Below are 57528 nucleotides of genomic sequence, written 5' to 3' on the forward strand. Positions count from 1 at the left end.
AATTGTTGAGTGTCAGCATTGTGAACATACGGCTTTGAGCGGTGTGGTCTGAGCTTTGATATTTATGCAGGTAGTAGGTTTATAAGTTCTGCTAGCGGTGAACTTATTTCGTTCTATGGGTGATAAGTCTCGTCTAGGTCAAGGGAAGGTAACGAACCGATAACAAAGCAAAATTGGGTAGTGCGAATGGACATCGGTTGTAATGATTTCGTAACCTATTCGAGACATTGAGTTACCGCCCGAAAGGTGCTCAATCTAAACAGAAGAATTACAGCGCCGCATCTGGCTCCTCCTACTGAGGGGCCGAGTGGAGGAAATCCTAAAGGAACGGATTTCCAACGAACGCTAGTCCCCCAGGGTCAGAGCTTCTCTTAGTAGAGAAGTAGGCGCGCAGGAAGATTTGGAGTTTTTCTAATGGCACAGCACCGTCGTCAGGGCATTAAGAACACCCGTCGAATCGCATCTACCGCAGCACTGGCTGCCACCGCAGCTGTCGTTGCGCCAGGCGTAGCGCAGGCGGCAGAGGTCGTCGTACCTAATACTGACTACCGCTTCGAGGTAGCAGGTCTGGAAAACGTCCCGAATATTGACCAGGTCCCGAACATTGACCGCTACGTTCCGTCTTTGGGCCAGGTTTCTGACCAGCAGAACACCAACTACGCAGCCGCCGGCCACAAGCAGGCAGCTCCGGCACAGCAGACCGTTGGTCAGAAGGCGCTGGCAGCAGCCCGCTCCGTTATCGGCTCCCCGTACGTTTACGGCGCTGCAGGCCCTAACGCCTTCGATTGCTCCGGCCTGACCAGCTGGGCATACGCTCAGGCTGGCAAGCAGATTCCGCGTACCTCTCAGGCACAGGCCTCCGGTGGTACTCCGGTTTCGCTGGATCAGCTGCAGCCGGGTGACATCATCGCTTACTACGGTGGTGCTTCCCACGTCGGCATCTACACCGGCCACGGCACCATCATTGACGCTTTGAACTCCGGTGTTCCGGTTCAGGAGCGCGACATGAACTACATGCCGATTCACTCCGCTGTCCGCTTCTAATAGGTTGCGGATAGAGCCCTCCCTTCCGTGGGAGGGCTTTGTTGTGCATTAGGGGGTAAAACCCGCTATAATTGATGCGATTTTTAAATTCCTCTTAGTCTAAGGGTCCTTACGTGTCTAAACGAGTACTTCCCGTAGCTGCAATCGTGGCAGCTCTTGCTGTGTCGTCGGTTTCTGGGATTTCGCAGGTAGTTGCGCAGGAAGCGGCGCCGCAACAGGAAAACGCCACGGAAGATATGGACGCGTTGGTGGAGCGCGTTGGCGAGGTTGCGCGCAAGGTTTCCGCCAAGAATGAAGAAGTAAAAGAGCTAGAAATCAAGCTCGAGGAAAAACAGGCGGAAGTCTCTGATTCTGAGAGCGCAGCCGCTGAGGCGCAAACTCGGGCGGATGAGGCGAAGGGTGACGTGACCGCGCAGCAGAGCCGCGTCGATGACCTCGCTCAGTCGCGCTACCGCGGCGATTCTCGCTCCGCTGTATCGGGAGCGCTGGCTGCAGAAAATCCTTCCGATGCAGTTGAGCGCATGGGTTACCTCGGCGCGCTTTCCCGCCAGGCGCAGCGCACCCTTGATGCAAAGGCGAGCGCCGCTTCGACGGCGGAGGGAGAAAAGCACAAGGCTACTGAAGCCGCTACTAAGGTACGCGAGGAAAAGAAGGCGCTAGAAGAGCAGCGCGAGAAGCTCCTCAAGGAAAAGGAGGAGCTGGAAAAGCAGCAAGAGGACATCGAGAAGCAGGTAGACGCCCTCGATGAGCAACAGCGTCAGGCCTGGGAAGGGCAGTTCGGCGGTACCGATAAGCCTGATATGGATTTGGGCGAGGTTGCTGATGGTGCCGCTTCCGCTGCTCTGTCGAAGCTGGGTGCACCTTATGGCTGGGGCGCTGCAGGCCCAGATCAATTTGATTGCTCTGGGCTGATGTTCTGGGCGTATCAGCAGATTGGCAAGTCGATTCCACGTACGTCGCAGGCTCAGATTGCTGGCGGCACCTCGGTACCGCTAGAGGACCTGCAGCCGGGCGATATTGTGGGTTATTACCCTGGTGTCACTCACGTGGGTATGTACATCGGTAATGGGCAGGTGGTCCATGCCTCTACCTATGGCGTGCCTGTTCAGGTGGTGCCGTTGAAGTCCATGCCGATTACCGGAACGGCGCGGTACTAAGTGGCCCGCGTTCTGCTGGTAACCAATGATTTCCCGCCCAAGATCGGCGGGATTCAGTCTTACCTCCGGGATTTTTTAGCAACCTTAGATCCGCGCGGCGTCGTGGTATTTGCCTCGACTCAGGAGTCGCCGGCGGAATTCGATGCCGCGGTGGACTACAAGGTTATCCGTTGGCCTCGCCGAGTGATGCTGCCGACGCCGGCCACGGTGCGCCGCATGCAGGAGATTATCCGCGCCGAGGGCATTGACATCGTGTGGTTCGGTGCAGCTGCGCCCCTTGCCTTGATGGGCAAGGCCGCTAAAGAGGCAGGAGCCACCCGTGTGGTTGCTACAACCCACGGACACGAGGTGGGGTGGTCGATGCTGCCCGTCGCCAGGCAGTGCCTGCGCCGCATTGGTGATCACGCCGACGTCATTACTTATATCTCTGAATACACCCTGCGTCGGTTGCGCCGAGCATTTGGGCCGAATCCGCGGTGGGAGCATTTGCCTTCCGGCGTGAGTGTAGAAGGACTTTTCCCGGCCACACCGGAGCAACGTGCAGCTGCAAAGGCTGAGTTCGGTGTCAGCGGGCCGACTATCGTGTGCATATCGCGGTTCGTACCCCGCAAAGGCCAGGATCAGCTCCTACGCGCCATGCCCTTAGTACGTGGAGAATTCCCCGATACGCAGCTACTTCTTATCGGGCGCGGGCGCTATCGCCGGGCCTTAGAGGAACTGGCGGATATCTACTGCCCGGATGCGGTGATTCAAGAAGCAGAGAGCATTGAGACTGCCTTGCACGCGGCGGATATCTTTGCCATGCCGGCGCGCACTCGCGGCGGCGGTCTGGATGTTGAGGGCCTAGGCATTGTCTACTTGGAGGCCCAAGCGTGCGGCCTGCCGGTTATTGCCGGAAACTCCGGCGGAGCACCGGAGACAATGACGGAGGATACCGGAGTCGTCGTCAATGGCTCATCGGTGCAGGAGCTGGCAGAGGCAGTAAAGTCTCTTTTGGCGAATCCGCAGCGTAGGCTCAGCATGGGGCAGGCGGGGCGTCGCCATGTAGAAGCTCATTGGACCTGGCGGATTATGGGCCAGCGATTGCGTCGGCTGATGTCCTGATGTGACCCTAACCAGGTTGTCGGTATATTCTGTTATGCATGCTTAAGAACAACTCCGCCGATCTCACTATCGGCTTTGACGTCGGTGGCACCAACGTGCGCGGTGGAGTGATCACTCGGGAAGGGGAAATTCTCGCGAGCCGTACCGTTCCCACTTCTATGGACGTCGAGCAACTGGAAGCGGACATAGTGGGTATCGTCGAGGAACTGCGCGCTGAATATACAGTGGATGCGGTTGGCCTCGCATTGGCGGGATTTCTGGATCCTTCGTGCGAAGTAGTGCGCTTTGCCCCGCATCTTCCATGGCGGCAAGCCCACGTGCAGGAGTCGCTTTCGCGCAAGCTAGACATGCACGTGCGCTTGGAGCATGATGCAAATTCTGCTGCGTGGGGAGAATGGCGCTTTGGTGCTGGTCGTGGCGCGGAAGATTGGGTCTTTTTTGCAGTGGGAACCGGAATCGGCGCCACGCTGATGACGCATGACACCATTTACCGCGGTGCGTTCGGCACCGCACCAGAGTTTGGGCATATCGTGGTGTCTCCTAATGGGCGGCAGTGCTCGTGTGGCAAGCGTGGCTGTTTGGAGCGTTATGCCTCCGGGACTGCCTTGCCGGATACCTGCGCCGATCTGCGTGAACATTATGAGACTTCGTTGCCGGCGGAGCCTACAGGTAAAGAAATTACCCAGGCAGCGCGTAGGGGAGACCCGCTTGCTGTAGCGGTGATGGAAGACTTCAGCCGGTGGCTAGGTCAAGGCCTGTCCATTGTGGCCGATGTCCTCGATCCAGAGCTCATAGTGCTTGGCGGCGGCGTATCTCAAGACGCGGACTTGTACCTCGAAGGGGCCACCAAAGCCATGGGGCAAGATATTGTCGGGGCAGGGCATCGCCCCCTCGCACGTGTTGCCACCGCGGAATTGGGGTCTGCAGCGGGTATGATTGGCGTAGCCGATTTGGCCCGTAGCGGCCGTTAGAACGAACAAAGGACGACCTGGCGATGAAAAACAAGTGGTACTGGGCTTTTAAGTACATATTCTTCGGACCTGTCCTGCGCGTATGGAATCGCCCGTGGACCGAGGGAATTGAAAACATCCCAGCGGAAGGGCCCGCGATTTTGGTCTCGAATCACCAAGCTGTGATGGATTCTTTCTTCTTTCCTTTGGTATGCCCTCGCCAGATTACCTTTCCAGCTAAGTCGGAATATTTCACCACCCCTGGGTTCGTCGGTAGCTTGCAGAAGTGGTTTTTTACTTCGGTAGGCCAAGTCCCCATCGAGCGCGATAGTGAAGACGCTGGCGATGCCATTGTGCAAACCGCAGAAAGCATCTTGTCCCGCGGGGATCTTTTCGGTATTTACCCGGAAGGCACCCGTTCTCCGGATGGTCGAGTTTATAAGGGCCGCACAGGCATGGCGCGCATTGCGATGGAGACTAACCAACCGGTTTTCCCCATTGCGATGATCAACACGCGCAAAGCTAATCCCATTGGCTCGTGGATTCCTCGCCCCTTCAAGGTCGGCGTGCGGGTGGGCGACGCCATCTGGCCGCATGAGTGGGCCAAAGAGCGCGGTATGAATCCAAAAGAGCATGAGACGATCCGTGCCTTTACTGATTTTGTGATGCGCAATTTGGCCGAGATGAGCGATAAGCCTTATGTTGATGTGTACGCCTCCGATGTGAAGGCTTCACTCAAAGCTGGCCATGGTTACCCCGCCGGCGCAGAATACAAGGGGAGGTAATCACTATTCCCAAGGCCCGCTTAGCCTGGCCAGATACCGCTAAAGGCGTATCCATTATCGGCGTCGTGCTGCTGCACGTCACGCTGGTAGTTCCAGAAGGTGAGCTAACGTGGTTGGCTGCCCTAAACGTATGGCTGGACCCGCTCCGCCTACCCTTGTTCTTTCTCGTATCCGGCTATTTCTCTACCAAGATTTTTCGCTATTCTTTTAGCGAGCTATTTACTCGACGCCTGTGGTTTTTCCTCGTTCCCTATACGGTGTGGATGACCGTTGAACTATGGACCAAGCGCATCGAGTATCACTGGGTTTTCGGTGATCCCTATCTCCAGGTTACTGAGCTACTGTATAACCTGCTTTTGGGGCACACGATGGCTTGGTTTATTCACTCGCTCATTTTGTTCAATCTATTTTTGTGGGCCGTGCGCAAGCTGCCAGCGTGGGCGGGCATAGGACTAAGTTTTGCACCGCTGCTTTTTATAGCCTGGCAGGACCACTATTTTTTCATCGGCAAGGCAATTATGTTCTTGCCCATTTTCGTGGGGGCGGCCTATTTGCGTGGACCAATTACGCGGTTTGCCGACGCCGCCGAAGCACCCTTCAAGGGCAACTTCCGCACAGGCTCGCTATGGGTATATTGCGTGGCCATCATTAGCTACATTGCGGGCCTGTCCCTCCGCCAAACCTGGAATGCTATCGAAGGTGACGTAGCTGTGCAGTGGCCATTGCCAGGTGGGGACGTCCTCGGCCGGGGCGATTTAGATCTCTTGATTCGCTTTGCAGAGCAAACGCTCGAAACCCCAGCGGGCATCGTCGGCGCGGTCATCATCAGCCATATTCCGGCGCTTTCCACCTTCGTAAAGTTTGTGGGCCGGCACACCTTGCCCATTTACTTGGCCCACCCCATCGGCATGACGGTGGGATTCGGGTTCTTCATGGCCCACCGTGACTACGCGGTGAGCCTGGCCGGCGCGTGGCCCATGGAAAATACCTGGTTCTGGATTGGCGCCTGCTTTTTCTACTCGGCAGCGGCCTCGGTGGCACTGTGGGCGCTGGGCAAGGTACCTATCCTTGGGTGGACGCTGGTTCCACCGCGGATTGATAAGCGCCGGCCCGTCGTAGAGCCAATGGTAGCGAACAAAGAACCAGCAGGGCAGTAACGATGGCGTAATCATTGCCCACGATGTGCTGCCACCAGGCCCAGCTTAGCTCTTGGTCATTGGCATGAGGCACGAGCCAGTGCCCGCGAGCCAGAAGCGCCAGCCACGTTAGTGCGGCAAACCCCCAGTGGCGACGGGCCACCAGAAGCACTCCCGCCAAAACGAGCCAGGTAAAGTGGTGCGACCACGACACCGGCGAGCACAGCAGCGAAACTGATGCGGCCAGAAGCATGAGCACCGCTTGGTTCTCCTGTGAGAGACGCTCCATGGTAAACCAGACGAGGGCAATGACGAGGAGAACAGCTACGAGCCATAGCTTTTCGGCGTGTTCTGGGGCTAGGCGGCTGAAGAATCCGCGCAGAGATTGGTTGGAGCTATAGGCAAGGCCGCCAATGCGGTTGGAATCGCGCAACGTATCGCTCCAGTACTGGATGGAACTATGCGGATTGCAAGCAAAGGCAAGGAGACCCGCGGCTAGGAAGGCGCCTAGCGCGCTGAAAAATGCGCGCCATTCCCTGCGGACAAAGAACACGGCGAGGAATACTGCGGGGGTGAGCTTGATAGCCATTGTAATACCGGTCAGCACGCCGCGGCCACGGCTGGGGCTAAGCCAGAGGATATCCACCACCACTAGTGCGGTCAGCAAGATATTGACCTGCCCGAAGCTAAAGGTCTCCGTGATCGGCTCAGTAAGCATTGCGGCCAAAAGCGCCCAACCTGCCCAGCCAGGGCAGCGCAAAGCACGCAGAACGAGGGCTACGCAGCCCCAAAGCGCAGCAAAGGAAGCGATAGATATGAGGATGCTTGCGGCGGTGAGGGGAATCCAGCTCAATGGGACAAAAAGCAGCGCCGCAAACGGCGGGTAGGTAAAGGGGAGAGAGACATCGCGATTGCTGCCGACTAGGTAATCTTTGGCATATAAATCGCTGCCAAAGCCGGCACCGCCTTCGCGGTAAACGTCGAGGTCAATGTGGTAGTAGGTGGAGAAATGGCCGGAGAAAAGCTCCGGAATATCAATCAGCCACCAAAGGGCCACGAGGGCAGATAGGCACAAGGGAAATGCAGTAAACCACACAGACTTCTTCACGCCAGAAGTGTACAACTGTCTCTTTAAGGGGCCAATTTACCGCCCCGGATAAGGCGACGCTAGGCTTGGGAGACGTGCGCTACTTCTATGACACCGAATTTATCGAAGATGGACAGACCATTGAATTGGTCTCCATCGGCATCGTCGGTGAGAATGGCAGCGAGTACTACGCTGTGTCTACGGATTTTGATCCGGCAAAGGCCAATTCTTGGGTAAAAGACAATGTATTAGCCAAGTTGCCCAGCCCCCGGGATCCAGTGTGGAAACCTTTGGAGACCATCCGCACGGAGGTCTTTGAATTCCTGACCCAAAGTTCCACTCCGATAGAGCTGTGGGCGTGGGTGGGAGCCTACGATCACGTGGTATTGGCGCAGTTGTGGGGAGATATGGCCGGGCTGCCTAGGCGGATGCCGCGCTATACCCGCGAGCTCAAGCAGTACTGGGAGTTTGCAGGACGACCAAGCTTGCCCGCCGTGCCAAAGGGCAATCATGATGCGCTTGTCGACGCCCGCCATAACCTTGCCAAGTTCCGTGCCTGCGCCCAGGTGCTTCCGCTCTCTAAGGGCAATAGAATCAATATCTAGAATTTAACTAACGCGCTATAGGTCCTTAATGGTTAAATAGCAGTGTGAGTTGGACAGTAGATATTCCGCAAGGCGTTCTCCCGGACCTTCCACCATTGCCTGAGGGCATCGAGGAAGTCTTCCAAGACGTCATCAAGCGTGATGCAAAGCAGCAGCCAAGCTGGGATCCCTCCCAGGCCAATAACGTGCGCAAAATTCTCGAATCCGTGCCTCCTATCGTGGTTGCGCCCGAGATTGAAGCGCTCAAGAAGAAGCTGGCAGACGTTGCCCTAGGCAAGGCTTTTTTGCTGCAAGGCGGCGACTGTGCAGAAACGTTTGAGTCAAATACCGAGCCGCATATCCGCGGCAATGTGAAAACGCTGCTGCAGATGGCCGTGGTGTTGACCTATGGTGCCTCGGTTCCCGTGGTGAAACTGGGCCGCATCGCCGGCCAGTACGCCAAGCCGCGTTCCTCTGATACGGATTCTAACGGTCTGTTGAACTACCGCGGTGACATTGTCAATGGCGTGGAGCCAAGCGAGGAGGCGCGCCGTCACGACCCCGCCCGCATGATCCGCGCCTACGCAAACTCTTCGGCGGCAATGAACCTGGTACGTTCGCTAACCTCGTCTGGAACTGCGGATCTCTACCGCCTGCATGAGTGGAACCGTGAGTTCGTGCGTAAATCTCGCGCTGGTGCCCGCTACCAGGACCTAGCCCGTGAGATCGAAAACGGCCTGAACTTTATGAATGCCTGCGGCGTGCACGATGACACCTTGCGCTCTGCCGATATCTACTGCTCGCACGAAGCATTGCTGAAGGACTACGAGCGCTCCATGCTGCGCTTGGGCTTGGATAATAACGGCGATACCAAGCTCTACGATCTTTCTGCACACCAAGTATGGATTGGTGAGCGCACTCGAGGTATCGAAGATTTCCACGTGAATTTTGCGGCGATGATTGGCAACCCAGTGGGCATCAAGCTGGGGCCAGGGGTAACCCCAGAGCAGGCCGTGGAGTACGCAGAAAGGCTCGACCCGAACCGTGAACCTGGTCGCCTGACCATGATTTCGCGCATGGGCCACGATAAGGTCCGCAGCGTTCTACCTGCCATCGTGAAGGCAGTGGAAGACTCAGGCCACAAGGTGGTTTGGCAGTCTGATCCGATGCACGGCAATACCTTTACCGCATCCAATGGTTATAAGACTCGCCACTTTGACAAGATTGTGGACGAGGTCCAAGGCTTCTTTGAGGTCCACCGTGAACTGGGCACCCATCCGGGTGGCGTGCACCTCGAGTTCACCGGTGAAGACGTCACCGAGTGCCTAGGCGGTGCCGAGGACATCACCGACGTGGACCTGCCGGGCCGCTATGAGTCTGCCGTAGATCCGCGCTTGAATACACAGCAATCGCTAGAGCTGTCCTTCCTCATTGCGGAGATGCTGCGTAACTAAATCCACAGGTTCGGCGTCATGCCATAAAGCGAAGAACCGAACCACCACCCGCCGATCGCCACCGCGCCAACAGCAATCGCTACCACTAGTAGGAAAAGAACTAGTGAAAGCGGATTGCGGTTGGTCAACGGACGCTCGGCGGGTTCTTCTTGTGCGCTGTGGACCGGTTGCTCAGGGACAGACGCCGGCACCGGTGGTGGCGCAGATGCAGCTGCCGGGGCAAACGGCTCGAGGGGGGACTCGGCCGTGGAATATGGCTGCGGTTGTGGCTGCGGCCCTGGAGCGGCCCTCGCCTGAGGCATATCCAGTTTTGTTTCAAAACTAAGGCGCTGCGGCGGGATGACTTCTGTCGGGCCACCGTCAAGATGTTCCGTTTCGTCCTGCGAGATGCTGCGAGTGGGCTCAAAGATCTCGGTGGCTCCTGTGCCAGAAAAATCCGTAGGAGCCTGTGCCGTGCGCGCTGCCGCAGCGTTCCTTGGCACGGGGATGGTCACGTCTGGGAGATCGAGCTCTCGGCCGACGTCATCGAGTGCCTCGAGAAATTCCCCGGCGTCGGAGAAGCGCTCACGGGGATCACGGGCGGTGGCGGTGGCCACGAGGGCGTCGACAAGCTTGGGCACACCAGAGATACGCGACGACGGCGCGGGGACGTCGGAACTTAAGCGGGCCGTGGCATGCGCCATGGGAGTATCGCCAGAAAAGGGAACGGTGCCGGTAAGCAGCTCGAAGAGGACGATACCGGCTGAATATACATCTGAGGCCGGGGTAATTTCCTCACCTGTGACTTGCTCTGGCGCAAGGTAGGACACGGTGCCCACAATCATGTTTGTCGTGGCTTCGGCATTGGTGGCGCGCACCAGCCCAAAATCGCCCACCTTTACTCGGTGGTGGGAGGTAATAAGCACATTATCGGGTTTGATGTCGCGGTGGATGAGCCCGGTGGAATGCACCTCCTCTAGGCCGCGGAGAACATTGCGCAGGGTAGAGGTGGCTGCCTGCACCGGGAAGGGGCCGCCTTCGGCCAGAAGCTCGCGCAGCGTACCGCCATCGATGAGCTCCATGATGAGGTAGATGGGCTCACCATCGGCCGAAAAGTCGTGAATAGCCACGAGGTTGGGATGCTGCAAACGAGCCATGGCGCGGGCCTCGCGCGAAAAGCGCTTGATAAAAACTGGGTCATCGGAATAGCGCTCGTCCATGACCTTGGCCGCTACCGCTCGCCCAAGCCGCATGTCCACGCAACGATAGACGGTAGACATGCCACCGCGGGCAATGGGGCGATCGATGCGGTAACGGTTTTCCAGCACGTCACCAATTTCCAACCTAGTCATGCTTCCCAGTATGGCTGATCCTCTAGCCCGCGTTAAAGTAGAGAACGTGACTAATGCAGAAAAATCCCTAGATACCTTGCTCGCTAACGAAGAACTGCTCAGCATGCAGCAAGTAGCAGAAAAACTAGACTTGCCCATTACGCGCGCCTATGACCTGCTGCAGGACCGAAAGTTCATCGCCTGGGATTCCCCAGAAGGAAAGCGGGTGCCGCTGGCCTTCTTCAATGATAAAGGTGTCATTGCCAAGCATGTGACCGCGGCGATTACCGTATTGACCGACGGCGGCTATAAGGACACCGAAATCTTCAAGCACCTCTTTACTGAGGATGATTCACTGCCGGGCCGCCCCATCGATGCCTTGCATGGTCACCTCGCCCGCGAGGTTATCCGGCGTGCTCAGGCTGCCGCTTTTTAGGCACGCCTTCAAATATCCACTGAATGGCAAACCATGCCACCACGATCATCCCGATGACCCAGAACCAGTTGTAGAGCTGGTGATTGCCATCGCCGGAGAAGGAGACGCCGATAAACAGGGCCACGCCGGAGGCGAATTTAATAAGCCATAATGGCGGCCGGAACGTGCCCATCAGGGTAAAGATGGAGGCGTAATACCACGGCAAGGTCACGGCATTGAAGACAAAGGCGACCTGGTAGGCGGCCGCGGTGCCCATGACAGCGTCGCGGTCGTCCTTGCGGCATAGCCACCACACCGCCACCAGTCCGATGAGCATGCAGGCCATTGCGATGCTGCGCAAGACAGCCAGGATGGCGTTATAGGAAGCATCCGGCATAAAGATTTGCACGGCGGGGAAGATTACATCAGTGGCTAGGGTTGGCCCCGCAAGCGGGTTGATCACCTTGGAATTGCCGCTTACCTGAGACAACCAGCCCCAAGACGTTCCCGAAATCCATGTGATGAGGGCTACCGCAGCGATGATTTCTACCAGCGCAGTTAGGCCAGAAAGCACAAAGACGAATAGCGACCGCCACTTGCTAGAGCCTTTGGGCGCGTAGTAGTGAAGCATCATCCATACAATGAAAGGTGCCGCAATGACGGCAGTGGCCTTCATCGCCACTGCCGTGCCTACGAGGAGGAGGGCGGCGTGGAAATGCCTGTTCAAAGCTGCTAGCAGCCCGATAGATACGAGACCCACCATGAGAGATTCATTGTGCATGCCGCCGATGAGGTGCAAGATGATGACTGGGTTAGCCACGCCGAGCCACAAAGCTACCGCCGGATCAGCGCCGAGTTTCGAAGCGATGCGGGGGATAGACCAAGCGATGGTGATAAAACCTAATAGGGAAAGAACCTTATACGCGGCGACACCTGCGGTGACGTTGTCACCCACCAAGCCGGTGACCAATTCACCTATCCATAAATGAAGGGGGCCATAGGGCGTGGTGGTATTGCGCCAGTCCTGGGAAACCTCAAGAAGGAAGGGGCCTGGATTGACAGCAGCACCTTCGGTATAAGGATCGAAGCCGTCGCGGACCATTGCGCCCTGCATGAGATAGGAATACACATCGCGCGAAGCCAGGGGACCGGCAAATACAAGGGGAGTGACCCAGGCAAAGAGGATGCGCTGGATATCGCGTAAGCCGCCCTTGGGGCGAGGGTTAGTAAGCTGCGGGCGAATAATGGTGCGCCCAGCGAGTACCCAAGCCGCAGCTAAGAGGAAAATGCCCACCCAGTACAGCGCAAGACCGAGATTGCGCCCGTGACCATAAGACAAGAAGCCAATATTTAGCGCCTCAAGGAGCCCGCCGCGGTTCCGGGTAGCGCCGCCGGAGAATGAGGCAAACAGCAAAATACAGGATGCCGATAATCCCAGTGGTAGCGCGCGCGGAATGGGAAAGGAGTACGTCTTTGACACGGCAAAAACCTACTTGTGGCGAGCCGTGGCCTTGATTGCCAACTGCTCTAGGGTTTCGGTTACCGCGGGATCTACTCGTGCGGCGCGCAGGTGCTGCAAACCGGATTGCGTCAGTGATGCGATGCGGCGCTCAATATCTTCCGGTGCGCCCGAATCAGCGATAATCTGCGCTAAGCGCGATAGCTCCTGGGGATCTGAGGTGTGACCGATGAGCTTGCGTAGGGTGGCCGCAGCCTGCGGGTCGGATTCATCCGCGCGACGAAGCGCTAGCGCCAAAAGCTCGGTGCGTTTTCCTTCGCGCAGATCATCACCGGCAGGTTTGCCCGTTACGGCGGGATCGCCAAAGACACCCAATTGATCGTCGCGCAACTGGTAGGCAATGCCGATATCTTGCCCGTAGCCGCGGAAGGCTGCGATAAGTTCTTCGCTAGCACCGGCAATCGAGGCACCCAAGTGCAATGGGCGTTCAATGGTATAGGCGGCCGTTTTATAGCGGTTGACGGAATTGGCAAGCGCTACGGATTCGGAACCGGCCGCCTCCAAAGCGATATCTAAAAGTTGTCCGCCAATGACTTCAGTTCGCATGCCGCGCCACGCGCTGCGAGCTCGGTGTAAAGCTGCCGCACTAAGACCGGAGTCCTGGAACATGTCCTCCGCATAAACCAGCGCTAGATCGCCGACCAAGATTGCTACGGACGTGCCAAAAAATTCTGGGTCCCCCAAGTATCCCGACTCGCGGTGCAGCTTTTCGACGCCTCGGTGCACCGTAGGATTGCCGCGCCGGGTATTTGAAGCATCGATAATGTCATCATGGATGAGCGCACATGCCTGGATAAATTCCAGGGAAGCGGCCGCGCGGAGCATGGCCTCCGGGTCTTCTTCTCCGCGACCAGCAGCGAGGTATCCTGCCCAGGCATAGGTGGGGCGCACCCGCTTGCCGCCGTCAAGCACGAAGGATTCCAAAAAGCTCACGGCCTTAGTTACAGGGGCACCAATTGCGGCCACCTGCTCTCGGCGTTGATCAAGAAAGGCAGCGAGTTCTTCGCGTACCGCACCGGGAATGTCCGCCAGCTCAGGAATATTTTGCATAGTCACATCCCACACGATACCGCCTAGGACACTTAAGAAATAACAGAGGTTTACAGCGGCAGCCTAGCGCCCAAGATGGCAAAAGGGCGGGCATCGGCGGGGTAGAGGTGATTGCGGAGGACATCGAAAAAACCGGCGGACCTATAGAGGCGGAAGGCACCGTTGTCCTCGTTTGGTACTTCAGGCGTGGACAATAGGGCATAACGCGCCGGGGCATTCCATAACAATCCCTCTAAGAGCTTTTTACCCAGGCCGTGTCCCTGGTATTGCGGCAATACGTGGATCTCCGCCAATTCGTAGTAGTTGCGTACGATGTCCCACTGCTCTTCAGTGGGACCGCCTTGCAGCAAACGTAGCCCGCGACGAAGCTCAGCGTCCCACCAGCTATCCGGAGAACCTAGAAACCCATAGGACACCCCAACGATGCCGTCGTCCTGGGTGGCTATCTGCGCGCTGAATCCAGGGCGCGTCAAGTCACGTCGCCAGCTGGAGATGCGGCTGTGCACGATGGCGGGGTTGTAGTTCATTGCCTCGATATGGATTTCAACCAATTGAGGGGCCAGTAAGGAAAACTCCGGCGGGGTTAGGCGGCGAATTTCAAAGCTCACAGTATCTATGACACCAGAAGTCTGGCCCAGAGGCGGACAGTGGGGCGAACTCTGTCTTTCGGACGCGGTGTTAAAAAGTCGAACAATCGGCCTTATAGAACCTTGTGCGCAGGGTGTACCCTTGTCTAATTCGAACAGGTGCACTATTCTTAAGGGTGAAATGTCCGGCGGCTTCCTTAGGGTCAATGGGCAAAACCAACGACGTTATTTATTTAGTTAAGAACAAAGGCAATGGCACAGATTATTTCGGCAACGCGTACCCGTTCTAATGGCCGGGCGGGCGGCAAGCGAGCGCGGTTCCTCTTTCAGGCTCGAGAATTATTGGATGCCGCACGCGGTTATGCGGCTGAGGGGAGGTTCGATCAAGCTTTAGAGGTGGCGTACCAATCGGCCCTTCGCACCGCGGGGGCGCGGGTAGCTGCATCGGCGGTGGCTCGACGTCGCCGCCTCCCCTCTAGCGCATGGGACCGGCTAGCGCTCGTAGGTGTGGAGGAAAAGCGGTGGGCTGAATCTTTTAAGGGCTATTCGCGTACCCGCGCTCGCGTAGCATCGGGCTTGGATGAAGTCCCGGGCGAGGATTTTGTCTACGGTCTTATGCAGCGTGCTGCACAGTTCTTGGATGAAAGTGAGTTAGAGACTTCTTTTGGCTCTTTTGCCGCGTAGTCACTGCGTGGGGGCGCTCACTACCTTTTAGGGAACATACTGATTATTCTGGGCGTTAATATAAGTAGAACTATTGCCGCCCGAAGCCCAAACCCTAGTTGGAGGAACAGTGTCTCTTTCTGAACAGGAGCAGCGTACGCTCCGTGAAATTGAGGAATCGTTACTTGCTGATGATCCTAAGTTTGGCGCTTCCGTTTCTGAGCCTGCGTCGTTCGGTGGCTCTGGCGGCGCGGTAACCCTGCGTGGTGTAGCACTCGTTGTTGTCGGTCTATGCATGCTCATTGGCGGTGTTGCCCTCGCACAACAGAGCCTGTGGTTTATTGCGCTTTCCATCGCGGGCTTTTTAGTGATGTTTGCCGCTGGTGTGTGGATGCTGCGCGGTGATGGCTCCGGTTATTCGGTGAAGAAGCGTGATTCTGGTGCCCGTGCAAAGAAGTCTGCCGTCCGTAGGGGCGGAGTCAGCGATAAGCTGGAGGAAAACTTCCGCCGCCGCTTTGAGGGGCGTTAGCGCTTTTCATTTTCAAGCTCACCCCGGTCGACCCAGCAAAGGTTGACCGGGGATTTTTGTATCCAACCAAAATTCCCCACTTCGCCCCACCGGAGAAGCATTCGGTGGGCTGTTGTGGGGTAGCTTTCCCGTAGGTCCAGTCAAAACGCCTTGATAACACAGGATATGGGGGAGGTGAGGGAATCGGGGCGCATTATATTGGTGTTGCGGGTGGTGCGTAAGGGGTGGCTGTAGTGGGCTGTCAAGGTCTTTTAGGGGATTTCTTCCCACTGAAGAAACCGCTATCTAGCTGCGGGAAATTGTGGACTAACTGAAAGACACGCGGCAATAAGTGGGTTAGGTGGGGGAAAGTGGGGTAGAGTGGGGCGCAGCGGAGGAAAGAGGGGCTTCAACGTCTCGATTCTGAAGTGAGAGAATCCGGAGTTTTCGAGTAAGGAAGGTGGATGCCGGGATGTTTCTCGGAACCTACACTCCGAAGCTCGATGACAAAGGACGTCTTACGCTTCCGGCAAAGTTTCGCGATGAACTCGCGGGTGGCCTTATGGTCACCAAGGGGCAGGACCACTCGTTGGCCGTGTACCCACGGGAGGAGTTTGCGGCACGAGCACGGAAGGCAGCGGCGGTTTCTCGAACCAACCCAGAGGCACGCGCTTTCATTCGCAACTTGGCAGCAAGTGCGGACGAACAGCGGCCGGACGGGCATGGTCGAATCACGTTGTCCGCGGGGCATCGGGAGTACGCGAACCTGTCCAAGGAATGCGTTGTGGTTGGCTCTGTGGACTTTCTCGAAATTTGGGACGCGGCCGCGTGGGCCGAGTACCAGTCGCAAACTGAAGATGCTTATTCGGCCGCAGATGCCGATGACGTACTGGCGGGCTTGCTCTAAGCCTGCACAAGAGTGCGTGTAAGGACTCTGTCCGAGGCGGATGATTCTGGTGTACTTCCCCGATATCAGAAACCTGCCTCGGACAGGGCCCTATACGCACTCGCATGCTTTCCACCACTGGAAGTCCGGGATTCGAAGAAAGGGGGTTGCGGGGAGACATGGCTACTGAAAACCTAAATTATGACGTGGCTGATAATCACGGCCATGTGCCTGTCATGCGCGAGCGCATGGCCGATCTCCTGCGCCCCCAAGTAGAAACGGCGGGGGATAAAGCCGTGCTTGTTGACGCCACCTTGGGCGCCGGCGGCCACACCCGCTATTTTCTAGAAGCTTTCCCCAATGTCCGAGTGATTGGCGTAGACCGCGATCAGCAGGCGCTGCGCAACGCAACCGAACGTCTAGCGCCTTATGGCGATCGCTTCATTGGCGTCAACGCTCGCTTTGATGAGTTGGGCAGTGCCATTGCGGAAGGCGAGGGCTATAACTTTGATCTGGCCCGCAGCGTCGGCCTTGCCGGAGCCCTCTTTGACCTTGGCGTTTCTTCGATGCAGCTCGATCAGGCGGACCGCGGATTCGCGTACAAGACGGATGCACCGCTGGATATGCGTATGGATCCCTCGCAGGGGATTACTGCGGCGGATGTGCTCAACACCTATTCGCACGGTGATTTGGCTCGGATCCTCAAGACCTATGGCGATGAGCGTTTTGCCGGGAAAATTGCCTCGGCTGTACTGAAGGAGCGCGGTAAGGAGCCTTTCACTAACTCCGCGCGCTTAGTTGAGCTGCTTTACGACGCCATTCCGGCCGCGACCCGGCGTACAGGGGGACACCCCGCGAAGCGCACCTTTCAAGCCTTGCGCGTCGAGGTCAACCGCGAGTTGGAGGCTATCGAAAATGTGCTGCCGGTTACTACCCAAGCACTATCGGTAGGAGGCCGTGCCGTATTTATGAGTTACCAGTCCTTGGAAGACCGCATCGTGAAGGCGGCCTTTAAAGAATTGACCACGTCCACAACTCCGGCCGGACTGCCAATGGACCTTCCTGGCACCGCGCCGAAATTCACAATCGTGACGCGAGGCGCGGAAAAGGCCTCCGAAGAGGAGATTGCAGAAAATTCCCGGGCCGCGTCGGTGCGTGTTCGTGCCATCGAAAGGCTCGAGGGAATGCCAGAATTTCTACCGCCGGGAGGCAGGCCATGAGCACAATCCCACGTCGAAACCACCTAAAGACTGACAGCCGCGACAGAGAGGCCACTCGCACCATGGGCGCCAGCCGAGACTTCACCACCGGAATCGATACCGGAGCCCCGACGGCGCTGCGTGAGCGTCCCAGCACGAAGCGTGCCCCGAGCCGCACCCGGGTTCCGCACCGCAGCCGCAGCACGAACCGCCTGGGATCGAAGCAGGTTGTTAGCTTCCGCGGCCGGCAGCAGCAGCCGCAGACTAAGAAGAGCGGGCTGTTTGCCCGCCTGTCTGTCATCGCGCTTACGCTTCTCATCGTCGGCGTAGCTGTGGCAATGTGGCTGTCCGGTTTGTCTACCAAGCAAACCTTTGCCATCCAACAGCTCACCGTTCAGGATTCCCAACTGGATAACCAGATTGAAACCCTCAACCGTGATGCAGAAAATCTCAGCTCTTCTGCAGACATCGCGCGCCGTGCGGATGAAATGGGCATGGCCATTCCTAAGCAGCCAGGTATTGCGGAAGTCGGCGGCGATGGAAAGATCGTCGATAAGCGCGAAGGCACCCCGGATACGGAAAAGCTTATTGACGTAAACGGAGAACCTATCCGCCCCGGCCAAGCTTCCAGCGACCCGAAGGATACTGAAGGCCTCTCGGATTCCTTAAACGCCGTGCCGCAAGGCCAACAGCGCACCACCCGCGGCGGTGATGCCGGGAATACCGGCGCCGCGCAGGATGACGCGCGCCCCAACCTTCCCGCACGTGCGCCGTACGCCAGCCGCGCCGAGTAGCCGGAGTAGCTAGGAAAGAATATTCGGTGAAAATGATGATGCTCGCGCGTGGTGGCGCGGGCATTCTGACTTTTGTAGGGCACAATCAATACACGCAAGAAATTGTGGCGGAAATAGGGAAGGTGACATTGGACTGTGACTACGCCAAGTAGGGCTAGGCGCCGCCCGCGCCGCACCACCAGCTCCGCGGTGCCGCAAAAGAAGCTGATGCGCAAGCGTCTGCGCATTATCGTCTCCGTGGTGCTCGTGGCTATGGTTGTCCTTGTCGGCCGACTAGCCTGGGTGCAGCTCGTATGGGGTCCGGACCTTTCCGCCAAGGCCGTAACTCAGCGCGAGCGCGTCTATATTGAGCCGGCCCGTAGGGGAGAGATTTTAGACCGCGACGGCCAGCGCTTGGCTTATACGATGAAGTCTCGGTCCTTGACCGTCTCACCTACTCGTCTGCGCGATGAGCTAAAAGACAAGGCCGAAATCGAGGCCCAGAATGACGGCTCGACTGAGGGTATGGACGATAAGAAGCTCGATAGCTTCCTCAACCAGAAAATGGAGGAGACCCTCAAAGACATGGCGGAGGGAATCCCGAAGATGATTGAGGATTCGGGAGCTTCGACCTCCAAGGTGGAAAAGGAAGACATTCTTAATAAGCTCAAGGCCGATACCCAATACGAGGTATTGGTGCGCAATGTCGATCCGGATGTAGCCGTAGAGATTTCCAATAAGTACCACGGAGTGGCAGCAGACCGGCAAGACATTCGCCAGTACCCCAATGGCGCTATTGGGGAGAATGTCGTGGGCAAGGTATCCATGGATGGCCATGGCCAATTTGGCTTCGAGGCCGCGCGCGATACGGAACTAACCGGCATTGACGGCCAGTCAACCGAGGACGTATCCGCGGATGGCCAGGTTATCCCCGGCACGCTCCGTGATGTCGTTGATACCGTTGATGGCCGCGATGTCACCCTCACCCTCGATTTGGACCTGCAGACTTATGTGCAGCAAAAGCTGGAGAAGGCCAAGGCCAACTCCAAGGCTTCTGGCGCGGAGGCTGTGGTCCTTGATGCTGCGACCGGCCAAGTTCTCGCCATGGCCAATACCGATACCGTAGATCCCAACAAGAATATTGAGGATCAGCTCGATGAGGGCAAAGACTTTGAAAACCACAGCGTCTCGCACCCTTATGAGCCAGGCTCTGTAGCCAAGGTGGTTACCGCTGCTGCCGCATTGCAAGAGGGAGTGACCACCCCGGACGAGGTGCACCAGGTTCCGGGATCCATCGATATGGCGGGTGTGACCGTTAACGATGCGTGGCAGCACGGCACCGAGCCCTATACAACGACCGGCATCTTTGGTAAATCCTCCAATGTGGGCACCTTGATGCTTGCCGATAAATTGGGCCAAGAAAAGTACGCGAAGTACTTGGAAAAGTTTGGTTTGGGTAATACCACCGGCGTAGAACTACCGAATGAATCTGCCGGTAGCGTGCCGGACCTGGAGCAATGGTCCGGCGGCACCTTCGCCAACCTGCCCATTGGTCAGGGCCAGTCCTGGACCACCTTGCAGATGGCGAGCGTGTACCAAACATTGGCAAATGGCGGCGAGCGCATCGAGCCGCGCATCATTGACTCTGTGAAGGGGCCAGACGGCAAGGAAGAAAAGCTGGAGGAGCCAAAAAAGACCCAGGTGATAAGCCCTGAAACCGCCAAGACAACGGTGGATATGTTCCGGGCCGTCTTCCAAGACGATGACGCTGGCCTGCAAAATGGCACGGCCGGTAATGCGCAACTCAAGGGTTATCAGCTCTCCGGCAAGACTGGTACAGCTCAAAAGGTCGATCCGAATACCGGGGCCTATTCGAACTCCGCCTATTGGATCACCTTTGCCGGTATCGCACCGGCCGATGATCCGCGCTTCGTCGTTGCCGTCATGTTGGATGAACCCAAATCCGGTGTGGAGGACAATGGAGGCGGCGGCCAATCGGCAGCGCCGATTTTCCGAGACATCGCCTCCTGGCTGCTCAACCGTGACAATATTCCGACTTCGAAACCAGCACCGCGGCTGACCCTGCGGGCACAATAGGAGCTTAGTATGACCGTTTCATTGGATACTCTCGCCCAGCTTTCTGGCGGGCGCGTCATTGGTGATGCCTCCGTGGAGGTCTCCGCGTGCGGGCTGGATTCTTCCCGTCTGCCTGAGGGCGCGCTTTTTGCCGCCCTGCCGGGCACACGTGCACACGGCGCGCAGTTCGCCCGCGATACTAAGGCTGCGGCTGTGCTTACCGACGCCGCCGGACTCGACCTGCTCAGCCGGGCCCAAGAGACCCGCCCCATTGTGGTGGTGGACGATATTCGTGCCGTGCTCGGTCCGATTTCCGCTGAAATTTATGGCCACCCCACCCGGGAACTGACGGTCATTGGCGTCACCGGTACCTCCGGCAAGACCACCACGAGCTACCTGCTTGAAGCTGGTCTGCTCCATGCTGGGCATTCCGTGGGGCTTATCGGTACCACCGGTACTCGTATTAACCGCACCCCGGTTCCTACCTCGCTTACTACTCCCGAGGCACCTACCTTGCAAGAGCTATTCGCGCGCATGAAAAGCGAGGGCGTCACCCACGTGGTGATGGAGGTATCTTCGCATGCACTGGAGTTGGGACGCGTGCGCGGAACCCGGTTTGCCGTGGGCGGGTTTACGAATTTAAGCCAGGATCACCTGGATTTTCACCCCACCATGGAGGACTACTTTGAAGCTAAGGCCAAGCTCTTTGCTGGGGAACAGGCGGCCGAGCAGGCTGTAATCTGCCTCGATGATGAGTGGGGCGGGCGCATGCGCGGCGTCGCCGAGAGCGCTGGCCACCCCGTAACCACGGTGGCCACTCAGGGGGCTGCGGCCACGATTTCTGCGCACCAAACCGCCACCGAGGCTACCGGCGCCCAAGAGGTCGCCTTGAACTATGACGGTGCCGATTTCTCCTTCCGGTTGCCACTGCCTGGCGAGTTCAATATCGCCAATGCCTGTTTGGCGCTGGGCATGGCCGTAGCGGTAGGAGAGTCGCCGGCGGAGTTCCTCTCGGGCGTGGAAAAGGTCGCTGTTCCCGGCCGTATGGAGCGCATCGACCGCGGCCAAGACTTTGTGGCCGTGGTGGACTATGCCCATAAGCCGGCAGCTATCGCCGCGGTGCTTGATACTCTGCGCGGCCAACTAGAAGGAACCAAGGGGCGCGTCGGCATCGTCGTCGGCGCCGGCGGAGACCGTGATAGCTCAAAACGCCCCATCATGGGCGCTGCCGCGGCCACCCGCGCTGACCTCACTGTGGTCACCGATGACAACCCACGCTCTGAGGACCCTGCCACTATTCGTGCTGCGGTGGTGGACGGTGCACGCGAAGCCGCGCCCCAGGGCGATATTCGTGAGGTAGGTTCTCGTGCCCGTGCCATCGATGAAGTCGTTGACTGGGCCGAGCCAGGCGATGCCGTCATCGTCGTCGGCAAGGGCCACGAGGTGGGCCAACTTGTTAACGGGAAAACCTTGCACTTTGATGACCGCGAAGAAATGGCACGCGCCATCGAGAAGAAACTGGCCGGAACCCTACAGCGCGATACCCTTAGGGATGCGAAGGAGTAGTCATGATTCCACTTTCTATTGCCGATATTGCCGAAATCACCGGGGGCAGCCTCGATTGCGTTTCTGACCCAGACCAGCGCGTTACCGGGTTCATCGAATTCGATTCCCGGAAGGTAACCAAAGGTGGGTTGTTTCTTGCCCTGCCCGGCGCCCGAGTGGATGGCCACGACTATGCGGAAAAGGCCGTTGAGCAGGGCGCTGTAGCGGTGCTTGCCGCGCGGCCGGTCGGCGTTCCGGCGGTCGTCGTTAAGCCTCAAGGCCGCGTTACCGGTGATGCTGCGAACGCGGATATCTATGCTCACGACGAGGACGGCTCTGCCGCTGCGGTTGTCCAGGCGCTGTCCGATATTGCCAGGGAAGTCACCCGCCGCCTGACCGCGGAGCAGGGCCTAGAGATCGTCGGTGTGACCGGCTCAGCCGGAAAGACCTCCACCAAGGACCTGCTGGCCACTATTTTCCGCGCAGAGGGCGATACCGTTGCCCCTCCTGGTTCCTTTAATAACGAGGTCGGTCTGCCCTATACCGCTTTGCGCTGTGATGAGCACACCCGCTTCCTCGTTGCCGAAATGTCTGCCCGCGGAATTGGCCATATCCGCCACCTGACAACTATTACCGCACCCACCGTGGGCGTAGTGCTCAACGTGGGCACCGCTCACCTAGGCGAGTTTGGCTCGCGTGAAAACATCGCCCAAGCCAAAGGCGAGCTTGTGGAGGCCCTGCCCTCGGCCGCTGAGGGCGGGGTCGCTGTGCTCAATGCCGATGATCCCTTCGTCGCCGGCATGGCACCGCGCACCTCAGCAAAGGTGGTTTACTACTCGGCAAATAAGCCGCCGGCTGCCGACGCCCAGTACTACGCCAGTGAAATCCAGCTCGATGATGTGGCCCGCCCCTCGTTCGTGCTGCATGCGCCGGGCACAGACCCGCTTCCAGTAAAACTGCAGGTCTTTGGCCGGCACCAAGTATCAAATGCTTTGGCAGCGGCGGCCGCAGCCATTGAATCAGGCATGGACCCGCAGGTGGTAGCCAGCGCGCTATCGGGGCACCAAAATGCCTCCGAACACCGCATGGACGTACGCACCCGCCGCGATGGAGTCACCACCATCGATGACTCCTATAATGCCAATCCCGATTCCATGCACGCGGCGATTGCCGCGCTGGCCTATACCTCAGCCGCTCGTCCGGATGCCCGTGCCATCGCCGTGCTCGGTGAGATGGGAGAACTCGGCGGCGAAGCGGTGGCTGCCCACCGCACATTGGGCGAGGTCCTTTCCAAATACCACGTTGGCTACCTCGTGGCCGTGGGAGATAACGAGAATATGAGGGCGATGGTCGAGGCCGCACGGGCGCAGGGTATAAATACTACTATCAGCCCAGATGTTGACACCGCTGCGGCGGCGGTCGAAGACATCATTAGGGTAGCGCCTGCCGGCATCGAAGACTGGGCGGAGCGCGAGGCCAAAGACGTTGTCCTCATCAAGTCATCGAATGCCCAGCGCCTGTGGCGCGTGGCAGAAAAGCTCAATCGCCGTTAGTCCTCAGTACAAGGAGAAAGACCTCTAGCAATGACTCAGATCATTATCGCGGGCATCCTCAGCTTCCTCGTCGCGATTTTTACCACTCCCATGTTGGTCCGCTATTTTTCCGGCGTAGGCAAGGGGCAGGAAATCCGTGAGGACGGGCCACAGCTGCACCTACGCAAGCGCGGCACCCCAACCATGGGCGGACTGGCGATTTTGCTCGCCATCACTGTGGCCTACCTTGTGGTGGGCATTTACGCCCGCGTGACGGGCAACGGTGGCTTTAGCCCCTCCGGTCTCTTGGTCTACTTCCTCACCATGGGCTTGGGCGGACTGGGCTTTGCCGATGACTTCATCAAGCTGTTTAAAAAGCGTAACCTCGGCCTCAATAAGACCGCCAAGCTGGTAGGTCAACTAGCCGTCGCGCTTATCTTCGGCATCTTGGCACTGCAGTTCCCAGATGCACACGGCTTGACCCCGGCGTCTACAAACCTGTCCTTCGTCCGCGATTTTGACACCTTCGATATCGCCGTGGGCGGCGCCATTATCGGCACCATCGTTTTCTTGGTCTTTCTCTATCTACTCATCGCGGCGTGGTCGAATGCCGTAAACCTCACCGACGGCCTCGACGGTTTGGCCGCCGGCACCACTGCGATGGTCATGGGAGCCTACGCGCTCATTTCCTTCTGGCAGTTCCGCAACTCTTGCGCGGTGTCGCCCGCGGCGGGGTGCTATGAGGTCCGTGACCCACTCGACCTCGCCGTGCTGGCTGCAGCTGGCCTGGGCGGTTGCTTGGGCTTTTTGTGGTGGAATGCCGCACCGGCGAAAATCTTTATGGGCGATACCGGCTCACTAGCACTCGGTGGTCTCGTCGCTGGCCTGTCCGTGACCACCCGTACCGAGCTGCTCATGATCATCATCGGCGCCATCTTCGTTATTGAGACGGTCTCCGTGGTTATCCAGATCATCGTCTTCCGCAGCACCGGAAAGCGCTTTTTCCGCATGGCGCCCATCCACCATCACTTTGAAAACGGTGGCTGGGCAGAGACCGCCGTGGTCACTCGCTTTTGGTTGCTCAGCGCCATGGCCGCCATTGCCGGCGTATGCATCTTTTATGGTGACTGGCTGTCCGCGGTCGGTTTTAGTTCTTAAGACTCACGCCTTCTAGCTTTATCGAGGAAAGAGGAAAAACAGATGACCGAGTTGCCATCCTCCTTGCGCGGTCGCGTGCTCGTGGCTGGGGCGGGAGTATCCGGGCGCGGTTGCGTCGCTATGCTCACCAGACTCGGCGTGGATACTACCGTGGCAGATTCCAACGAAGCTGCTCTAGAGGCGTTGGCGGAGGACTACGGCGTAGCTACGGTTTCCGTTGACTCCGCTGCCCAAAGCGAGTTTGACCTCGTGATTACCTCGCCCGGCTGGCGTCCTGACTCGCCTTTGTTGGTTGCTTTTCAGAACGCTGGGGTAGAGGTGATCGGCGATGTGGAGCTTGCCTATCGCTTGGACCGATCCGGCGTCTTCGGGGCACCGCGCACCTGGTTAGTGGTCACCGGAACTAACGGCAAAACCACCACCACCGGAATGTTGGCCCAGATTATGCAGGCCGATGCCGAGCGCACCGGCAAGCGCGCACTGGCGGTGGGCAATATTGGCGTTTCGCTTTTCGACGCCCTCACCGCCACCCCTCGCGTCGACGTCCTTTGTGCCGAGCTTTCTTCTTTCCAGCTGCACTGGTCTAGCCAGTTGCGCCCAGATGTGGGCGTGCTGTTGAACTTGGCAGAAGACCACCTCGATTGGCATGGCTCGTTCGACGCTTATGCGCAGGCCAAAGCCAAGGTGCTCGACGGCCAAGCCGCCGTCGTGGGCAAGGACGATGACGCGGCGGTGCGCTACGCCGAGAATACAGCTAATCTATACGGCTTTACCGCCGCTGAACCTGCAGAGGGGGAGGTAGGCGTAAGCGCCGGCCGCCTTCTCTCTCGGCTCGCCCAGGAGCGGGAGGATCTCGCTTCCGCCGAGGGTATCGAGCCCGCTGGCTTGGCAGGAGTCTTGGACGCTGCGGCCGCGGCGAGCGTCGCGCACTTGGCAGGCGCTAGCCCCCGCTCCATCGCGCAGGGGCTGGCAGCGTATACCGTCGCCGGGCACCGTGGCGCTGTGATTCATGAGCATTCCGGTATCAGTTTCATCGATAACTCCAAGGCCACCAACCCACACGCAGCGGATGCAGCGCTAAAAGGGCTCAATTCCGTTGTATGGATTGCCGGCGGGCAGTTGAAGGGGGCGGAGGTAGACGGGCTCGTCGCCAAGCACGCCGCCCAGATCAAGGCCGCGGTAGTTCTCGGCGCGGATAGGCAAGAAATCGCCCAGGCACTGGCCGAACACGCACCACATGCACCTGTAGACGTTATCCAAAGCAACGACCCTGCCGCGGCCATGAATGCAGCGGTGGATGCTGCACTGCAACACGCCGAAGCCGGGGATACCGTCCTTTTGGCACCGGCTGCGGCATCGTTGGATATGTATACCGGCATGGCTCAACGCGGTGACTTCTTTGCCGTAGCCGCGCGGGAGCTCACCCGCGACTAGAGCTAGATATTGAAGATCAGGAGAACATATGACGGCCACCTCCCAGCAGCGCCCGCGCTCCAAGAGCTTTGGCGACCGCGTTCGTGAGCTGCGCGAGCAAGCCCGCCAGCAGGCCGGCCTAGATTACCAGCTGTTGCGCTTTATCATTTTCACGCTCGTGGGCATTGGTGTGCTCATGGTCTTTTCCTCTTCAATGGCCACGTCATTGACCGAGGACGGCGGGGTGTGGAACCAGGCGCTACGGCAGTGCGTCATGGTGTTTTTTGGTCTCCTTGCCTTTTGGCTGGGCCTGCAGGTCTCGCCACATACTTTGCGCAAATGCGTGCCGTGGATCGTGGGCCTTTCTATTATTTTGCTCATTGCGGTGCTCATCCCCGGTGTAGGCACCGGCCGTGAAGAGGTGGGTTCGCAGTCGTGGATTTACCTCGGTCCGTTTTCCTTGCAGCCCTCGGAGCTCGCGCGCATTGCCGTAGGCATGTTTGGTGCGAGCGTCCTGGCCGACAAGGAACACAAATCCATGAAGCTTTCTGACCCCTTCATGATGTATTCCTTTATTTCTGCAGGAATGTTTTTGCTCATCGTCGGTCAAGGGGACATGGGCATGGCGTTATCCTTCGCCATCGTGGTGGTCTTTACCCTCATTTTCGCCGGCGTTGACTGGAGAGTCCCCGCAACGATTGGCGTTGCCGCGGTCTTGGGGTTGATCGGGATTTTCTTGAAAGGCGGTTTCCGCTCGAATCGCTTCCACACCTATTTCGACGCCTTGTTGGGCAATATCTCCGATACTCAAGGCACTGGTTTCCAGTCTTACCAGGGCTTCCTCTCGCTTGCCGACGGCGGCTTCTGGGGCGTTGGCATCGGCCAATCCCGCGCCAAGTGGTTCTACCTGCCAGAGGCGAAGAATGACTTTATTTACGCCATCGTGGGTGAGGAGCTTGGCTGGTGGGGCGGCGCGCTCGTTATCTTCCTCTTTGCAGCTTTGGGATATGTGGGCCTGCGCACCGCGATGCGGGCACAGAATCAGTTCCAATCTTTGCTCGCCGCCTCGTTGACCATCGGTGTGGTTACCCAGGCCTTCGTCAATATTGGCTATGTCATTGGCCTGCTGCCAGTGACCGGTATTCAGCTGCCCATGATCTCCGCCGGCGGTACCGCGGCGATTATCACCATCGGTTCGATGGGCGTGCTGTGCAATGTAGCGCGCCACGAGCCGATGCAGATTTCCGCAATGCAGAACTTTGGCCGCCCGTTTTTTGATCGCCTCTTTTTCATCGGCGAGCCGCAGCCGGTGTCTAAGCCGAAAAAGAAGCAGCGGGGGCGTCACGCCCGCCCGCAGGAGCCACGCTCCCGTGTGCGCGAAGAGCAATTTGGTCGCCCGGTGACTGGAAGCGGCCGCCGCTATCCGCGCGCCGAGCGCCGCTATCGATAGGTGGCGCTGGTAGCCTTTAGGCTATGAATTCCACGCCTATTTCCGTCGTCATTGCAGGTGGCGGCACTGCCGGACACATTGAACCCGCCCTTGCCGTGGGCGAAGCTTTGCGTGAGCGCCACGGCGCTCGCATCACTGCTCTCGGTACCGAAAAGGGCCTTGAGCGCGATATCATTCCCGCCCGAGGCGTGGACCTTAGACTGATTACCCCCGTGCCGATTCCGCGCAAAATCAACGCGCAGCTTTTCAAGCTACCGTTTAACCTCTCCCGCGCGGTGAGGGAGGCCAAGCAGGTACTCAAGGACGTCGAAGCAGACGTTGTCTTTGGCACCGGCGGCTACGTGGCCGGCCCAGCCTATATTGCTGCGGGTTCCCTCGGGATCCCGTTCTATGTTTTGGAAACCAATGCCTTAGCCGGAATCGCCAATAAGCTCGGCGTGAAAATGGGCGGCATCGGCCTCAACGCCCACCCGGACTCCGGAATGCCGGGTGAGGTCGTGGGCATTCCCGTGCGCCCGAGCTTGGCGGAGGACCCGGAGGGGACCCTTGCTGCAGGCGCGCGCACCAAGTGGAACTTGGCCGAGCTTCCCACCGTCCTCATTACCGGCGGCTCCCAAGGCGCAGCCAGCATCAACCGCGCGGTTGCTGGGGCAGTGGAAGACCTAGCCAAGGACTTCCAGCTCCTGCATGCTTATGGCAAGAAGAATGACGAGCCCGCAGCACATCCGAACTACGCTGCTTTGCCGTATATCGAGGATATGGGCTCGGCCCTTGCGGTAGCCGATCTCGTCGTATGCCGCTCCGGTGCTATGACCGTTGCCGAAGTATCTGCCGCAGGGCTGCCAGCGATTTACGTGCCGTTGCCGCATGGTAACGGTGAACAAGCGCTCAATTCCCGTGAAGTGGTCGAGGCGGGCGCTGCCATCCAGGTTCCCGATGCGGAGCTGACCCCTGAGCGTCTTATCTCTGAGGTGCGCGGCATTCTCGATGACCCTAAACGTCTAGCATCGATGACGCATGCCGCCGCCCACGCCAGCGCCGGCGACGTGGCCAATACCATCGCAGACCGCATCGCTGCCCGCGTGTCCGAGGCCGAAACCGCCGCCGGAAGGAAGGAAAAATAAATGACTGATCCCGCACACTACGATCTCCACCGCGTTCACCTTATCGGCATTGGTGGCTCTGGCATGTCGGGGCTGGCGCGAATTCTTGCCACGCGCGGCGCCGTGGTTACCGGTTCCGATGTAAAAGACTCCACCCCGGTGGAGGTGCTGCGCACCATGGGCGCGAAGATCGCCATCGGGCACGCTGCCGAAAACCTGCGCCTATCGGGTGAACTGCCGACCGTCGTGGTGACTTCCTTCGCTGCCATTCCGCAAGACAATCCGGAGCTAGTAGCCGCGCAGGAAAACGATATCCCCGTCATCCGCCGCTCCGATTTGCTCGCCGCATTGATGGAAGGCCACAAGCAGGTATTGCTAGCCGGCACGCACGGCAAAACGTCCACGACGTCGATGACCGTGAGTGCGATGCAACACGCAGGTCTCGATCCTTCCTTTGCCATCGGCGGCCAGCTCAATCGCGCGGGCACCAACGCCCACGGCGGCACCGGTGAGGCGTTTGTCGCCGAGGCTGATGAATCCGATGCCTCCCTGCTGCGCTACAGCCCCGATGTTGCGGTGCTGACGACCATCGAGCCCGATCACCTCGACTTCTTCCACAGCGAGGAGGCTTACTTCAAGGTCTTCGATGACTTTGCTGGCCTGGTCACCCCAGATACCGGCTATCTTGTTGTCTGCGCCGAGGATGAGCACGCCGCCCAAGCAGGCGAGCGTGCGCAGGAGCGCGGCATCAACGTCGTGGCCTATGGCGCAGCGGACAAGTCTTTTACCTCTACCGTGCCGCTGGCCGCTGAGCTGGAACGCGAGGAGACCACCGCTGAAGGGATGGACACCACCGTAAAGGTTAACCTTCCTGGCATCTCTGAAACTGTGCGCTACGAGCTGCAGATCCCGGGACACCACATGGTGCTTAACTCGATGGGTGCCTTGTTGGCTGGTGTGCTTTCCGGTGGCGCCCCGGCTGCCATTGCTGAGGGATTGGCTGATTTTAGCGGTGTGCGCCGGCGCTTTGAGTACCGGGGGAGCGTCGACAAGCAGGGAAAGCCCGTGCGCGTCTTTGATGACTATGCGCACCATCCCACCGAGGTTGCTGCAGTTCTGCGCGCCGCTCGGGCAAAGGTTGAGGCCGAAGGCCACGGCGGCCGTGTCATCGCCTGCTTCCAGCCGCACCTGTACTCGCGCACCATGGAATTCGACGCCGAGTTTGCCCAAGCGCTCTCGCTTGCCGACGCCGCCGTAGTCCTCGACATCTACGGCGCGCGCGAACAACCTGTGGAGGGAATTACCTCCCGCATCATTACCGATAAGATGCCAAGTGACATGCAGGTCATCTTCGAACCAGATTTTTCTGCCGCTGCCCGCGACGTTGTTTCGCTCGTAGAACCTGGCGATGTCGTGCTGACCATCGGTGCTGGCTCGGTAACTATGGTCGCGGCAGAAATTCTCGATGAATTGCGGGCGAGCTAGTGCGCGTATCCACCAAGCTCATTGCCGGGATCAGCGCAGTTGTCGTTGTAGTAGCGTTGATCATTGCCGTCGTAGTGTGGACGGTGCCCATCTTAAAAGTCCGCCATTTTCAGGTGGAAGGTACCCACCAGCTTGATGCCGCGCAGGTAGAGGAGGCCGCTGGGGTTGCCGAAGGAGAAAACCTCCTGCGCGTAGATGCAGGCAAGGCAGCCTCCGGTGTTGCTGGATTGGACTGGGTTGATTCGGTAACTGTCTCGCGCGATTTCCCCTCTACCTTGACTATCAATGTGGACGAACACAAGGCTGTGGCTTTTGTAAAGCGCGATAATAAGCCTTTCCTGATTGATGATAAGGGCGAGGAATTTACCTCCGCGGAGCCTCCCGCCGGCGCGGTTGAGGTTACTGGTTCTGTTGATAGCGGCTCCCGCCAAACCCAAGACGCGGTGCGCGCGATCGCTGCGTTATCGGATGACGTGCGCAACCAAGTAGGAACCCTTGATGTGGCCGATGAATACTCGCTCGTCTTTACCACTAAGGATGGCCGCCGCGTCTTTTGGGGTGCGAGCGACTCCAATGATGATGACAAGGCGCGTGCCTTTGCCACCGTGTTGAAGATGGAAGGTCGCGAGTGGAATATTTCCAACCCTGAGTTGGTGACCACCCGCGGATAGGGGACGGGTGGCCCCGGACGCATTTTTTACCCTTCTGTGGTCCCTGCAGCGCCGCTTAAGCGCGTGCGCTGCAGGGGCCTTTTTCTCTGGCACCAATGTGGGGCGGATGGTGCGGGTGTGACTAACAAAACCGCAGGTGAACAACCCTAAAGTGCAACTTGAGGGTCTCGACACGCGCAAAATGTGCGTGAAAATTACACGGCTGTCGTTAAAGATGGAAAGGAACGCGATTCGCTTTCGGCGGACCGCATTACATTCCTCGTTTAATGCACGTGCAGACTTAAAGTAGCGAAAGGTGAGACCAACTCACATGATCTCTTCCAATAACAATCTCGCGGATATCAAGGTCGTCGGCGTCGGCGGTGGCGGCGTCAACGCCGTCAACCGCATGATCGAAGAAGGCCTCAAGGGCGTTCAGTTCGTCGCCATCAACACTGACTCTCAGGCCCTCATCTTCTCTGATGCCGATACCAAGCTGGATATCGGCCGCGAGGCCACCCGCGGCCTTGGCGCCGGCGCTAACCCTGAGGTGGGCAAGACCTCCGCAGAAGATCATAAATCCGAAATCGAAGACGCCCTGCAAGGCTCCGATATGGTCTTCGTGACTGCTGGCGAAGGCGGCGGTACCGGCACCGGTGCCGCTCCGGTTGTGGCATCCATCGCGAAGAAGATGGGCGCGTTGACCGTGGGCGTTGTCACCCGTCCGTTCAAGTTCGAGGGTGCCCGCCGTACCCGCCAGGCTATGGCCGGCATCGAAGAGCTGCGTGAGGTATGCGATACGCTTATCGTTATTCCGAATGACCGCCTGATGCAGCTCGGTGGGGAAGAGCTTTCCATTGTCGAGGCTTTCCGCGCCGCCGATGAGGTGCTGCACAATGGTGTGCAGGGTATTACCAATCTGATCACCATCCCTGGCATGATCAACGTCGACTTTGCCGACGTCCGCTCCGTCATGTCCGACGCTGGTTCTGCCCTGATGGGTATCGGCTCTGCCCGCGGCGATAATCGCGCCATGACCGCTGCCGAGCAGGCCATTAATTCCCCGCTATTGGAATCGACGATGGAAGGCGCCAAGGGCGTGCTGTTGTCCATCGCCGGCGGCTCCGACCTTGGCCTGCACGAGGTTAATGCCGCGGCTTCCATGGTGGAGGAGCGCGCTGACGAAGACGTCAACCTTATCTTCGGTACCATCATCGATGACACCTTGGGTGATGAAATCCGCATCACCATCATTGCCACCGGCTTTGATGCCGAGGCCAATATGACCCAGGCCGCTGCACAACCGCAGAAGCAGCAGGAACAGCGCAAGCCAGGGTCCCTTTTTGACAATCGCCAGCGCGCGGCCGCAGAGCCCGTCACCCCGGCTCCGGCACAGCCTGGTGCGGCCGAGCCGGTACAAGATGATTACTCCCCGCGCCACTCCTACGAGCCGCGTGCCGGCCAGGAGCGGGAGCGCTACACCCCAGAGCGCCCTGCCGAGGAGCGCCGCCCAGAATCTACCGGTCTGTTCACCAATTCTGACCGTTTCTCCCGCGAGGAGCGTCGTGATGACTACCGTTTGTCTCGCCCATCCCAGCGCCGCAATGATGATGGCGACGACGATCTGGACGTGCCTTCCTTCATGCGCTAAGCGCAAAGCGCTACGCTGGTGTGCATGCCAGTAAACGAGGAACATCGCACCAAACGCCCCGTCCGCATGGTCTTTACCAGCCGTGCCGGCGGGGCGTCTGCTATTCCATATGACTCTTTTAATTTAGGGCACCATGTTGGCGATGACCCCGCCGCGGTTGCTGCGAATCGAGATCGCCTAAAACGCGTGACCGGCGTGGACGATATCGTGTGGATGGAACAACTACACACCAAGACAGTCACCGTTATCGATGGTCCACAGGATGAACCTGTGCCAGCCACCGACGCGATTGTCACCACGCAGCGCCGCCTTGGGCTGGGCGTCCTTGTTGCAGATTGCACGCCGGTTCTGCTTGTCGACGTCGCCGCTGGTGTCATCGCCGCCGCCCACGCTGGCCGCTTGGGCGCCCGCAACGGCATCATCGTCAATACCGTGCGCGAAATGGAGAAACTCGGCGCTCAGCCCGAGCGCATCCAGGTGGTTATGGGCCCAGCTGCCTCCGGCAAAAACTACGAGGTGCCGAAGGAGCTGGCTGAGGATGTAGAACGTCGGCTGCCCGGTTCGAAGACGCGGACGTCGAAAGGAACCTGGGGAATTGACGTTCGCGCAGGTTTGATCCGCCAGCTCATGGAGCTTGGCATCACCGCGATTGAATCCGATCCGCGCTGCACAATTGAAGACGAAGACTTCTTTTCCTATCGCCGCGAAGGCACGACCGGCCGCCAGGCCGGGCTGATCTGGTTGGAGGCTAACTAATGGCAGACCGTAAAGCACAGCTTCGAGAAAATCTCGCCGCTACTCGCGCCGAAATTGAACGGCTATCGGCGCAAGCAGACCGCAAGCCCCCGCAGCTACTGCCGGTGACGAAGTTTCATCCAGCTGCGGATATCGCCCTTCTTGCTGAACTCGGGGTTAGTGACGTTGCCGAAAACCGAGAGCAAGAAGCTCGCGCCAAAGCGGCTGAACTGCCACAGCTGCGCTTTCATATGATCGGCCAGATCCAGACCAAAAAGGCCAATCACGTGGCTCGTTGGGCGGCCAGCGTTCATTCGCTTGATTCCCTCAAACTTGCTCAGGCTTTGGAACGGGGTGTCGCCTTGGCAAAGGAACGAGGGGAACGCGAGAGCAACCTGCCGGTCTTTGTCCAAGTGTCTGCCGATGGCGATGACGCTCGCGGAGGCGTTTCTCGCCACGCGCTCGACGAGCTCGTCGAAGCAGTAGAAGGAAGCGAACACCTCGACTTCGCTGGCCTCATGGTAGTCCCGCCCCTCGACGCCGATGCGGGCGAGGTCTTTCGCGGTGTGCGAGATGAGGTCGACCGGCTATCTGCCGCGCTGAAGCGCCCGCTGAAATTGTCTGCTGGAATGAGCGCGGACATGGCCGAAGCAATTGCTGCGGGCAGCGATATCGTGCGTGTCGGAACCAGTATCATGGGGCCGCGGCCAGTAGGTTGAAAGCATTGCAAAAGCGCATTTCACAGCGTAAATCACATGAGTCACACTAGACACATTTTGCGCGTTTAGACTTGTACAAATTTAGGTCAGAGGGAGACCCAAAAATGTCATTCATTGATAAGACGAAGGATTTCTTCGGGCTGGGCCCGGTGGACATCGAAGAAGACGATGCCTACTACAGCGAGGAGCCGCGTTATTCCGAAAATGCCTCCTCCGCCTACGCCCCGCGCCGTGCTCCGCAGTCTTATGAGCCTGCTCCGGTGAAAGAAGAGTTTGTGCCGACCATCGTGGCTATTTCGCTGACGTCTTTCAATGACGCTGCCAAGGTGGGCGAGCCTTTCCGCGACGGCGACGCAGTGGTCTTTGAGCTTACCGACGCCGACAAGGCCACCGCAAAGCGCTTCATCGACTTCGCTGCCGGTCTCTGCTTCGGCTTGGAAGGACGCATGCTTAACCTCACCAAGGGATTGGATACCGAGCGCAAGGTCTTTTCTATCGTGCCGAAGTCTGCGGACATCGCTAGGCACGAGCTCGAGCGCGCCGCCGGCCTGCGCTAAAGCGGTAAGTTTCTCTTGACCCCCGCGGGGTGCCGATTGGGCACCTGCGGGGGTCTATTAGATAGGCTCGGTTATTGTGACACAACTCGGAATTATTCTTATCCTGCTCGTGCGGATTTATACGTGGGTTCTCATCGCCCGCATCATCATTGAGATGATTCAATCCTTCTCCCGGCAGTTTAACCCGCCACGTTGGTTTATGGTTGTGGCGGAGCCACTGTTTGTAATTACGGATCCGCCGGTAAAGGCGCTACGCCGTTTGATCCCGCCGCTCCAGATGGGCGGGGTGGCCCTCGACGTATCGGTGCTCGTGCTATTTATTTTGCTTTCGATACTTACACGAATCTTGCAAATCGTATTTTTCGGTTAGCACCCCCGTCGCCTCGCAACCTGTGGTAAACGTTGAGACTCGGCGGGGCGTCGATTATTGTGGTCGTTTGGTTACGATAAATCGCGATAACCCGTATTATGAACCACATGTACCTTTGTGGGGAAGGTTTAGTTAGACCTGAACCGCAGCTCCTAAGGCCCTGGAACCTCCGGGGTTGTATCAACCTGAAGGGGAAGAGAAGACATGCCACTGTCACCAGCTGATGTTCACAACGTCGCGTTCAGCAAGCCGCCCATTGGCAAGCGCGGCTACAACGAAGACGAGGTGGATCAGTTCCTCGACCTCGTAGAGGATGCGCTTGCCCAGCTGCAGGATGAGAACGAAGATCTACAGGCACAGGTCAGCGATCTCAACTCTCAGGCCAAGGCGGGCGCTGGCGCCGGTGCCGCTGGTACCGCAACGGCAGCGTCCACTCGTACCGATGAGGCTGCACTGCGCAAGGAGATTGAGGCCAAGCTGCGCGCCGAGTACGAAACCAAGCTGGCGGACTCCAAGTCCGAGCTGTCCCGCGCTAAGGAAGAAACCAAGAAGGCACGCGAGCAGGTAAAGGCAGCCCAGGCGGAGGCATCCAAGGCACAGGAGACCGGCTCTGCCGCCGCTTCCGCTTCTGCAGACCTGAAGGCCGCCCGCAATGAGGCAGCACAGGCAAAGAAGGAAGCCGAGGCAGCTCGTGCAGAGGCTGCACAGGCAAAGAAGGACCTTGAGGCTTCCAAGAAGGAAAATGATGAGCTGAAGAAGTCCGCTTCCGCAGCTGGTTCTTCCAAGGCCGGCGTTGCAGCTGCAGGCCTTGCAGGCGCTGGTGCAGCTCAGGCTGCAGATGGTCTGGCTACCCCAGAAACCCACATGCAGGCCGCTCGCGTTCTGGGTCTGGCACAGGAGATGGCAGACCGCCTGACCTCCGAGGCTCGTGCGGAGTCCGAGTCCATGCTGTCGGAGGCACGCACCGCCGCCGAGAAGCAGCTGACCGACGCAGACTCTCGTTCCAAGGCGCAGCTTGCCGACGCCCAGAAGAAGTACGATGCCCAGCTGCAGGACGCGGATTCCCGCTCCAAGAAGCTGGTGTCTGACGCCGAGGCTAAGGCAAAGCAGACCGAGTCCGATGCGTCCTCCCGTGCTGAGGCACAAATCCGTCAGGCTGAGGAGAAGGCTGCTTCCTTGCAGGCCGATGCTGAGCGCAAGCACACCGAGGTTATGAACACGGTCAAGCAGCAGCAGACCGCACTGGAGGCTCGTATCTCCGAGCTGCGTACCTTCGAGCGCGAGTACCGCACTCGCCTGAAAACCTTGCTCGAGTCTCAGCTGGAAGAGCTGGCTACTCGCGGCACCGCCGCACCGAACGGCGAAGCTGGCAATAACTAAGCCACCGCGTTCTCTCTAGCGCCCCCGCCACCGCTGCGGGGGCGCTATTGTTGTTTTAGACCGTGGTGCCCTATCCCGACCTAACCGAAAGGAACCATTGTGCTTGTTGCCGCCTTAGTTCTCGCCCTCGTGGCATTCGTAGCCTTGGTCAACTTCGTCATCTCGGGTGCCGACTGGTCGCTGTATATCGTCTTCGCCGCCGCTGGCCTCGGTCTGGTGTGCTTTATTCTGGATTGGGCGCATAAGCATCGCAGCGATAAAGCCCGGGCAGCACAACACCCTGAGCAAGATTCCTTGCGCGAGGCTTTACGCGAGAACTAAAATAGCACGCCAAAAAGGCGCTCGAGGCGCCTTATTTCGCGGTCTTGTCTTAGCAGTCAGGGGGCTGCCACCGAATCTGCCCATTCGTGCGGCTAAGTCGCCCGCGTAGCGGTGGGGCATTGGGATCGTCATCGTTGGCTCCATTGTGGTAGGCGCAGGCTGTGGATAAGTTTGCGATATTGGTCAATCCACCGTGTAGCCAGGGTTCCAAATGGTGAATTTGGCATTCGTCGGCTGGCTTAGCGCACCGCGGCCACGGGCACACAGGATTTTCTGCACCCGCCATCAATCGCTGTTTAGCATTGGCGAAGCGCTCCGTGCGATACAGGTTCACCGCGCCTTCGTAGGGGCTGACCAGCGTGATGAGTCCATGTTCCTTTAACGTGCGGCGCAAGTATTGCGCACCCGAAAGCGTTGCCCCGTTTGTCATCTGCAGGGTGATTTCCTCACCGTCACCGTTGACGATGCGTACGTAATCTTCCAGTCGCACGATGACATTGGTTACTACGGTGCTCCGTTGCGCGCTATCGTCCCCGAAGAAGGTATCTTCCACCACCTCTAGCGGCTTTTTATTCTGGTTTTCTACCGCTGCGTGCAAATCCGCGATAAACGAAGACGATCCATCGATCGCAAGCGTCCACGGAGCATCTTTGCGTCGGATGATGCGCACGCCCGGTTTCACAGTGCGCTTTTTCTTCGGGACTTTGGACTGAGCCAGCTTCTCCAGCGCCCCTGCTGTGGCCTTGGTGGTGCAGAGTTGTTCGCGGAGAACCCAGGCGTCGAAAAGCGTAGGCATTTTCCGCGCATACTTTTCAATGATGGATAAGGCAACAATGGAATGCCCATTGTGCTGGGCGCCTTCGATAGCGCGGCGACGTTTCCCCGTGAACTTGGTCGTGCCGCAGTATGCTTCCTTTAACAAGGCCAGCTCGCGGGCAGTCTTTTCGGCAGCGCCCCGTGCGCAGAGGTCGTCCTCAGACATGCCTGCGCACCCAAGGACGATGTCCATCCCAGGTGCCATGGCTGCGAGGTAAGTATCTAGCGCGTTCACGACTCACAATTTATTGCCCCGCGCAAGCCCCCACAAGGGAAAATTTTTAGCCTGTGGATAACTTATTGTGCACGAAGATTCTGGGGCGCTATACTTTGTGCTACATGCAGTGATCCGGCCATCACCGGGGAGCAATTCAGAAGAACAGCCAGTGCGGCCTAGTAGAACTGAACGGGTGGGACCGTCAACTCCTTCACCGAAACGAAGCGGAGCCTTCGGGCTCAAGCAGGGTGGTACCGCGAGCCTGACAGGCGCGTCCCTGCACCGAGTGATGAGTGAAGGATTGTAATGGCGAAAAAGATTTACCCCAAGGTTGACATGACCGGAGGCTCAAGTCGCTTCCCGGATATGGAAGAGGAAGTTCAGAAGTACTGGAAGCAGGATGATACCTTCCAGGCTTCGCTAGAAAAGACAAAGGATTGCCCAGAATACATCTTCTATGATGGCCCTCCCTTTGCTAATGGCTTGCCGCACTATGGTCACCTGTTGACCGGTTATGTAAAAGATATCGTTCCGCGCTATCGCACCATGGCTGGCAATTACGTGCCTCGTGTCTTCGGCTGGGATACCCACGGTCTGCCCGCCGAGCTGGAAGCGGAAAAGCAGCTGGGTATTACTGATAAAGCGCAGATCGAGGACATGGGCTTGGAAAAGTTCAATGAATACTGCGCAAAGTCCGTGTTGGAATACACCGACGAGTGGGAAGAATACGTCAACCGCCAGGCCCGCTGGGTGGATTTTGACAACGGCTACAAGACCATGGACATCAACTACATGGAATCGGTCATGTGGGCGTTCAAGGAGCTTTATGACAAAGGCCTGATCTACAAGGGATTCCGCGTCCTTCCTTACTCTTGGGCAGAGCATACTTCTCTGTCCAACCAGGAGACCCGACTGGATGACTCCTATAAGATGCGTCAGGACCCGACCCTGACGGTTACCTTCCCTGTGGACGGCGCTCGTGAGGGAAGCGCGGCAGAAAAGACACTGGCGGAGCACCCCGCGCTTGCCGACGCCTCCTTCCTCGCCTGGACCACCACCCCCTGGACCTTGCCTTCTAATGAGGCATTGGCGGTTCACCCAGAGGTCTCTTACGTGCTCTTTAGGGCCACCGAGGGCGATTTTTCCGGTCGTACCTTCATCATGGCGGAAAACCTGCTGGCTACCTTGGAAAAGGAACTAGGTGAGGCCGAGGTACTGGAGACCTTCACCGGCGCGCAGCTCGAGGGCTTTACCTATGAGCCGATCTTTGGTTTCTTCCCGGATTTGCGCAATGCTTACCAGGTATTGGTCGCTGATTATGTCACTACCGAGGATGGCACCGGCGTGGTTCACCAGGCTCCGGCGTTTGGTGAAGACGATATGAATACCACTAACCAGTACGATATCGAGCTGGTTATCCCAGTGGACGAGGACGGCAAGTTCACCTCGCAGGTACCGCCGTATGAGGGACAGCTGGTTTTTGATGCCAATAAGGACATCATCAAGGACTTGAAGGCCGCTGGGCGAGTGGTGCGCCACGTGACCATCGAGCACTCTTACCCGCATTCGTGGCGCTCGGGTGAGCCGCTAATCTACATGGCTCTGCCAGCCTGGTTTGTGAAGGTAACCGAGTTCCGCGATCGCATGGTGGAGCTCAACCACAATGAGATCGAGTGGCTGCCGGAGCACATTCGGGACGGTCAGTTTGGCAAGTGGCTCGAGGGTGCGCGCGACTGGAATATCTCGCGTACCCGCTACTGGGGTGCGCCTATCCCGGTGTGGATGTCCGATGATGACAATTACCCACGCATGGATGTCTACGGCTCCTTGGATGAGCTGGAGCGTGACTTCGGCGTCCGCCCGGAGTCCCTGCACCGCCCTCACATCGATGAGTTGGTGCGCCCGAACCCGGACGATCCAACCGGCAAGTCTATGATGCGTCGCGTGCCGGACGTATTGGACTGCTGGTTCGAGTCCGGCTCGATGCCGTTCGCGCAGAAGCACTACCCCTTCGAGAATAAAGAGTGGTTTGAAACCCACTCGCCGTCTGACTTCATCGTGGAGTACTCCGGTCAAACGCGTGGCTGGTTCTATGTGATGCACGCGCTGTCCACCGCGCTGTTTGATCGTCCGGCATACAAGAAGGTCGTAGCCCATGGCATCGTGCTGGGCAACGATGGCCTCAAGATGTCCAAGTCCAAGGGCAATTATCCAAACGTCAATGAAGTCTTTGACCGTGACGGTTCGGATGCCATGCGCTGGTTCCTGATGTCTTCGCCTATCCTGCGCGGTGGCAACCTCATCGTGACCGAGCAGGGCATCCGCGAGGGCGTGCGCCAGGCTATCTTGCCTATTTGGAACGCCTATACTTTCCTGCAGCTCTACGCGGAAAAAGAAGCCAAGTTCGACACCACCTCTACGCATGTTTTGGACCGCTATATCTTGGCCAAAACCCACGATGTCGTAGCTAAGGTGGACGCGGCGCTTGCCGATACCGATATCGCTACGGCAACCGAAGAGGTACGCCTGTTTGCAGACGTTTTGACCAACTGGTACGTGCGTCGCTCGCGCGAGCGATTCTGGGAGGGCGAGGAAGCCCATCCTGAGGCCTTCAATACCTTGTACACCGTGTTGGAAACTGTGACTCGCGTGGTCGCGCCGCTTTTGCCGCACGTGGCGGAAGTTATCTACCGCGGGCTAACCGGCGAGCGTTCTGTGCACTTGGCGGATTTCCCGCAGGCCGCGGATTACCCAGCCGATGCAGATCTGGTGTCTGCGATGGATGCGACCCGTGCGGTGGCCTCGGCGGCATCGTCGGTGCGCAAGTCCAATAAGTTGCGCAACCGGTTGCCGCTGCCGAAGCTGACGGTGGCTCTTGCAGGGGCACAGCGTTTGGCGGACTTTGCCGATATCATTCGCGACGAGGTCAACGTTAAGGAAGTTGAGCTTACCGATGATGTCGATTCGGTGGGCACCTTCCAGGTAGTCTGCAACGCCAAGGTCGCCGGCCCGCGCTTGGGCAAGGACGTGCAGCGCGCCATCAAGAACCTCAAGGCGGGCAATTATGAGCGCCGCGGCGATGAGGTCGTGGTTGACGGCGATATTGTGCTTGGTCCGGATGAGTACACGGAGCGCCTCCAGGCAGCGAACCCGAAGTCGACCGCGCGTATCGAAGGGCTCGATGGCCTTGTGGTACTCGATACTGAAGTGACCGAAGAGCTCGAGGCTGAAGGCTGGGCGGCGGACGTTATCCGTGGCCTCCAGGATGCCCGCAAGGCTTCTGGGTTCGAGGTCTCGGATCGCATCGCGGCCGTACTTGCCGTACCGGAGGCGAAGAAGGCATGGGCTGAGCGTCACGCCGACCATATAGCCGGTGAAGTACTCGCCACCGACTTCCAAGTGACCACCGAGGCGCTTGATGGCGAGGGCGTGCACGAGGTGGTTAAGGGGGTTAGCGCTACCGTCGTCAAGCAGTAGCGCGCTAGCTGCCACCTAAAAATAATTGCCCAGCCGGCGTGGCTGGGCAATTTTTATGAGTGATAGGACTTAGCGGACTGGACCGGGCAGGTGAGCGCGCCAGCCGAGGACCGCGTTAACTAGGCAGCACAGTGCAAGCACGGCGCCAATGAGGAATAGGGTGGTAAAGCCGAGCAGCGGGGCGAGCGCGCTGAAGGCCATGGGGATAAAGAAGCCGGTGTAGGACACCGAGTAGTACACGGCGGTGAGGCCAGCGAGTTCTTCAGGGCGGGCGATGCGCTGGACCTCGGATAGACCGGCGACAAGGGCTAGGCCATATCCTGCACCCATGACGGCTGCGCCGGCGATACCGAGCGGCAGCGAACGGGTACTAGAGGCAACCGCACCGAGGATGGTGCCTACGGTGATAACTCCCATTGCCACCGCGGAAGCACGGGCGGACCGGCTGGTGTCAATGACCTTGCCGAGCATTTGGACGCCAACGCCGCAGCCCAAGGTGATAACAGTCATGAGGCCGGAGAAAGCAATGGGTGCTTCACTGGCAGACTTGGACAAAAGTTGGGGCAAGAGCGCGTAGGCGGCACCAGCGCAGCCGAAGACCCACGGTGCTACCGGCAAGACGATGCGCACGAAGCGGCGGTGTGCTGCGGAGGGAATGTGCAGCATGCGCAGCATGTCGCGGATGCTCAAGTCAAGGAAGGTGTCTTTTACCGTAGCGCCACGTGGCGGGCGAGTCTCCGGTGTCTTCATCAACCAGATAGCGGTGGCGACGGTGAGCAGGATGTGCAGGATATAGGCTAGGTGGGTAGGCCATGGCCCCCACTGGGCCAGCACCGAGGCGAGGCCAGCCCCGATGAGGAAACCGAGGGTCAGGCACATCGAAGCGTGGCGCGGTCCAGCGGCGGGGTCGCCGCCGGCGCGGGTGATAAGCTCCGCCACCCACGTGGAGCCGACCGCCATGACGATGCCTAGAGCTAAGCCACACATGATGCGGCCCACGGCGATGACGAGTGGCTCGTTCGGTGCGATGGATAGAAGGAAGGAACCTAGAAGCGATAGTGGTGCGGCAGGCAGCATCGTGGGGCGGCGGCCGATGTAGTCAGAAAGCGGGCCAGAGATAAGCAGTGCAGGCACGATGCCGAGCACATAAGCGGCTAGGAGCCCGTTGACGGTGACCTGCGAGAAGTGTGATTGCTCGCGGTACATAACTAGGAGAGGGGTGAACTCATTGCCTCCCCACGCCACGGCAACCATGCTGCCGGCGACGGGAAACCATGAGTGTTTGGCAAACTTTTCGGTCATAGTTGATTCCTCGAGTTGGTTAGGTGGGTATCCAATGCAGAAAGGTAGGCGTCGAGGTCGCCGGTGCGGAGGGCATCGGCAAGCGTGCGGTGCTGATCCACGAAGGTGCGGGCGCGGGCCACGTTGCGGCCAATGGCTGTGGCGGTAAAACGCTGTTGGCGCTCGCGCAACTGGTGTCCCAGTCCCGCCAGCAGGCTATTCGCCCCGCCATCCATGATGATCTGGTGGAAACGTGCGTCCAGCTGGGCATAGGCGCGTAGGTCTGCGCCATCCAACGCCGTGTCTTGTTCCGTGATGGTCGCGTCTAGCTGATCAGCGATGTCCGCGCGCTCGGCATCAGGCATGGCGCAGATTTTCTCAGCGCAGTGCCTGTCTACGAGTAAGCGCGCCTCATAAACCTCGCGGATTTCCTGCGGGCTAATCGGCACGATAAGTGCACCTCGCCTGGGATAGAGCTGGAGGAAGCCTTCGACCTCTAGGCGCAGGAAAGCCTCGTGCATTGGGGTGCGACTAATCCCCATCTCGGTAGCCAGGGAGGCCTCGGAAAGCATCTGCGAGGGCTCGAAGGAGCCGTCGATGATCTTCTCTTTGACGAAGTCATAGGCGCGCTCCGCAGCGGGCTGCATTCGTTCATTGGACATGCATCCATCTTGCATACAAGCTTGCATGCAAGCAAGCGTGAAGGTGTACTTTGTGGGGAACGAATCTAGTTAGGCAATCGTGTGACGTGGCACGTATCGGGGTCGAAGAGTAAGCCGTTGCCCATGCCGACCCAGCCGATGAAGGGGGCGTCGGCAAGCGTGAGCGGCGAATGTACATGTCCAAGGATCCAGGCGTCGGCACCGCAAGCCCGTAGCTGGTCTACAGAAAGTGGTAGACAGATGGCGTGGGAAAACTCGCCGGTGACGGAGGAGTGCAGGAGGCCAAGAAAGGGTGCGTCGCTGGGTCGCGGCGGAAGCTGGAGGCGGCGCAGGTCCGGATCGGTTGCGGCCGCTGCGCTAAGCACTGTGGTCTCCCCAATCTGAAAGGTATGTACTTGCGTGCTATGCACGGTGACCTCGGGCGGGAAGTCTAGCTCATGGTGAGTATCGTGATTTCCGGAAATGAAGTGGACTTCGTTGAAAAGCTCGACAGCACGGTCCAAAACGGTGCGGACCTGGGGCACACACTCGCTCGCTGTGGCATTACGGTCGATGATATCGCCTAGGCACACGCACGCCGTAGCACCGCTATTGGCGGCAGCCTCAAGTTCTTGAAGGGCCCAGCGCAGTCCAGGGGAGTCAGGGTGGCCTAGGTGCAGATCGGCAAAGACAAAGATGCTAGCGGGCATGTGCGGTCTTTCGGGTGCGCCACCACGTGCTAGCTACCAAGTCAACGGTGGACTTGCCGCGGAGATTGGTCTCGGGGCAGGCCTTATTGCCGGCGAATTCGCGCTTTCTGCCGCGCAAGACTACGTGTGGTGAGTTCATATCTAGAAAATGCCTTCCTTAAAAAGGACCCGTAAAAGATAAAACCGTGACATTGCAGGGGAGTGGCCCGAAGATGGAAAGCAATCAAAGCTTTAATTAACGGCACATAAACGCTCTGGGGGACGCCTATTAGACTGGGCTGCATGCAACGCTGGGTTCTACACATCGACATGGACGCATTTTTCGCCTCCGTCGAGCAGCTGACCCGGCCTACGCTGCAGGGGCGCCCGGTTTTGGTGGGCGGTACCAGCGGGCGCGGCGTGGTGGCAGGCGCCTCCTACGAGGCGCGCGTGTACGGTGCGCATTCGGCCATGCCGATGTACCGCGCGCAGCAGCTCGTTGGGCTGCGCGCGGTAGTGGTGCAGCCGCGCCGAGTGGTCTATTCCGCTGCCTCGCGCCGGGTATTCGACATCATCGCGCAACACGTGGAGGTCATCGAGCAACTTTCCATCGACGAGGCCTTTATGGAACCCGCCGCCCTGCAAGGCGCGAGCGCGGATGAGGTCAAGCGCTGGGCGGATGAATTGCGCGCGCTCATCCGTAAGGAGACGGGGCTGCCGTGCTCCATCGGTGCGGGTTCGGGTAAGCAATTTGCCAAGATTGGCTCAGGCGAGGCGAAACCCGATGGCACCTTCGTCATCCCGGCCGAGCGCCAGCTTGAGATGTTGCACCCGCTTGCGGTGAACAAGCTATGGGGAGTCGGCCCAGTGACCGGCGCGAAGCTGAATTCCATTGGGGTGGAAACCATTGGACAGCTCGCGGCGATGACGCGCAAGGAAGTGGAGATTTCTATCGGCAGCGTGGTAGGTCTGCAGCTGTGGCAGCTGGCCCGCGGTATTGATGACCGAGAGGTAGCGCCGCGCGCTATTTCTAAGCAGATTTCTACCGAGCACACCTACCCGAAGGATTTGCTAACCGTGCCGGAGGTCGATGCAGCTATAGCCCGCGCGGCGGAGGGCGCGCACCGCCGGCTGCTCAAGGACGGGCGTGGCGCACGCACCGTGACGGTGAAGCTGCGCATGGCGGACTTTCACATCGAGTCACGCTCAACTACCTTGCCGTACGCGACTGACGACGCCGCCGTGCTCACCGCCGCCGCTTTCAAGCTCGCCCGCTATCCCGATGAGCTCGGGCCCATTCGCTTAGTGGGAGTAAGCTATTCCGGGTTAGAAACCGCCCGCCAGGACGTGCTCTTCCCGGAATTGGACCGCGAAATCGTGCGGCCCGCACCGGCAGATACGGACTATGAAACCGGGGTGAGCGATGACGTTACGCCGCCAGTACCGACACCGACGGTGACGGTGGAAGAAGAAACCGATAACCAGTGGCACGCAACGCAGGACGTATTCCACCCCGAATACGGCCACGGCTGGATTCAGGGCGCCGGGCATGGGGTAGTGAGCGTGCGCTTTGAAACCCGTGCCACGGGGCCCGGCCGTACCAAGTCATTCGCGGCCGATGACCCCGCGCTCGTGCCGGCGGATCCGCTCGACTCGCTTGATTGGCAGGATTGGCTCACCGCCGAAGACTAAGCATTTACTGTCGGAATAGCTCAGCTGGGTCGGTGCCAGTGGCCAGTGCCGCTGCCAGCAAGATTCGCGCCTGGCTCGGGCGGAAAGACCCGGCGTTAATAGCGCCCAGTTTCCCAAGGCTCGCGCCACCGCCGTCGCCGCCGTAGGCCAGCGCAGTTGGGCCGTAGGGCGTGCGGGTAGAAATGACGACGGGGAGGCCGGCGCGGAGGGCGTCGGCAAGCGCGCGGCCCATGTCCTCGCCCATATTGCCCGAGCCCATGGCCTCGATAATGAGGCCGCCGGTAGGGGAATTGGCGGCGGCATCAACCAGCAGGCGCCCGGCCCCCGGATAGGCTGGGATGATCTCCACCGGATGCGGCGCCAGCGGGGCAGGAGCTAGGCGCGGCGTAGTGCCTGGGACTCCTAAGGATTCAAACCCGTGCAGGTCACTAGTGTGCCACTTGCGCGCACCGCGCGCCGGAATGCTCGCTCCCCCAAAGCAGAGGAATACCCCGGCGCGCCCGCTGGCTGCAAGATCGCGGGCATCGCGCAGGTTGCTAGGGCCGTCCGCCGCGGGGTGATCGTGGGAACGCTGCGCACCAGTAAGCACGATGGGCTTTGCACCGCTACAGAAAATCTCCAGTGCCAACGCGGTCTCTTCCATCGAGTCGGTGCCATGGGCGATGATTACACCGTCGATGTCCTCCCGCGACGTTTGGGAATTAACCACCGCAATGAGCTCATCGAGGTCCGCCAAAGTGATAGAGGAGGAGTCGAGCTGCCGAAACTCCACTACCACGGCGTCGATATCTGCGGCTAGGGTCGCGCCGGAGACGGTGGGAACAAGGGAACCATCGGCCGCGGTGGTACACGCTATTGTGCCGCCGGTGGCGATCAAAGCAATTCGGGTCATGTACCTAAGGTTAAAGAAATCCGCGTCCACGCGGCGGGCGCAATCCGGAATAGGGTGGTGCAGCTGTAAACTGATGGGAGTTTGGACCCCACACGTGAGGAGTTAGAAGTGAAATTCCGCAAGTTTAGCGCCGCGTGCCTCGCACTGACCGCGGCTACCGCCCTGGCCGCCTGCTCTTCCGACGATGAGCAGGACAATTCCGCCGCCGCCAACACCGAGGCACAGGAATCCGCTTCCTCGGACGGCGATTCCGCCGCCCCCGCGCTGCCGTCCCCGGCCGACCTAAACGCAATTTTGGCCAAGGCCACCGACCCCAATGCCTCCGAGCAAGAAAAGACCTCCACCGTGCAAGGCGGCGAGACCGCGCCGGAAATCTTTGACACTATGGCAAAGTCCAAGGCGGAATCCGGCGCTGAATTCGAGGTCGTGGATCCTGTACTGCCGGGCTATGACCCGCAGTCCGTGCTTACCACCGTGAACTTCACCACCGCTGACGGCCAGCAGCAGACCGCGGAACAGGTGGAGTTTGTGTATGAAAATGGCACCTGGAAGCTTTCCAAGGCGTGGGCTTGCACGCTTATTCAAAATACGGTGCCGCCAGAGCAGGTTCCAGAAATGTGTGCCGACACTGGCGCCGGCGCCTCCGCACCTGCCCCGGCTCCGGCCGAGGGCGACGGTGCACCCGCGGAAGGCGATGCCCCCGCTGCCGGTGCCGAGCAGGCCCCGGCAGAGGCTCCTGTAGAAGCCCCGGCCGAGTAACTAGGAAAAGTTCAGCTCCGTCAGGCTCGACTGCACCACGCGCAGCTCCGAGCCGGTGGCACCATAAATGACCTTAGTGTCGAAAGACACGTCACCGTCTACGGGCAGCGGCTTGCTCAAATCCACCGTGATGCTGCCCTTGGACTTGGTGCTGGAATCTAAAACCTTGAGCTCTTTGTTCTCCAGCTCCGTGCCTTGGGCCTGGCCTTCAAAGGACAGTGCGCCTAGCGAGGGCCGCTGTTCTACCTCTACGTTTAGTTTCACTCGGTCGCCATCGATGGAATCGACCGTATAGCGCGTGGTCTGCAGCAGGGTAGACTCGCCGGTCACGCGCGAATCCACCGACCAGCTCGCGCCCTTGCCCACCTCCTCGGTAGGGAAAACTACGGGTAGGGCCGTCAGCTTCATAATCGCCTGTTCGACGGAGCCGCGGGCATCATCCGTGGCATTCTGGGGCGCAGCTAAGCGCAGCGAATTCATCTGGCCGGTGTCCTGGCCACGCCAGCCAAATTGGAATCCCTCCGCCGAGGAGACGTCTTTATCTCCGGTAGATTCTGGAGTTCCGGCCGTGACGAAGGCATTGCGGCTGGCTGGTAGCTGGTCTTCGACGTCCTCGCTGGCCTTTTCTACCTTGGCCGATAGCGGCAGGGTAGTAGTGGTGGAATCGACGTCGGAGGCCTGAAACTTCTCAGCTGCGGACTTTTTGAGCAGGTCCTGCGCAAAGCCCTCGGTAACGCGGTAGTTTAGGTCCTGCGTGGAGTCGATATCGCGGTATTCCAGGAGTTTTTTCTCTCCGGTTCCGGGATTGTCCACGGTGACGCGTGGGGCGTCGATAGTCAGGCCTACGGGTTGTTCCACCGCCGGGCCTGGCTTTTCAGAGGAACACGCCGTAAGCGCTACGGCGGCTGTGGTCAGGGCTGCAAAAACTTTGACTCGAAACACGCTTACCAAAATACCGGACGCTCCCGTTTAGAATAGACCGGGTGAGTCAAAAACGAAGGAGCAAGACAGGACTTATCGCCGCAGTAGTCATTGCCGTGGCGCTGGTGGATCAAGCCGTGAAGCAGGTAATGCTCTCCATCCTTAACGAGGGCGAACCCCTGCCGGTGATTGGGGACTGGTTCCGTTTTACGCTGCTTTTTAATCCTGGCGCCGCCTTTTCCATGGGCGGGGAGGGATCTACGTGGCTGTTTACTACCATCCAATTGGTCTTTGTGCTCGGCGTGGCCGTAGCCGCCCCGCGCATTACCCACTCCGGTCAGGCAGTAGGCCTAGCGCTCATTGCTGGCGGTGCGCTGGGTAATTTTGCCGACCGCATCTTCCGCGCCCCCGGCTTCTGGTTCGGGCATGTGGTGGACTATATTTCGGTTGGCTCTTTCGCCGTATTCAATATCGCAGATGCGGCTATCACCTGCGGAGTGGTGCTTTTCATTATCACCATGGTGCTGGAGGAAAGGAAGGCCGAGCATGAATAGGCAGATGCGCAGCTTCCCCATCCCCGAAGGGCTAGAAGGCATGCGTGCCGACGCCGCCCTGGCCAAGCTCCTTGGCCTCTCCCGCAGCGCCACCGCGCAGCTATGTGCCGAAGGCAGCGTCACCATCGATTCCCAAGAATTGGGCAAATCCGAGCGTTTGACCTCCGGCAACGTGGTTTCCGTGCTTTTACCGGAGCCAGAAAAGCCGCTGTTGCCGCGCGAAGAGCTCGTGGAAGGCATGGACGTGCTCTACAGCGATGCCGATATCATCTGCGTGCATAAGCCGGTGGGCGTGGCCGCGCACCCCAGCGTGGGTTGGGACGGGCCGACGGTGATCGGCGGGCTGCGCGCGGCCGGCTATACCGTGGCTTCGTCCGGGCCGACCGAGCGCCAGGGAATCGTGCACCGCCTCGATGTGGGTACATCTGGCGTGATGGTCGTGGCTTCCTCGGAGCGCGCCTACTCTGCGCTCAAGCATGCCTTTAAGAATCGGAGCGTGAAAAAGACTTACCACGCTGTGGTCCAAGGCCTGCCAGATCCCATTGAGGGCACCGTCGATGCGCCCATCGGCCGCCACCCCAAGTCGGGCTGGAAATTCGCCGTGCTTGACGACGGCAAAGCGGCCGTCACCCATTACAGCCTCATCGAGGCCTTTCGTGAGGCCAGCCTCATCGAGGTGCACCTAGAGACCGGCCGTACCCACCAAATCCGCGTCCACATGTCTGCCACCGGCCACCCGTGCGTGGGCGATCCCATGTACGGCTCCGATCCGAACCTGGCCAAGCGCCTTGGACTCGAGCGGCAGTGGCTCCACGCGGTAAAACTCGGCTTTACCCACCCCGGCACCAGCAAATGGTTTGAGATTCAGGCACCGTATCCAGCCGATCTTGACCATGCCTTGGAGGTGCTGCGGGGATGAGGGAGGTCTACCGGCGGCGTCGGCTAGCGGCGTTGGCGGTGCTCGCGGTGCTTTTTCTGGCGGCGCTGGCTCTCTGCGGCGCGTTGGGGACCCAGGCTACCTCGCAGGTGCAAGGAGACCAGCTGGGCCCCGATGGGGAATCGCGCGCGGAGTATATTGCGCGCGTGGCGGGCAGCGACATTCCCAATGAGCCTGCCTACGCCCTGGTTACCTTTGACGAGGAACTACCGCCCGTAGCCGCCGCGGCCGCCGTTGCAGCGGCCCCGCGCATGGATGCCATCCTCATTGGCTCCACCGCCCCCATCGACGTCCCCGAACCGAGAGCTGGTGAGGACCGTGCCGGCGTCATCCAGCGCGCCTTCGACCGCATCGATGCTTCCTATGGGCAGCGGCCCAGCGCGGTTAGCGCAGTTGTGGTGTGGGGATCGGGCGCTCAGCTTGCCGACGTCGCCTCCACCCCCTCCGTTGCCGCCGTCGAACCCGCGCCTGCCGACGCCGCCTGGGGCAGCTTCGCCATCCGCCCTCCCAGCTAATTTCGCCTTCTGTGCTCCCGCAGCGCGCAGTGCCCCCGCAGCGCTTTTAGCATCAGGGGCATGGAACATATTCGGGCCTATATCGCGGCACTGAACTCGGCAATGGATATCCTCGCCGAGGCCGCCTCCGTTTCTGCTGCCGACCTTGCCGCCGCCGGCATGCCCGATGCCGCAGCGGACTCTATTGCGCAGCTCGCGCAGGTCTACTTCGGCCCCACCAGCTTTCGCCGCCGCCAACGGCGCGCGGTGGATGGGGCGCGTCTTAACAGGCATTCACTGCCGACGCTGGAGGTCATCGAAAAGCATGCGCGTCGCGCGCCCACCCAAGCTCGCGCCTGGGCCCTGCGCGCCGAGCTCACCCACCTTGCCTGCGATACGCGGGAGATGGAAAGGCGTGCCCGCACCAAGCTGCGCAGGATGCGCGCGCCACGCGAGCACAAGCCTGGCGTGCGGCTGCGGCGCCGCGCCGCCGGAAAGCCGTGGACGCTTTCTATCACCGGTCCTTCCGCGCTCATTGCGGAACTTCACCAGCATGCCGGCTCGCTTGCCGACGTCGCCTCCCTCTTCCGCACCGGTGCCTCTACCACTACCGTGCGCACTAATGTTGTGGTGCCACTAGATAAATTGGTCGGCGTGGCCCATGGCAGTGATGATGTGGTGCTGACTATGACCAACGGCGCGCAGATAACCGGTGCCGAATTGGCCCAGCGCGCGCTGGCAGAGGAGGGGTTTGTCACCCTGCTGCATCCCGTGGAAGGTCCGGTGAATCTGTACCGCATGCGCCGCGGGGCGACCTGGAAGCAGTTTATGATGGCTGCGGCGGAAAACCCCACCTGCCCGGTTAAGGGCTGCCACAAGCCTGCCGATGAGTGCCAAGTCCACCACATATTCAGCTGGGCCGGCGGCGGGTGGACGAACGCGAAGAACCTCACCACCGCCTGCGCTTATCACAATGGCCGCAATGACGATCATCGCACCGGCCCGCCGCGCAACGGCCGCTTCGAGCGCACGGCCCGCGGCGTGCGCTGGGTCAACCCCTGGGAAGAGCCCCCGCCGGATCTGGTTGACACTAGCCCTACCTAGGTAGGCTAGACCTATGTTCTCGCAGCAGCCTTTTTCGCAGTGGATGCCCAACTACAAGTTTGCTTATATCGCCGCCTGGGTTGCGGCGGTGGTCTCCGGCATCGCACTGCTTATTGGCCTCGTTTCCGGCGGCACCCCGATGACGCTGGTGTTTTCGGGGATCGTGTGTGCCTATGGCATCTTCCTTATCGCAGTGATGCCCCGCTGGGCACTAAAAGCGGAGGAAGAGCAGGCCGCCCGACGCCGTGCTCGCGCTGCCCGCGAGGAACTCAAGCGCTCCTAGCCATGCGCACTAGGTCGACCACGTAGATTGCTACGGCTAAGCCGATGATGCCGAAACCGATCCACCGGTGGGTCGAAAAGTGCTCGTGGGTGACGAAAAGCGCCCATAGCATTTGCATGATGGGGGTGAGGTATTGGAGCATGCCGATCGTCGATAAGCGTAGCGTCCGCGCGCCCTCTGCAAAGCAAAGAAGCGGCAGTGCGGTGATTAAGCCGGCGCTCACCAAAAGCAGCGCGTGGCCGGTTCCTTCGCTAGCGAAGGTGCCCTGGCCGCTACTTTCTAGCCACAGGATGTAGCCCACCGCTAGTGGTGACATCACGAGCGCCTCCGCTGCCACCGAGACGGCCGAGGATACCCGCACCTGCTTTTTGAGCAGCCCATAAATCCCGAAGCTGAAGGCCAATAACAGCGAAATATAGGGCGCCTGGCCGGTAAAGAACGTCAAATACAGCACCGCGATGGCCGCAACGCCCACCGCGCCGGCCTGCCACGGCCGCAGCCGCTCTTTCAAAAACACCATGCCGAGGGCAACTGATACGAGGGGATTGATGAAGTACCCCAGCGCTGCATCGGCTACGTGGTTGCTATTAATCGCTACCACGTAGGTGCCCCAATTGGCCGTGATAAATACTCCCGCGGCCGCGAGCCAGCCCCACGTGCGCTTGTCCATGCGCACTAACTCACGCCATCGGCCGGCGAGGCACAAAAATCCCGTGACCAACACCGCGGTCCACAGCACGCGGTGGGCCAGGATTTCTAAAGGCGATGCCGGCAACAAGAGAGGGAAGAACGCGGGGAAAAATCCCCACATGATGTAGGCGGCCAGCGTGTAGAGCATCACAAAATAATAGCCCATTTTGACCGCCCCGCTATGATGAGCCGCATGGCCAAAAACTCCTCCTTCGTCCACCTGCACAACCACACCGAGTTTTCCATGCTGGACGGCATGGCCAAGGTCGATATGCTGGCAGACGAGGTGGTCCGCCAGAAAATGCCGGCCGTAGGCATGACCGACCACGGCAATATGTACGGCTCCGATGCCTTCTACCGCCGCATGACCGGCGCCGGTATCAAGCCCATTATCGGCATCGAGGCGTATATGGCACCGGAGTCTCGCTTCAATAAAAAGCGCGTGCTGTGGGGCACACCGGACCAAAAGCGCGACGATGTTTCCGCTTCCGGCGCCTACCTCCACCAGACAATGATTGCGGAAAACGCCACCGGCCTGCGCAACCTTTTTACCCTGTCCTCGTTGGCCTCCTATGAGGGCCAGCTGGGCAAGTGGCCGCGCATGGATGCTGAGCTCATCGCGGAGCATGCTGACGGCATCATTGCCACCACCGGCTGTCCTTCGGGCGACGTCCAGACCCGACTGCGCCTAGGCCAGTTCAATGAGGCGCTTGAGGCTGCGGCCATGTGGCAAGACATCTACGGCAAAGATAACTTCTTTTTGGAGTTGATGGACCATGGTCTGGACATCGAAAAGCGCACGCGCGATGGCCTATTAGAGATCGGCCGCAAGCTGGACCTGCCGCCGCTGGTGACCAACGACTGCCACTACGTTTTGGAATCCCAGGCGCCGGCGCACGAGGCGATGTTGTGCGTGCAGACCGGCAAGACCTTTATGGACCCTGATCGCTTCAAGTTCGGCGGCACCGGCTACTACATTAAATCGGCCGCGCAGATGCGCGAGACCTGGGACGATATGATTCCAGATGGCTGCGATAACACGCTGTGGATTGCCGAGCGTGTACAAGACTATGGCGAGATTTGGGAAGAACACACCCACGATCGCATGCCTATTGCCGACGTCCCCGAGGGCCACACCCCAACTTCCTGGCTCACCCACGAGGTTATGGAGGGCCTGCAAGCTCGCTTCCCCGGTCAGGATGTTCCGGAGGAGTACATCGAGCGCGCGAAGTATGAGATTTCCGTTATTGAGATGAAGGGATACCCGTCCTACTTCCTTATCGTGGCCGAGCTCATCAAGCACGCGCGCTCGGTGGGCATTCGTGTGGGGCCAGGCCGTGGTTCGGCGGCCGGCGCGCTTGTCGCTTACGCGCTGACCATTACCAATATCGACCCCCTGGAACATGATCTCCTCTTCGAGCGATTCTTGAATCCCGAGCGCCCGTCCGCCCCCGATATCGATATCGACTTCGATGACCGCCGCCGCGGCGAAATGATCACCTACGCGGCCGAGCGCTGGGGCGAGGACAAGGTGGCGCAGGTGATTACCTTCGGCACGGTGAAGACGAAGCAGGCCATTAAAGACTCCGCCAAGGTGCACTTTGGCCAGCCTGGCTTCCAGATGGCCGACCGCATCAACGCGGCGTTGCCACCTGCGATCATGGCCAAAGATATTCCGCTTAAGGGCATCACGGACCCGGATCACGAGCGTTATTCTGAGGCCACCGAGGTTCGCCAGATGGTGGAATCCGACCCGGATGTGAAAAAGATTTATGACACGGCTAGGGGCTTGGAAGGCGTCGTCAGGCAGGCGGGCGTGCACGCCTGTGCGGTGATTATGGCCTCGGTCCGCCTCATGGACCACATCCCCATGTGGAAGCGCCCAGCCGACGGCGCCTACATTACTGGTTGGGACTACCCGGCGTGTGAGGCCATCGGCCTGCTGAAGATGGACTTCCTGGGCCTGCGTAACCTCACCGTTATCGGCGATGCCATCGAAAACATCAAGCGCAACCGCGGCGAAGAAATCCACCTGGAGCAGCTGCATGCCGACGACCCCAAAGTCTCCAAGGTCTATGACCTGCTCTCACGCGGCGATACGCTGGGCGTCTTCCAGCTCGACTCCGGCGGTATGCAAGAGCTGCTCAAACGCATGAAGCCAACCGGCTTTAAAGATATTGTCGCCTCCCTTGCGCTATACCGCCCCGGCCCGATGGGCGTCAACGCCCACTGGGACTATGCGGACCGCAAGAACGGCCGGAAGGAAATCACCCCGATTCACCCGGAGCTGGAAGAGCCCCTGAAGGAAATCCTGGATGAGACCTACGGCCTCATCGTCTACCAGGAGCAGATCATGCGTATCTCGCAAAAAGTGGCCAACTACACGGCCGGCGAGGCAGATGGCTTCCGTAAGGCGATGGGTAAGAAAAAACCCGAAGTGTTGGCCCAGCAGTACGACAAGTTCTGGGGCGGCATGCAAGAAAACGGCTATTCAAAGTCCGCCATGGACGCGCTTTGGGGCACCATCGAGCCCTTCGCGTCCTACGCGTTTAATAAGTCCCACGCCGCGGGCTATGGCCTGGTGTCTTTCTGGACGGCCTACCTCAAGGCCTACTACGCACCGGAATACATGGCCGCGCTGTTGACCTCGGTGGGCGATAAGAAAGACAAGTCTGCCATCTACCTTTCGGACTGCCGCCACCTGGGCATTAAGGTGCTCCCGCCTTCCGTCAACGAATCCGAAGAAGACTTCCAGGCGGTGGGAGAGGATATCCGCTTCGGCATGGGCGCTATCCGCAACGTCGGCTCGGAAGTGGTGGAATCCATCATTAAGTCGCGCCACGACAAGGGCGCGTTTACCTCGTTTGGTGACTACCTGGACAAGATCGAGCTGACCGCTTGCACCAAGCGCGTAACAGAAGCGCTCATCAAGGCCGGTGCCTTCGATGACTTGAACCACCCGCGCAAGGGTCTCATGCTCATTCATGAAGACGCGGTGGATGCGGTGCAAACCACCAAGAAGGCCGCTGATAAGGGCCAGTTCGATCTTTTCGCCGGAATCGGCGGAGGAGAAGATAACGAGGTCGCCAATGCCTTTGCCATGGATATCCCAGAAGATGAGTGGGACCGAAAGCACGAGCTTGCCCTCGAACGCGAGATGCTTGGCTTGTACGTGTCCGGCCACCCCCTCGATGGCTTCGAAGAGGCGCTGGCCGCGCAAACGGATACCCCGCTGACTAAGATCCTTAACGATGAGGTGCGCAACGGCCAAGAGCTCATCATCGGTGGCATCATCTCGGGCGTGGACCGCCGCTTCTCCAAGCGCGATGGCTCCCCATGGGCCATTGTCACGGTGGAAGACCACAACGGCGCACAGGTGGAAATCTTGGTATTCAACAAGGTCTACTCTCTCGTCGCCCCACAGATTGTGGAGGACAACATCATCTTGGCGCGCGTGAACGTCAAGATTCGCGATGAGCGGCGTTCCCTGTTCTGCTCCGATATTCGCGTCCCAGACCTCGGCCCGGGCGGGGGTGCGGGCCTGCCGCTGCGCCTGACTATGCGCACGGACCAGTGCACCATGGAAAATATTGCCCGGCTCAAGCAGGTTCTGCTCAAAAACCAGGGCGAGTCGGACGTGTATCTCGAGCTTGTCGACGGCTCCGAGTCCACCACCATGATCCTCGGCGACCACCTGCGCGTGGAACGCTCCGGCAACCTCATGGGCGATCTCAAAGCCACCATGGGCGCGGGCATCTTAGGCTGAATCTAATTTCGGTGGCCGGCGACCCCCTCCACTAATATAGACAGCACAGTCTATTTTGATGGAGGAAACCTGATGGTTTGTAAGATTCGCACTACCCATGTCGGCTCGCTGCCGCGCACCCCGGAGCTCCTGGAGGCCAACCTGAAGCGCGGGGAGCTGCCGGCCGCGGAGTTCCAGGGGATTTTGGAGGCTGCGGTGGCGGACGTCGTCAAGCGGCAGCTTGATCTGGGCCTCGATATCATTAACGAGGGCGAATACGGCCATATCACCTCGGGCGCTGTGGACTATGGCGCATGGTGGAATTACTCATTTAGCCGCCTGGGCGGGCTGACGATGACGGATACCGACCGCTGGGAATCGGCTGAGGTAGTGCGCTCGAAACCGGGGGAGCCGCGGCTGACGTCGTTTATTGACCGCCGCGACCGCGCGCTGTTCTCCGAGGCCTACAACGACCCGGATTCTGGCATCTTCACCGGCCGAGCCAAGGTGGCAAACCCAGAATTTACCGGCCCGGTAACCTACATCGGACAAGATGAGGTCGCCGCCGATGTCCGCCTGCTTGCCGACGCCCTACCTTCCGGCACCCCAGGCTTCATCGCCGCCCTTTCCCCCGGTTCGGCTGCGCGCCTTAACAATCGTTACTACGACGATGAGCACCAGCTGCTTGCCGACGTCGGCCGTGCCATGCGCACTGAATACCAAGCCATCACCGATGCCGGGCTCACTGTGCAATTCGATGCACCCGACCTGGCCGAGGCCTGGGACCAAATCAACCCGGAGCCAACCGTAGAGGACTTCCGTGGCTTCATTCGTGAGCGCATCGATGTCCTTAATGATTCCATCGCCGGCCTGCCCAAGGAACAAACGCGCCTGCACATCTGCTGGGGCTCCTGGCACGGCCCGCACGTAACCGACGTCCCATTTGCAGATATCATCGAGGAAATTTTGCGGGCCGAGGTCGGCGGATTCTCTTTCGAAGCCGCGTCACCGCGTCACGCGCACGAATGGCGCGTGTGGCAGGACCACGCGCTGCCGGAAGGCACCGTGATTTACCCAGGCGTGGTTTCGCACTCCACCAACGCGGTAGAGCATCCGCGCCTCGTGGCAGATCGCATCATCCAATTCGCCGAGGTAGTAGGCCCTGAAAATGTTATCGCGTCGACCGATTGCGGTTTGGGCGGTCGCCTGCACCCCCAGATTGCGTGGGCGAAGCTGCAATCTTTGGTAGAAGGCGCTGACATCGCTACCCGCGAACTGTTTTAAAAACGCCGAAAGCCGCTCCGAAACTTCGGAGCGGCTTAATCTGTGGCGTTTAGAAGCGCACGCCCAGCTGCTTGAGGGCGTTCTTCATCGGCTCCAGCACAGCCGGGTTTACCGTGGCAACCATGTTGAAGGCCTGCAGCAGCGCAGCCACGAGGCTGGCGGCCACGGTCACCCAGCTCATGACCTCGAGGAACTTTTCGGGGGTGGAAGAGCCCCAAATAGGCAGACGCTCAAGTGCCTCGATCTGGTGCTGCTCCGCCTCCTTGGCTACGCAGTCCGGCTCTTTGGGCATTTCGGAAGAACCGTAGCCATTGGCAAGGCCCTGCATAAGCTCCTGCGGGGTGCGGGCGGAGGAACCGAGCTCGCCGCTCTCGATCTTCTTGACGTGCTCTTCCTTGGCCTTGTCGACCTCGGCCTGGCACTCAGCCGAGATTTGCTTTGGCTACTCTTCTGTGGCAGAAGCTGTAGCTGGTGCGACGAGGCCTGCTGCCACGGCGGTGGCGGCCAGGCCAACGGGGCGCGCGGACACAGAGTTAATCTCCCTGTTACCACCGGCGGAGATGGCGCCGATCTTGTGCGGGTGGGAGGGATCGGAACCATCTAAGATATCGACCTCGCCGGAGCGCGCATTGACGGTGAGGATGCGCTGGGACGCGGCGTGATAAGCGACGATTTCGGCGGCCGATTTGCCCAGCA

At 59.3% G+C, this 57528-nt stretch carries 55 protein-coding genes (1 of these 55 cut by a window edge); 40 read left to right on the forward strand and 15 right to left on the reverse strand.

The features are described from left to right. Positions 1–414: 414 nt before the first annotated feature. The 6 genes from QP904_RS07625 (at position 415) to QP904_RS07650 (ending at position 6197) form a co-directional block, all read left to right on the forward strand. The gene (locus QP904_RS07625) at positions 415–1044 is read left to right on the forward strand and encodes a C40 family peptidase (protein ID WP_200288857.1); all 630 of its coding nucleotides are present in this window, start codon (positions 415–417) and stop codon (positions 1042–1044) included. Positions 1045–1157: 113 nt separating this feature from the next. Beyond that, the gene (locus QP904_RS07630) at positions 1158–2201 is read left to right on the forward strand and encodes a C40 family peptidase (protein ID WP_200288858.1); all 1044 of its coding nucleotides are present in this window, start codon (positions 1158–1160) and stop codon (positions 2199–2201) included. Continuing rightward, positions 2202–3305: a glycosyltransferase family 4 protein gene (locus QP904_RS07635; RefSeq protein WP_284835831.1), complete on the forward strand. Its 1104-nt coding sequence runs from the start codon at positions 2202–2204 to the stop codon at positions 3303–3305. Positions 3306–3343: 38 nt separating this feature from the next. Next, positions 3344–4276 carry an ROK family protein gene (locus QP904_RS07640; RefSeq protein ID WP_239204393.1) on the forward strand — a complete coding sequence of 311 codons (933 nt, stop codon included), beginning with the start codon at positions 3344–3346 and terminating at the stop codon, positions 4274–4276. 23 nt (positions 4277–4299) lie between these two features. Next, a complete protein-coding gene (locus tag QP904_RS07645) occupies positions 4300–5040 on the forward strand; it encodes a lysophospholipid acyltransferase family protein (protein WP_023021182.1) in 741 nt (246 codons plus the stop codon). A 65-nt stretch (positions 5041–5105) separates the two neighbouring features. After that, entirely contained in the window at positions 5106–6197 is a 1092-nt protein-coding gene (locus QP904_RS07650; RefSeq protein ID WP_284835832.1) for an acyltransferase family protein, read from the forward strand. Here QP904_RS07650 and QP904_RS07655 read toward each other — a convergent pair. After that, positions 6103–7284 carry a glycosyltransferase 87 family protein gene (locus QP904_RS07655; protein WP_284835833.1) on the reverse strand — a complete coding sequence of 394 codons (1182 nt, stop codon included), beginning with the start codon at positions 7282–7284 and terminating at the stop codon, positions 6103–6105. The two genes, QP904_RS07650 and QP904_RS07655, sit on opposite strands and share 95 nt — an antisense overlap. Positions 7285–7358: 74 nt before the next feature. Here QP904_RS07655 and QP904_RS07660 point away from each other — a divergent pair, with 74 nt between their 5' ends. Both QP904_RS07660 and QP904_RS07665 read left to right on the forward strand, forming a co-directional pair. After that, positions 7359–7868, forward strand: coding sequence for a polyadenylate-specific 3'-exoribonuclease AS (locus QP904_RS07660; RefSeq protein WP_239204554.1), 510 nt, complete (start codon positions 7359–7361; stop codon positions 7866–7868). A 44-nt stretch (positions 7869–7912) separates the two neighbouring features. After that, on the forward strand, positions 7913–9301 hold the full coding sequence (locus QP904_RS07665; RefSeq protein WP_023021186.1) for a class II 3-deoxy-7-phosphoheptulonate synthase: 1389 nt from the start codon (positions 7913–7915) through the stop codon (positions 9299–9301). On the opposite strand, the gene QP904_RS07670 is transcribed toward QP904_RS07665, so the two are convergent. Beyond that, entirely contained in the window at positions 9298–10632 is a 1335-nt protein-coding gene (locus QP904_RS07670; RefSeq protein WP_284835834.1) for a protein kinase domain-containing protein, read from the reverse strand. The genes QP904_RS07665 and QP904_RS07670 overlap by 4 nt on opposite strands. Before the next feature lie 10 nt (positions 10633–10642). Here QP904_RS07670 and QP904_RS07675 point away from each other — a divergent pair, with 10 nt between their 5' ends. Further along, positions 10643–11047 (forward strand): Rv2175c family DNA-binding protein, encoded by a 405-nt coding sequence (locus QP904_RS07675; protein WP_023021188.1) that lies wholly within the window; start codon positions 10643–10645, stop codon positions 11045–11047. On the opposite strand, the gene QP904_RS07680 is transcribed toward QP904_RS07675, so the two are convergent. From QP904_RS07680 to QP904_RS07690, 3 genes are read right to left on the reverse strand one after another with little or no spacing between them, the layout of a single operon-like run. Continuing rightward, positions 11016–12506 carry an alpha-(1->6)-mannopyranosyltransferase A gene (locus tag QP904_RS07680; protein WP_239204385.1) on the reverse strand — a complete coding sequence of 497 codons (1491 nt, stop codon included), beginning with the start codon at positions 12504–12506 and terminating at the stop codon, positions 11016–11018. The two genes, QP904_RS07675 and QP904_RS07680, sit on opposite strands and share 32 nt — an antisense overlap. Before the next feature lie 9 nt (positions 12507–12515). Continuing rightward, on the reverse strand, positions 12516–13595 hold the full coding sequence (locus tag QP904_RS07685; protein ID WP_284835835.1) for a polyprenyl synthetase family protein: 1080 nt from the start codon (positions 13593–13595) through the stop codon (positions 12516–12518). A 50-nt stretch (positions 13596–13645) separates the two neighbouring features. After that, positions 13646–14203, reverse strand: coding sequence for a GNAT family N-acetyltransferase (locus QP904_RS07690; RefSeq protein WP_284835836.1), 558 nt, complete (start codon positions 14201–14203; stop codon positions 13646–13648). Between the two features lie 231 nt (positions 14204–14434). Here QP904_RS07690 and QP904_RS07695 point away from each other — a divergent pair, with 231 nt between their 5' ends. From QP904_RS07695 to QP904_RS07795, 21 genes are all read left to right on the forward strand, one after another. Continuing rightward, complete coding sequence (locus QP904_RS07695; RefSeq protein ID WP_086587385.1) at positions 14435–14866, forward strand: SAV_6107 family HEPN domain-containing protein; 432 nt, start codon at positions 14435–14437, stop codon at positions 14864–14866. Between the two features lie 109 nt (positions 14867–14975). Beyond that, positions 14976–15374, forward strand: a complete 399-nt coding sequence (locus QP904_RS07700) for a DUF3040 domain-containing protein (RefSeq protein ID WP_284835837.1) — start codon at positions 14976–14978, stop codon at positions 15372–15374. Positions 15375–15825: 451 nt separating this feature from the next. Next, complete coding sequence (mraZ, locus tag QP904_RS07705; RefSeq protein ID WP_005324499.1) at positions 15826–16260, forward strand: division/cell wall cluster transcriptional repressor MraZ; 435 nt, start codon at positions 15826–15828, stop codon at positions 16258–16260. A gap of 158 nt (positions 16261–16418) precedes the next feature. Then, entirely contained in the window at positions 16419–17459 is a 1041-nt protein-coding gene (gene rsmH / locus QP904_RS07710) for a 16S rRNA (cytosine(1402)-N(4))-methyltransferase RsmH (protein WP_284835838.1), read from the forward strand. Continuing rightward, positions 17456–18232 carry a cell division protein FtsL gene (gene ftsL / locus QP904_RS07715; RefSeq protein WP_284835839.1) on the forward strand — a complete coding sequence of 259 codons (777 nt, stop codon included), beginning with the start codon at positions 17456–17458 and terminating at the stop codon, positions 18230–18232. Before rsmH ends, ftsL begins: the two co-directional genes overlap by 4 nt. 207 nt (positions 18233–18439) lie before the next feature. Further along, positions 18440–20308, forward strand: a complete 1869-nt coding sequence (locus QP904_RS07720; RefSeq protein ID WP_034655422.1) for a peptidoglycan D,D-transpeptidase FtsI family protein — start codon at positions 18440–18442, stop codon at positions 20306–20308. A 9-nt stretch (positions 20309–20317) separates the two neighbouring features. Next, on the forward strand, positions 20318–21853 hold the full coding sequence (locus QP904_RS07725; RefSeq protein WP_284835840.1) for a UDP-N-acetylmuramoyl-L-alanyl-D-glutamate--2,6-diaminopimelate ligase: 1536 nt from the start codon (positions 20318–20320) through the stop codon (positions 21851–21853). Positions 21854–21855: 2 nt separating this feature from the next. Continuing rightward, on the forward strand, positions 21856–23385 hold the full coding sequence (locus tag QP904_RS07730) for a UDP-N-acetylmuramoyl-tripeptide--D-alanyl-D-alanine ligase (protein WP_284835841.1): 1530 nt from the start codon (positions 21856–21858) through the stop codon (positions 23383–23385). A 30-nt stretch (positions 23386–23415) separates the two neighbouring features. After that, positions 23416–24522 carry a phospho-N-acetylmuramoyl-pentapeptide-transferase gene (gene mraY / locus QP904_RS07735; RefSeq protein ID WP_023021199.1) on the forward strand — a complete coding sequence of 369 codons (1107 nt, stop codon included), beginning with the start codon at positions 23416–23418 and terminating at the stop codon, positions 24520–24522. A 42-nt stretch (positions 24523–24564) separates the two neighbouring features. Next, the gene (gene murD / locus QP904_RS07740; RefSeq protein WP_284835842.1) at positions 24565–25956 is read left to right on the forward strand and encodes a UDP-N-acetylmuramoyl-L-alanine--D-glutamate ligase; all 1392 of its coding nucleotides are present in this window, start codon (positions 24565–24567) and stop codon (positions 25954–25956) included. 28 nt (positions 25957–25984) lie between these two features. Continuing rightward, positions 25985–27385, forward strand: coding sequence for an FtsW/RodA/SpoVE family cell cycle protein (locus tag QP904_RS07745; protein ID WP_023021201.1), 1401 nt, complete (start codon positions 25985–25987; stop codon positions 27383–27385). 23 nt (positions 27386–27408) lie between these two features. Beyond that, entirely contained in the window at positions 27409–28509 is a 1101-nt protein-coding gene (gene murG, locus QP904_RS07750) for an undecaprenyldiphospho-muramoylpentapeptide beta-N-acetylglucosaminyltransferase (protein ID WP_284835843.1), read from the forward strand. Beyond that, positions 28510–29973, forward strand: coding sequence for a UDP-N-acetylmuramate--L-alanine ligase (gene murC, locus QP904_RS07755; RefSeq protein ID WP_023021203.1), 1464 nt, complete (start codon positions 28510–28512; stop codon positions 29971–29973). Next, complete coding sequence (locus tag QP904_RS07760) at positions 29973–30644, forward strand: cell division protein FtsQ/DivIB (protein WP_284835844.1); 672 nt, start codon at positions 29973–29975, stop codon at positions 30642–30644. The genes murC and QP904_RS07760 overlap by 1 nt, the downstream gene beginning before the upstream one ends. 310 nt (positions 30645–30954) lie before the next feature. Next, complete coding sequence (gene ftsZ / locus QP904_RS07765; RefSeq protein WP_284835845.1) at positions 30955–32274, forward strand: cell division protein FtsZ; 1320 nt, start codon at positions 30955–30957, stop codon at positions 32272–32274. Between the two features lie 24 nt (positions 32275–32298). Continuing rightward, positions 32299–33030: a peptidoglycan editing factor PgeF gene (pgeF, locus tag QP904_RS07770; RefSeq protein WP_284835846.1), complete on the forward strand. Its 732-nt coding sequence runs from the start codon at positions 32299–32301 to the stop codon at positions 33028–33030. Further along, positions 33030–33728 carry a YggS family pyridoxal phosphate-dependent enzyme gene (locus tag QP904_RS07775; RefSeq protein ID WP_023021207.1) on the forward strand — a complete coding sequence of 233 codons (699 nt, stop codon included), beginning with the start codon at positions 33030–33032 and terminating at the stop codon, positions 33726–33728. Before pgeF ends, QP904_RS07775 begins: the two co-directional genes overlap by 1 nt. 104 nt (positions 33729–33832) lie before the next feature. Next, positions 33833–34285, forward strand: a complete 453-nt coding sequence (locus tag QP904_RS07780; RefSeq protein ID WP_023021208.1) for a cell division protein SepF — start codon at positions 33833–33835, stop codon at positions 34283–34285. A 76-nt stretch (positions 34286–34361) separates the two neighbouring features. Beyond that, entirely contained in the window at positions 34362–34655 is a 294-nt protein-coding gene (locus tag QP904_RS07785; RefSeq protein WP_023021209.1) for a YggT family protein, read from the forward strand. Positions 34656–34859: 204 nt separating this feature from the next. Then, positions 34860–36035: a DivIVA domain-containing protein gene (locus tag QP904_RS07790; protein ID WP_200288870.1), complete on the forward strand. Its 1176-nt coding sequence runs from the start codon at positions 34860–34862 to the stop codon at positions 36033–36035. A 99-nt stretch (positions 36036–36134) separates the two neighbouring features. Continuing rightward, positions 36135–36356, forward strand: a complete 222-nt coding sequence (locus tag QP904_RS07795; RefSeq protein ID WP_200288871.1) for a zinc-binding dehydrogenase — start codon at positions 36135–36137, stop codon at positions 36354–36356. Positions 36357–36405: 49 nt separating this feature from the next. Here the strand turns inward: QP904_RS07795 and QP904_RS07800 are convergent, their stop codons facing one another. After that, positions 36406–37407 carry an HNH endonuclease signature motif containing protein gene (locus QP904_RS07800; protein WP_200288872.1) on the reverse strand — a complete coding sequence of 334 codons (1002 nt, stop codon included), beginning with the start codon at positions 37405–37407 and terminating at the stop codon, positions 36406–36408. A gap of 288 nt (positions 37408–37695) precedes the next feature. Here QP904_RS07800 and ileS point away from each other — a divergent pair, with 288 nt between their 5' ends. Beyond that, complete coding sequence (ileS, locus tag QP904_RS07805; RefSeq protein WP_284835847.1) at positions 37696–40866, forward strand: isoleucine--tRNA ligase; 3171 nt, start codon at positions 37696–37698, stop codon at positions 40864–40866. 69 nt (positions 40867–40935) lie between these two features. On the opposite strand, the gene QP904_RS07810 is transcribed toward ileS, so the two are convergent. The 4 genes from QP904_RS07810 to QP904_RS07825 all read right to left on the reverse strand — a co-directional run bounded on the left by QP904_RS07810 (position 40936) and on the right by QP904_RS07825 (position 43637). Beyond that, positions 40936–42168, reverse strand: coding sequence for an MFS transporter (locus QP904_RS07810; protein WP_248099889.1), 1233 nt, complete (start codon positions 42166–42168; stop codon positions 40936–40938). After that, positions 42165–42809: a GntR family transcriptional regulator gene (locus tag QP904_RS07815; protein WP_248099891.1), complete on the reverse strand. Its 645-nt coding sequence runs from the start codon at positions 42807–42809 to the stop codon at positions 42165–42167. The genes QP904_RS07810 and QP904_RS07815 overlap by 4 nt, the downstream gene beginning before the upstream one ends. A gap of 65 nt (positions 42810–42874) precedes the next feature. Beyond that, complete coding sequence (locus tag QP904_RS07820; protein WP_248099893.1) at positions 42875–43498, reverse strand: metallophosphoesterase family protein; 624 nt, start codon at positions 43496–43498, stop codon at positions 42875–42877. After that, entirely contained in the window at positions 43488–43637 is a 150-nt protein-coding gene (locus QP904_RS07825; protein ID WP_248099895.1) for a hypothetical protein, read from the reverse strand. Before QP904_RS07825 ends, QP904_RS07820 begins: the two co-directional genes overlap by 11 nt. Before the next feature lie 143 nt (positions 43638–43780). Between QP904_RS07825 and QP904_RS07830 the strand changes: the two genes are divergently transcribed. Beyond that, positions 43781–45169 (forward strand): DNA polymerase IV, encoded by a 1389-nt coding sequence (locus tag QP904_RS07830; protein ID WP_284798330.1) that lies wholly within the window; start codon positions 43781–43783, stop codon positions 45167–45169. Positions 45170–45173: 4 nt separating this feature from the next. Here the strand turns inward: QP904_RS07830 and QP904_RS07835 are convergent, their stop codons facing one another. Next, positions 45174–46061 (reverse strand): asparaginase, encoded by an 888-nt coding sequence (locus QP904_RS07835; RefSeq protein ID WP_284835848.1) that lies wholly within the window; start codon positions 46059–46061, stop codon positions 45174–45176. A 108-nt stretch (positions 46062–46169) separates the two neighbouring features. On the opposite strand from QP904_RS07835, the gene QP904_RS07840 reads away from it, so the two are divergent. Then, the gene (locus tag QP904_RS07840) at positions 46170–46820 is read left to right on the forward strand and encodes a WKL family lipoprotein (protein WP_239207534.1); all 651 of its coding nucleotides are present in this window, start codon (positions 46170–46172) and stop codon (positions 46818–46820) included. Here QP904_RS07840 and QP904_RS07845 read toward each other — a convergent pair whose 3' ends face one another. Next, positions 46821–47762, reverse strand: a complete 942-nt coding sequence (locus tag QP904_RS07845) for a hypothetical protein (protein WP_086587409.1) — start codon at positions 47760–47762, stop codon at positions 46821–46823. A gap of 41 nt (positions 47763–47803) precedes the next feature. Here QP904_RS07845 and lspA point away from each other — a divergent pair, with 41 nt between their 5' ends. Genes lspA through QP904_RS07870 form a run of 5 tightly spaced genes read left to right on the forward strand, consistent with a single transcriptional unit; the run spans position 47804 to position 51113 of the window. After that, positions 47804–48295, forward strand: coding sequence for a signal peptidase II (lspA, locus tag QP904_RS07850; protein ID WP_034655419.1), 492 nt, complete (start codon positions 47804–47806; stop codon positions 48293–48295). Further along, positions 48288–49214: an RluA family pseudouridine synthase gene (locus QP904_RS07855; protein WP_284835849.1), complete on the forward strand. Its 927-nt coding sequence runs from the start codon at positions 48288–48290 to the stop codon at positions 49212–49214. The genes lspA and QP904_RS07855 overlap by 8 nt, the downstream gene beginning before the upstream one ends. After that, a complete protein-coding gene (locus tag QP904_RS07860) occupies positions 49211–49747 on the forward strand; it encodes a hypothetical protein (protein ID WP_259825139.1) in 537 nt (178 codons plus the stop codon). Before QP904_RS07855 ends, QP904_RS07860 begins: the two co-directional genes overlap by 4 nt. 60 nt (positions 49748–49807) lie before the next feature. Beyond that, positions 49808–50830: an HNH endonuclease signature motif containing protein gene (locus tag QP904_RS07865; protein WP_200288884.1), complete on the forward strand. Its 1023-nt coding sequence runs from the start codon at positions 49808–49810 to the stop codon at positions 50828–50830. A 13-nt stretch (positions 50831–50843) separates the two neighbouring features. Next, complete coding sequence (locus tag QP904_RS07870; protein ID WP_023021226.1) at positions 50844–51113, forward strand: hypothetical protein; 270 nt, start codon at positions 50844–50846, stop codon at positions 51111–51113. Here QP904_RS07870 and rarD read toward each other — a convergent pair. Next, a complete protein-coding gene (gene rarD, locus QP904_RS07875; protein ID WP_259825141.1) occupies positions 51100–51969 on the reverse strand; it encodes an EamA family transporter RarD in 870 nt (289 codons plus the stop codon). The genes QP904_RS07870 and rarD overlap by 14 nt on opposite strands. 27 nt (positions 51970–51996) lie before the next feature. Between rarD and dnaE the strand changes: the two genes are divergently transcribed. Together dnaE and QP904_RS07885 are read left to right on the forward strand one after the other, a co-directional pair. Further along, entirely contained in the window at positions 51997–55569 is a 3573-nt protein-coding gene (dnaE, locus tag QP904_RS07880; RefSeq protein WP_049361254.1) for a DNA polymerase III subunit alpha, read from the forward strand. A gap of 72 nt (positions 55570–55641) precedes the next feature. After that, the gene (locus tag QP904_RS07885) at positions 55642–56832 is read left to right on the forward strand and encodes a cobalamin-independent methionine synthase II family protein (RefSeq protein ID WP_200288885.1); all 1191 of its coding nucleotides are present in this window, start codon (positions 55642–55644) and stop codon (positions 56830–56832) included. A gap of 49 nt (positions 56833–56881) precedes the next feature. On the opposite strand, the gene QP904_RS07890 is transcribed toward QP904_RS07885, so the two are convergent. Then, complete coding sequence (locus QP904_RS07890; protein WP_259825142.1) at positions 56882–57160, reverse strand: hypothetical protein; 279 nt, start codon at positions 57158–57160, stop codon at positions 56882–56884. A gap of 114 nt (positions 57161–57274) precedes the next feature. Continuing rightward, a protein-coding gene (locus QP904_RS07895; protein ID WP_023021231.1) for a hypothetical protein crosses the window boundary here: on the reverse strand, positions 57275–57528 show its 3' portion. Its footprint extends 151 nt past the window's final position; only the last 254 of its 405 coding nucleotides appear in the window; the start codon falls outside the window, past its right edge — the gene reads right to left on this strand; the stop codon is at positions 57275–57277.

The organism is Corynebacterium nasorum, assembly GCF_030229765.1.
In the GTDB taxonomy this organism is placed as follows: domain Bacteria; phylum Actinomycetota; class Actinomycetes; order Mycobacteriales; family Mycobacteriaceae; genus Corynebacterium; species Corynebacterium kefirresidentii.

Bases quoted from the DNA above. Each gene is read 5' to 3' on its own strand.
- QP904_RS07625 (WP_200288857.1), top strand. From the start codon at position 415: ATGGCACAGCACCGTCGTCAGGGCATTAAGAACACCCGTCGAATCGCA.
- QP904_RS07640 (WP_239204393.1), top strand. From the start codon at position 3,344: ATGCTTAAGAACAACTCCGCCGATCTCACTATCGGCTTTGACGTCGGT.
- QP904_RS07645 (WP_023021182.1), top strand. From the start codon at position 4,300: ATGAAAAACAAGTGGTACTGGGCTTTTAAGTACATATTCTTCGGACCT.
- QP904_RS07670 (WP_284835834.1), bottom strand. From the start codon at position 10,632: ATGACTAGGTTGGAAATTGGTGACGTGCTGGAAAACCGTTACCGCATC.
- QP904_RS07675 (WP_023021188.1), top strand. From the start codon at position 10,643: ATGGCTGATCCTCTAGCCCGCGTTAAAGTAGAGAACGTGACTAATGCA.
- QP904_RS07685 (WP_284835835.1), bottom strand. From the start codon at position 13,595: ATGCAAAATATTCCTGAGCTGGCGGACATTCCCGGTGCGGTACGCGAA.
- QP904_RS07695 (WP_086587385.1), top strand. From the start codon at position 14,435: ATGGCACAGATTATTTCGGCAACGCGTACCCGTTCTAATGGCCGGGCG.
- mraZ (WP_005324499.1), top strand. From the start codon at position 15,826: ATGTTTCTCGGAACCTACACTCCGAAGCTCGATGACAAAGGACGTCTT.
- rsmH (WP_284835838.1), top strand. From the start codon at position 16,419: ATGGCTACTGAAAACCTAAATTATGACGTGGCTGATAATCACGGCCAT.
- ftsL (WP_284835839.1), top strand. From the start codon at position 17,456: ATGAGCACAATCCCACGTCGAAACCACCTAAAGACTGACAGCCGCGAC.
- QP904_RS07720 (WP_034655422.1), top strand. From the start codon at position 18,440: ATGCGCAAGCGTCTGCGCATTATCGTCTCCGTGGTGCTCGTGGCTATG.
- QP904_RS07725 (WP_284835840.1), top strand. From the start codon at position 20,318: ATGACCGTTTCATTGGATACTCTCGCCCAGCTTTCTGGCGGGCGCGTC.
- QP904_RS07730 (WP_284835841.1), top strand. From the start codon at position 21,856: ATGATTCCACTTTCTATTGCCGATATTGCCGAAATCACCGGGGGCAGC.
- mraY (WP_023021199.1), top strand. From the start codon at position 23,416: ATGACTCAGATCATTATCGCGGGCATCCTCAGCTTCCTCGTCGCGATT.
- murD (WP_284835842.1), top strand. From the start codon at position 24,565: ATGACCGAGTTGCCATCCTCCTTGCGCGGTCGCGTGCTCGTGGCTGGG.
- QP904_RS07745 (WP_023021201.1), top strand. From the start codon at position 25,985: ATGACGGCCACCTCCCAGCAGCGCCCGCGCTCCAAGAGCTTTGGCGAC.
- murG (WP_284835843.1), top strand. From the start codon at position 27,409: ATGAATTCCACGCCTATTTCCGTCGTCATTGCAGGTGGCGGCACTGCC.
- murC (WP_023021203.1), top strand. From the start codon at position 28,510: ATGACTGATCCCGCACACTACGATCTCCACCGCGTTCACCTTATCGGC.
- ftsZ (WP_284835845.1), top strand. From the start codon at position 30,955: ATGATCTCTTCCAATAACAATCTCGCGGATATCAAGGTCGTCGGCGTC.
- pgeF (WP_284835846.1), top strand. From the start codon at position 32,299: ATGCCAGTAAACGAGGAACATCGCACCAAACGCCCCGTCCGCATGGTC.
- QP904_RS07775 (WP_023021207.1), top strand. From the start codon at position 33,030: ATGGCAGACCGTAAAGCACAGCTTCGAGAAAATCTCGCCGCTACTCGC.
- QP904_RS07780 (WP_023021208.1), top strand. From the start codon at position 33,833: ATGTCATTCATTGATAAGACGAAGGATTTCTTCGGGCTGGGCCCGGTG.
- QP904_RS07790 (WP_200288870.1), top strand. From the start codon at position 34,860: ATGCCACTGTCACCAGCTGATGTTCACAACGTCGCGTTCAGCAAGCCG.
- ileS (WP_284835847.1), top strand. From the start codon at position 37,696: ATGGCGAAAAAGATTTACCCCAAGGTTGACATGACCGGAGGCTCAAGT.
- QP904_RS07810 (WP_248099889.1), bottom strand. From the start codon at position 42,168: ATGACCGAAAAGTTTGCCAAACACTCATGGTTTCCCGTCGCCGGCAGC.
- QP904_RS07815 (WP_248099891.1), bottom strand. From the start codon at position 42,809: ATGTCCAATGAACGAATGCAGCCCGCTGCGGAGCGCGCCTATGACTTC.
- QP904_RS07820 (WP_248099893.1), bottom strand. From the start codon at position 43,498: ATGCCCGCTAGCATCTTTGTCTTTGCCGATCTGCACCTAGGCCACCCT.
- QP904_RS07825 (WP_248099895.1), bottom strand. From the start codon at position 43,637: ATGAACTCACCACACGTAGTCTTGCGCGGCAGAAAGCGCGAATTCGCC.
- QP904_RS07830 (WP_284798330.1), top strand. From the start codon at position 43,781: ATGCAACGCTGGGTTCTACACATCGACATGGACGCATTTTTCGCCTCC.
- QP904_RS07835 (WP_284835848.1), bottom strand. From the start codon at position 46,061: ATGACCCGAATTGCTTTGATCGCCACCGGCGGCACAATAGCGTGTACC.
- QP904_RS07855 (WP_284835849.1), top strand. From the start codon at position 48,288: ATGAATAGGCAGATGCGCAGCTTCCCCATCCCCGAAGGGCTAGAAGGC.
- QP904_RS07860 (WP_259825139.1), top strand. From the start codon at position 49,211: ATGAGGGAGGTCTACCGGCGGCGTCGGCTAGCGGCGTTGGCGGTGCTC.
- QP904_RS07865 (WP_200288884.1), top strand. From the start codon at position 49,808: ATGGAACATATTCGGGCCTATATCGCGGCACTGAACTCGGCAATGGAT.
- QP904_RS07870 (WP_023021226.1), top strand. From the start codon at position 50,844: ATGTTCTCGCAGCAGCCTTTTTCGCAGTGGATGCCCAACTACAAGTTT.
- rarD (WP_259825141.1), bottom strand. From the start codon at position 51,969: ATGGGCTATTATTTTGTGATGCTCTACACGCTGGCCGCCTACATCATG.
- dnaE (WP_049361254.1), top strand. From the start codon at position 51,997: ATGGCCAAAAACTCCTCCTTCGTCCACCTGCACAACCACACCGAGTTT.
- QP904_RS07885 (WP_200288885.1), top strand. From the start codon at position 55,642: ATGGTTTGTAAGATTCGCACTACCCATGTCGGCTCGCTGCCGCGCACC.
- QP904_RS07890 (WP_259825142.1), bottom strand. From the start codon at position 57,160: ATGCAGGGCCTTGCCAATGGCTACGGTTCTTCCGAAATGCCCAAAGAG.